This window comes from Flavobacterium aciduliphilum (genome assembly GCF_003268855.1).
GTDB lineage: Bacteria > Bacteroidota > Bacteroidia > Flavobacteriales > Flavobacteriaceae > Flavobacterium > Flavobacterium aciduliphilum.
Genome location: NZ_QLSZ01000001.1, coordinates 299,725 through 357,395, shown reverse-complemented (window position 1 = coordinate 357,395; position 57,671 = coordinate 299,725). Strand labels below are relative to the sequence as shown.

Genomic DNA, 57,671 nt, shown 5'->3' with positions numbered 1-57,671 from the left:
ATTGGATGGAAGTATTATTTATTTTGTAGGTTTCCTTTTCAAGTACAATGCGTTCTCGTAGGTTGTTTTCCATATAAAAAAGGTTCAGTTCTCTCGGATTAACTTGAACGTCATAGTCTTTTAAAAGGGTGTTGGTTTCGGTTACTTTTTTGTACGAGGTTTGTTCTAAAAGCTCTTTTTCCACATAAGGAATGAATACCTTTTTTAGCGCAACCGAATCACCATCAATAATCACTAGACCTTCATCCTTGAATAACTCGTTTATTAAATAGCGAGTTGCATCCGCCAGGTTTGTATGATTTAAATACGCATTTTCAAAAAGTTTTTTTAATGCTAATGCGTTTTCGGAAGTCCCAATTTCATTTGAAAAAATCGTCAAAAGCACATCTAAGCCCGCTGTGGATAATCTTCCAACGGGACCGCTACTTTCTCGATTCCATTGTATTTTTTGCCCTTTGCAATAAAAAAAACTGATTTCTTCAAAATCATGGTCTTCCGTGGCCATCCAATACACAGGGACAAAATTGTTTTCAGGATATTCCTTTTTTAGTTGTTTGCAGAGGTTAATTGTAGAAACGATTTTATAAATAAAATACAACGGTCCTGTAAATAAATTTAGTTGATGTCCCGTCGTTATGGTGAACGTGTTAGAAAGGTTTAAAAGTTTGATGTGATTTAATGTTGTTTCGGATGGTTCAAAACAAGCATATTGCTTTTCTAATTCGGAGACCAAAATTTCCCGATGTTCAAAAGGATAGTTATGCTGTTTTTCAACGATTTGTGCTTTGAAATTATCAAGAGTAGGAAACCGATTGTACAATTGTTTTAGTTCTGGCTTTTCATCTAAATAATCCATCATTAATTTAGTGAAATATCCTGATTTTTGATAGCTAATACAATCGTAGTCCATACTTTTTTTGTGCAAAAATACTTATTTTTGAAAAGCAAATCGTTTTCCTTTTTGCAAACTTTAATTTCCCTTACTTTTGCAAAAATGATTTCCATTTGAAAGACCTATTGTTAATTACGCCACCTTTCACCCAACTGAATACACCGTATCCAGCCACGGCCTATTTGAAAGGGTATTTGAATACAAAACGCATTTCTGCTTTTCAAATGGATTTGGGTATGGAAGTAATCTTGGAATTATTCTCTAAAAAAGGGTTAACAGAACTATTTTCATCCGACTTTCAACACGTATCACCAAACGCGGAAAGAATAGCTTTTCTTAAACATGATTACATCGAAACCATCAACTCCGTAATTGCATTTTTACAAGGGAAAAATCCGACTTTAGCGCGTCAAATTTGTAGTGGGAATTTCCTTCCAGAAGCTTCTCGATTTGCACAACTTGACGATATGGAATGGGCTTTTGGAACGATGGGATTGCAAGACAAAGCCAAGCATTTGGCTACCTTATATCTTGAAGACTTGTCCGATTTTATTGTAGAATGTGTGGATGAAAATTTTGGCTTCAGTCGCTATGCCGAACGTTTAGGAAGAAGTGCCAACTCATTTGATGAATTGTATCAATATTTACAAAGCGAAACCACGTATATTGACAAAATCACCCTTGAAATTCTAAATAAAAGAATTGAAGAAGTACGGCCTAAATTGATCTGCTTTTCAGTTCCTTTTCCAGGGAATTTATACAGTGCTTTTCGTTGTGCTCAACATATAAAAAATCATTTTTCTTCTGTGAAAATCGCCATGGGAGGCGGATTTCCAAATACCGAATTACGGGAAGTAAAAGACCAACGCGTTTTTGAATTCTTTGATTTTATCACTTTGGATGACGGAGAACTACCCATTGAATTGTTATATTCTAGTGTTCAAAATCCAAATTCAAATGAATTCAAGCGAACTTTTCTTCTTGAAGATGATAAAGTAGTTTATAGAAACAACTCCACAAAACCAGACTACAAACAAAGCGAAGTGGGGACTCCTGATTATTCGGATTTGTTGTTGGATAAATATATTTCGGTGATAGAAATGGCCAATCCGATGCACAGTTTGTGGAGCGATGGTCGTTGGAACAAACTCACTATGGCGCATGGTTGCTATTGGGGAAAATGTACCTTTTGCGATATTTCATTAGATTACATCAAAGTATACGAACCTATTGCTGCTAAAATTTTAGTCGATAGGATGGAGGAATTAATAGCTCAAACGGGAGAAAATGGATTCCATTTTGTAGATGAAGCGGCACCACCCGCCTTGATGCGCGAAGTAGCTCTTGAAATTATAAAAAGAAAGGTAGTGGTCACTTGGTGGACTAATATTCGCTTTGAAAAAAATTTTACCTCAGATTTGTGTGTTTTATTGAAAGCTTCTGGATGTATTGCCGTTTCAGGCGGAATCGAAGTTGCCTCCGATAGACTTTTGGAATTAATTAAAAAAGGAGTTACTGTCGAACAAGTGGCGCAAGTTACCCGAAATTTTACTAAAAGTGGCATTATGGTACATGCGTATTTAATGTATGGTTTTCCTACACAAACGGTTCAAGAAACAATGGATAGTCTCGAAATGGTGCGTCAGTTGTTTGCTCTTGGAATTTTACAAAGCGGATTTTGGCATCAGTTTGCCATGACAGCCCATGCACCAGTGGGAATGTTTCCAGAAGAATTTGGTGTCATACCTGAACTAAACGAAATTACTTTTGCTCATAATGACATCAACTTCAAAGACAAAACAGGAATCAATCACGATAGATTCAGTTTTGGATTGAAGAAATCGCTATTCAATTACATGTACGGAATTGGTTTTGATTATCCACTGCAAGAATGGTTTGATTTTAAAATTCCAAACACCAAAATCCCTCCCGACTATATTGTTTCTTGTCTAGAAAAAGAATTTGATTTTAATATAAAATCCTCTGCTAGAATTGTTTGGATAGGAGGAGCTCCAATTTCGAAAACCTTCACAAAATCCAAAAAAGGACATTCGTGGGAAATGATGAAATTAACTTTTTATGATAAAACAGAAACCTTCGAAATCACATTAGATAAAGACAAAGCACAATGGCTTCTTCAGATTTTAGAAAGAATTTCGGTTCAAATGAATCATAAAATAACCTACAAAGAATTAAAATCTGATTTTGAACAACACTTTCAAGATTTTGAATTGTTTTGGTTTTCTAAACCAATTACTACGTTGCGAGATTTTGGACTTTTAGTTTTGTAAATTTTAAACCAATATAATTTAGAATTAATCTAAAAAAAAAACAATATTTTAAGGAAAAATTAAGTTTTCTCAAGGTTGTTTTGATATATTATTTATACTTTTGGTATGATAATCAACTCAATAAAAAACAAATAAAAGACCAATGGGAAAAACCTTAAAAAAAGTAATAATTGCTTTCTTACTACTTGCAATTATTGGTGTTGTTGGCTTTTTTGCAGCGCGTTATTACGCCTATCATGGCGGTAAAAGAGACGTGCAGTCGGAAGAAGCTGCATTTACATTAAAAGCAAAAGATTTTGTAGCCGAATTTACAGCGAATGAAGCTTCTGCTAATAAAAAATACCTAGAAAAACCAGTAGCAGTATCGGGTGCCATAACTTCAGTAAATGGAAAAGAAGTTATTTTGGACGATGTAGTTGTATGCAATTTCACAACTCCAGATGCTACGCTTAAAGTAGGTCAAACCATCAGTATTAAAGGAAGAGCGGTTGGATTTGATGACTTAATGGGAAGTGTCAATTTAGATCAATGTTCGATAAATAATTAATTAACCCCACAAAAAATGAAATTAACAAAACTTAAAATTTCAATGTTTGCGTTGTTGTGTTTTGGATTTGCTCAAGCACAAGACGATTTGATGAATGAATTGGATTCAGGAAACAATGATAAAAAAGAAATTGCCTCTGCAGCTTTTAAAGGCTTGCAAGTAGCCAATATGCAATCGACTAAACTTCCTGTTAAAGGAGAGTTCTATTTTCTTGTATCTCACCGTTTTGGTGATTTGACCTATGGATTTGAAAACTTTTACGGGTTGGATGGTGCTTTAACCAAATTATCTGGAATCTATGGTGTAACCAATTGGTTGTCTCTTGGAATTTCAAGACATACATATCAAAAAACATATGAATTGGCTGCAAAATATAAGTTAGCGAATCAAGAAGATAACGGATTCCCTGTTACTATTGTAGGTTACAATACCATGGATATTCGTAGTGATTTGAAAAAAGAAATGTATTCAGACTTAAAAGCAACTGATCGTTATGCATTCTCAACGCAGTTGATTATTTCAAGAAAAGTTAATAGTTCTTTTTCATATCAATTCAATCCAATATTTATTCATAGAAATCTCTATGATATGTTTGAAGATGAAAAAAATGCTGTATTTTTAGGTGTTGGAGCACGTTATAAACTTTCTAAACGAATCAGTTTAAATATGGATTATGCAAAAAGAGCCACTCTTAATCTTCCATATTATACTCAACTATCTCAAAATCCCGTTACTCTGGGTATGGACATAGAAACAGGTGGTCATGTCTTTCAGTTAGTGTTGTCTAATAGTCAAGCTATGAATGATGTGGCTTATTACACAACGGCTTCTGGAATTAAAGGAGGTAGAGGAATTTTCTTTGGATTTAACATGTATAGAGTTTTTTAATAAAATTAGTTATGAAAAAAATAAATTTAATTATAACAACATTAGTAGGAATTGTATTTTTTGTTTCATGTGATTCAAGAACGCAACAAGAATTAGAAATCGTAAAAGATCCTACCTATGTTAAGAACATTAAGCCTATTATGGATGCTAAGTGTGTGTCTTGTCATTCTGGCGGAAATCAATTTCCAGATTTAGATACCTATGCTGCTGTAAAAGGTGCTCAAGATGGTACAAATAGTAATCAATTGCTTTGTAGCTTAATGTCTAGTCCATGTACATCAAATAGAATGCCAAAAGGAGATGCTCCTTTATCAAGTTCAACAATAACGACTATAAGTACCTGGATAAATAACAACTATCCAGAACAATAAGAATCAATCAAAAACTATATTATGAAAAAAACAATTGTAACTTTAATTTGTTTAGTTTTCTCAAGCGTACTGTTTTCACAAAAAGTGATGACTCGCTCAGGAGAAATAAAATTTGACGCAACCGTTCCAGGAGCTATGGATCCTGTAGTAGGTACGAGCAACACGGTTTCTGCTATTCTTGATAAAGCAACTGGAGATTTTGTGGTTCAAGGCATGGTGAAATCGTTTAAATTCAAATCGCCTTTGATGGAAGAACACTATAATGAAAATTATATGGAAAGTGATAAACTTCCAAAAACCACTTTTAAAGGAAAAATCGTTGGTTTTGATGGTAAAAACGGAACTTACGATGTAGAAGGTGATTTAACGATTCATGGTGTGACTAACAAAGTGAAAACTAAAGTAACCGTTTCTAATGCAGGTGGTTCAGTGACTGTATCTGGAACTTTTACTGTAAAACTAAACGATTACAAATTGGAAGTACCTGCTATGGCAAAGAAAACCTTGGCTGAAACAGCTAAAATCAGTATTAAATTAGAATTAGAAGATAAAAAATAACAAATCAAAAATTAAAATTAATCATGAAAAAAATAATTACTTTAGCTTTATTTGCTCTTTTTATGGGAGCGTCTTATTCCGTTCAAGCCCAAACGGCGGGAACTATGTCGTTTACGTTTACAACCCCTAAGCATACGACAGGTAATTATATTACTTCTGGAGGATATGTTTTGGCAGTATGGATTGAGAGTTGTACTACTTGTGGTGCAGGAACTACAGTAGGAACCTCTACATTTGTTAAAACAAATTTACGTTATTGGGCTGGAGGTACAAACGACCACTTGCCAACATGGAATTCGAAATCAGGAGCGAGTACAACAGGAGCTATAACAGGTTCAACTCAAACTACTTTTGCTGCTCGTACGGTAACATGGGATGGTAAAAACGCTGCGGGTACTACATTGATGGCTGATGGAAATTACAGAGTATGTATCCAAGAAACTTGGGGACATGGTTCAGCTACAGCCACACGTTATTTCCCATTTGTGAAAGGTGCTACTGCATACACAAACACTACTGATGTAACTGCAGATACAAACTTTACAGGGATTACTTTAACATGGACACCAACATTGGCTACAGATTCTTTTACAAAAGGACCTGAAGTGGTGGTTTATCCAAACCCTTCTAAAGGAATTTTTAACCTTGATTTTAAATCACCAATAAAAAACATAACTGTTGTTAATACCCTTGGAGCAATTATCTATGAAGAAAACATAGAAGCTACTGCAGCAACAACTTCAAAATCTATTGATTTGTCGGCTTATACTAATGGTATTTACTTTATTAATGTTTCAGATGATAATGGTTCATCAAGTTATAAAGTTGTGTTAGATAAATAATCATAACAAGATTCTAACTAAGAATAAGAAGCCGTCTTTTTTAGACGGCTTCTATTTTTTTATATTTTTAATAATTTGAAACGAGGTGTTTCATAAAACTGATATTTTCCTTCAGTATCTGCATAAATTAAAAAAGCTTCTAATTCTTTGTGTTTTTTTAAAAACTTAATGGCTTTCTCTAGCCCCATAACTAGAACGCCTGTGGCATAAGCATCGGAAATGATTCCCTTTTTAGAAACAATAGACACGCTTAATAAGCTGTTTTTTGTAGGATATCCTGTTCTCGGATCAATATGATGGGCATATTTAGTTCCGTCTTCTTCAATGTATTTTCTATAATTTCCAGAGGTAGCAATCGCTAACCCATCTAATTGAATATTTTGAATAATAGGGTTAGAGGCGGCTTTATTTTCTATAGGAGTTTCAATACCAATAACCCACTTTTTACCTTCTTCAGATGTTCCTTGTGCATATACTTCACCTCCAATCTCTACAATATAGGAAGTAATCCCTTTTGAATTCAAAAAGGATGCGATAACATCAACAGAATATCCTTGAGCAAATGCATTAAAATCTAGTGCGACTCTGGAATCGGATTTAACAACTTTGTTGTTTTTTAAGTTTATTAAATTAAATCCAACAAATTTTAAGATACTATCAATTTTTCTAGACTCTATTTTTTGTTTTTTTCCTGGACCAAATCCCCACGCATTAACCAATGGAAAAACAGTAGGATCAAAAGTTCCATGGGTATCTTTCCAAACTTTTTTCCCTTGATTAAAACATGTGAGGAAATAGTTGTCAAGAACCACATCTTTATTTGTATTTACTTTTGTAATAATCGAATTTGGATTATACGTCGATACAGAAAAATCAAAATCTTTCAAAATACTATCGATTTCTTTCTTAAAAAAACGTTCTTCTTTATCTATATATGTGATATGATATGTTGTGCCTTGGGCGAAGCCTTCTACAAACATGGGTTGTAATTGAGCACAACATGAACTCATTTTAACAAGAAATAGGATTAGTATGATAAATTCTTTTTTCATTATTTTAAAGATTAGATATTATTTTATTGTGCTTTTATTTTTTTGTATCTTACTTTTTAAAGAGGCATATTTAGTATCAAACTCATTCATTTGAACAGCCTTATTGATAAAGATTAAAGCATTTTTACAATCCTGTTTTTTATAATATATTAGCGCTATTTCGTATAGAATTTTGTCTTTCCTTGAAGACGATTCCAAAGATTTTGTATAATCCGCTAAAGCGTTATTATTAAGACCCAGAATTTGTTCTACCTGTGCTTTTTTTTCAAAAACGTCTCTGCAATTGGGATTCAATTGAATGGTTTTGTCATAATAGTGTAAGGCTTGAGAATAGTTTTTTAAATATTGATTTAAAATTCCTTTTGCAAAATAAGCTGAATCTTTATTGGTCTTATTAAAATCAAATAATACTTTTTTAAAGGATTTATAATTTTTTTTCAAATGTCCATAATATAAATTGTCTTCTACTGAAGAATCTTCCTTAAAAACGTCATAGAAAGTCATCAATGCTTGCTTGTAATTTTTATCTTGTGCCAAAATCCAACCCTTATATAGATAGGCTTTTGAAATTGTTTTATCTAATCGAATTGCTTTATCACAATAATACAATGCTTTTTTATATTTTTTATATTGAGCATATAGTAACCCCATGTCGGCATATACCGCATAATTATCGTCTCTTTTTGTAAGGGCTAACTTAAAGTTTGCTAATGCCTGATAGTATTGCTTGCATTTAAATTGGTCGATACCCATAAAATAATAGGCATCCGAGTTTTTGGGTTCAAATTTCACAGTCATTTTATAATCTGAAACAGCTCCCTTTTTGTCTCCAATTTTATCTCTAACCATGGCTCTAAAAAAGTAACTATCTGCAAATGTAGGATCTATTTTTATTTCCTCAGAAAAGTCACGTAAAGCTCCTTTATAATCATGTATGAGTTCTTTTATCAATCCCCTGTCATTGTAGGCTGATGAATCGTTTGGAAATTGTTTAAGTAATGTATCAAAATCGGAAATTGCTCCTCTAAAATTTTCAACATAGTACTTTTGTTGTGCATTTTCTTTTAGCTGTTGCTTAGTCGTTTGGCTCAAAACTATGATACTCCAAAAAAACATATAAAACAATATAATTTTCTTCATTTTACGGATTTATTTACTTAACAAAAATAAGCTTTTTCCAAACAATATTTTTTAAAGCTCACTTAAAAAGCTATACTAATTTTCCAAATTTCTGATATATATCAGTAACGAAAACGTTTTCTTTTCCTAAATTTACAACAAATTAAAAATAGCACTATGAGTAAAACGTATACACTTTCAGTAAATCATACCACAACTTTTGATTTCAATGAAAGTTCTCTAGAACATTTAGACGCTGTGGCTATTGGAACTCATAAATTCCATGTGCTCCAAAACAGTAAACCCTATGTGGCAGAAATTATTTCATGTGATTTTTTAGCAAAAAAATACACCGTAAAAGTAAACAACAACACCTATGAAGTATCACTTTCTAATGACTTAGACAATCTCATCAAAGGACTTGGTATTGAACGAGGGAAAACCAAAGTGGTCAACGCCATCAAAGCTCCGATGCCTGGTTTAATCTTAGAAATCAATGTTGAAGTAGGACAAGAGGTAAAAGAAAATGATCCACTATTAATATTGGAAGCGATGAAAATGGAAAACAGCTTTTTATCTCCACGAGATGGAAAGATAAAATCAATTGCTGTTACCAAAGGAATCGCTGTTGATAAAGGACAATTGTTAATTGAATTTGAATAGGAAAATAGAAAATAGAAAATAGAAAAAAGTAGAAAGAAACAAGAATAATGTTAGAGTCTTTCTTCTTTTAAATCTTACAAATATGAAAAAAATATCCAAAATATTAGTTGCCAATCGCGGGGAAATTGCCATCAGAGTAATGAAAACCGCAAAAAAAATGGGCATTAAAACGGTAGCGGTATTTTCTACTGCCGATAGAAATGCCCTACACGTAAAATATGCTGATGAAGCGGTTTGTATTGGAGAAGCTGCTTCGAGTCAATCCTATTTACGTGGTGATAAGATAATTGAAGTTTGCAAACAACTTGGAGTTGATGCCGTGCATCCAGGATATGGTTTTTTAAGTGAGAACTCACATTTTGCAGAGGCTTGCGAACAAAACAACATCATCTTTATTGGTCCAAAATCGAAAGCGATTGAAATGATGGGCAGCAAACTAGCGGCTAAAGAAGCTGTTATGAAATATGATATCCCTATGGTTCCTGGCGTTGATCATGCGATTATCGACGTGGAAGAAGCCAAAAAAACAGCCCAAGCGGTTGGATTTCCTATCTTAATTAAAGCTTCCGCAGGAGGAGGTGGAAAAGGGATGCGTATAGTGGAGAAAGAAGAAGATTTTGAATCACAAATGAATCGGGCTATCAGCGAGGCAACATCTGCTTTTGGGGATGGATCTGTATTCATCGAGAAATATGTAACCAAACCGAGACACATCGAAATTCAAATTATGGCAGATACGCATGGCAATGTGTTGTACATTTTTGAAAGAGAATGTAGTATTCAGCGAAGACATCAAAAAGTAGTTGAAGAAGCGCCCTCATCAATTTTAACTCCAGAAAAACGAAAAGAAATGGGAGAAGCGGCTGTAAAAGTGGCACGTGCTTGCGATTATGTTGGAGCTGGAACGGTTGAGTTTTTAATGGACGACCAACATAATTTTTACTTCTTAGAAATGAATACTCGTCTACAAGTGGAACATCCAGTAACAGAAATGGTATCAGGCTTAGATTTAGTAGAATTACAAATACGTGTAGCTCGCGGCGAAACCCTCAACATCAAGCAAGAGGATTTAAAAATTCACGGTCATGCCATGGAACTTCGTGTATATGCCGAAGATTCTATGAATGATTTCTTACCCAATGTTGGTTTTTTAAGTACTTATAAACTTCCTGAAGGGGAAGGAATTCGAGTTGATAATGGTATTGAAGAAGGCATGGATGTACCTATTTATTATGACCCAATGCTTTCAAAATTGGTTACTTATGGAAAAACCCGTGAAGAATCCATTGAATTGATGATTAAAGCTATCGACAATTATCATGTAGAAGGCGTAGCAACAACCCTTCCTTTTGGGAAATTTGTCATGGAGCATGAAGCATTCCGTTCTGGAGATTTTGACACCGGATTTGTAAAAGCGTATTACAATCCTGAGAAAATGAAAGCGCAATTGGATGTAGAAGCAGAAATTGCTGCTAGGGTTGCCTTAAAACAATATCTAGAAGATAAAAAAATCTTACGATTACCTATTGAGTAAAAAAATAAGAATAAAGAACATAGGATATAGATAATAGAAAATAGAACATACACTGATAAAGTCTTTTTTCTATTCTCTATTTACTTTAATCTCAAAAATATGGAAGATAAAATCAAAATATTAAACGATAAAATTGCCTTGGCTAAATTAGGTGGAGGCGAAAAGAGAATTGTAGCGCATCATGCCAAAAAGAAACTTACTGCTCGTGAAAGAATTGAATACCTTTTAGACGAGGGTTCTTTTGAGGAAATTGGAATGTTAGTGACCCACCGAACGACCGATTTTGGAATGGAAAAAGAAATTGTTTACGGGGATGGTGTAGTGACTGGTTACGGAACGATAAATGGACGTGTAGTATATGTTTTTGCTCAAGACTTTACCGTATTTGGAGGGTCATTATCAGAAACCCACGCCGAAAAAATCTGCAAAGTAATGGATATGGCATTAAAAAGTGGGGCACCTATGATTGGATTGAATGACTCGGGCGGGGCTCGTATTCAAGAAGGGGTACGTTCTTTAGGCGGATATGCCGATATTTTTTACAGAAATGTGCAGTCAAGTGGAGTCATTCCACAAATTTCTGCTATCATGGGACCTTGTGCTGGAGGAGCGGTATATTCTCCTGCGATGACCGATTTTACAATGATGGTAGAAGGCAATAGTTATATGTTTGTTACGGGACCTAATGTGGTAAAAACAGTTACCAATGAAGAAGTAAGTTCGGAAGAATTGGGAGGAGCCAGTACGCATTCTACAAAATCGGGTGTAGCACATATTACCTCACCTAATGGTGTCGAATGTCTCGAAGATATCAAGAGACTCCTTAGTTATTTGCCTCAGAACAATAGGGAAACGACACCTAAAATACCCTATGTTGTTGGAGAAGAAGTGCGCGAAAAACTTGACACACTTGTGCCTGATAATGCAAACAAACCTTATGATATGCACGAGGTGATTGAGAACATTATTGATGAAGATTCTTTTTTTGAAATTCATAAAGATTTTGCAGAAAATATTATCGTAGGATTTGCCCGATTGGGAGGACGTAGTATCGGAATTGTAGCCAATAATCCGCAGTTTTTAGCTGGTTGTTTAGATGTGAAATCTTCTATAAAAGGCGCTCGATTTGTACGTTTTTGTGATTGTTTTAATATTCCGTTATTGGTCTTAGAAGATGTACCTGGATTCTTACCAGGAACCGATCAAGAATGGAATGGAATCATTGTACATGGCGCCAAATTATTGTATGCCTTCAGTGAGGCTACAGTGCCTAGGGTTACGGTCATAACTCGTAAAGCGTATGGTGGTGCTTATGATGTGATGAATTCGAAACACATCGGAGCCGACATGAACTTTGCCTGGCCTTGCGCAGAAATTGCCGTGATGGGAGCTAAAGGGGCTTCTGAAATTATTTTCAAAAAAGAAATTGGTGAAGCCTCAGATCCTGCCGCTAAATTATTGGAAAAAGAAGCTGAATATGCTGCTTTGTTTGCCAATCCGTACACGGCCGCACAAAGAGGATTTATAGATGAAGTTATTTTGCCAAAAGATACTCGTCGCAAATTATTGAAAGCGTTTAGTATGCTTGAAAATAAAGTTGTTGATACTCCAAAAAGAAAACATGGAAATATTCCATTATAATAGGACTAAATTAAAAAAGGGTAGTGATAAGCTGCCCTTTTTTATTTTGAATTTCTTACAAGTATTTTAATATAAATCGACTTTTCAATCCTTTTAGTTGCTGAGACCTATAAATTCCTTTAGTTCCTGAAAAAAGATAAGAAAAAAAACAAGCAATTGCAATATAAATACCATTTTCCCATCCAAAAAGTTCCATACCCATTGCGGTACAGGCTATAGGAGTATGTGTTGCACCTGAAAAAACGGCTACAAAACCCATAGCAGCCAAAAGCGATATGGGCATGGGAATAAAGCCAGACACACTACTTCCTAAAGTGGCTCCAATAAAAAAAAGTGGCGTCACTTCTCCTCCTTTAAATCCGCAACCCAATGTAAAACATGTTAAGATTAATTTGAGGATACAATCAAAGAAACCGCTAGGTATTTTAAATGAATCTACAATTGTAGGAATGCCAAGTCCTGCATACTTATATTCATTCGACAAATAAAAAAATAAGACCAAGGTAACGCCTCCTATTACTGGACGAAGAGGAGGATAGGGAATATATTTTGTAAATTGAGTACTAAATAGATGTACTGTTTTTGAAAATAATAAGGCTATAAGTCCGCAAATGACACCAAAAACTAGTGCCCAAGCAAGCCAAGAAATATGTTCATGGGCTAAGGGTACTACGGCGTAATGGGTGTGAACAACGGGCATGAAAGATACAGTGAAATAAGCAAAAAAGGCTGTAGTAAAAGATAAAAAGATACTTTTGTACGATACATTACTGAACCACAAGACTTCAATGGCAAAAAGAGCACCAGCAATCGGCGTTCCAAAAACAGACGCAAATCCTGCGCTAATACCAAGTAATAAAAGGATTTTTCGTTCGTGTTTGCTTAGGGTAACGAATTTCGTAAATTGGTCTGCTAGCGTGCTTCCCAATTGAATAGCCGTGCCTTCTCGTCCAGCGGAACCCCCCACTAAATGGGTGAGTAAAGTTGAAAGAAATATCATAGGAGCCATTTTAAAAGGAATTGTTTTTTGTGGATTTTCATATTCTTCCAAAATAAGGTTATTTCCTTTTACAATTTCTTTTCCATAATAGTGATAGCCCAAACCAATCATAATTCCAGCCAAGGGTAAGCCCCAAAATAAGTCTCTATGTGCTTCTCTAAAAGAAGTGACCCAACTTAAATTTACTAAAAATAGTGCAGAAGCTAAACCCGATAGAATACCAACACCGGCACTAATCATGAGCCATTTAGGGATGCTTTTTATAGAATTATACATTAATTTTATTTCTTTAACAGTGTCTCAAAAGTAGTAAAAAAAGGATACAACCGAATAAGGTTTTTTATATTATCTATTAATAAGTTCTGAATAAATCTATTTAAAAAGTAGGACACAATCTATTATATTTGTAAGGTTTAATTTCTGTAAGCTGTGTTGGAGTAATGGTTGTAATTTATCATCTGAATCATAAGGTAGTTGCTGTAGAAGGGGTTCAATTGGAACTTCTTTCTGGTCTTGAAGGAAAGTCTGTGGTTGATGCACTTTTTTTAGTGGCAAAAAAAGCTTCACATGATAAGATTGTTTGGTGTCATAAAGATTTGAAAAAAAACCTAAATAAAGTGTTTATTCAGAATAATAATAGTTACTCTCAAACCCTATTTACATTTCAACCGAGTAATTCTTCTTATCTTTCAGAAGCTATAGGATATGTAGAACAGAACCCATTTATTAAGGTGAATCGAACGGTAAAATATCCAACTTGGTTGATGTCGGGTGCTGTGGGATTTACCGATGCTTCTGTATTAAATGCTTATCAAGAACATCCAAGACATTCCAATTTAGATTTTTTTTTGCATTCATTAGCTAAATCTTATCAAGCATATGGATTGTTTTGTTATTCTGAGCCACAGTTGCTTTTAAATTCAACCGAATTGACTTACAAACAAGAGGTTATCTCTCAATCACGGTTGTTTATATTTATAAAACAACACTATAAAACCCCTTGGATTTTTATTCTTTTACTTAATTTTTTACTTCACGAAAAAAAAATCCCTTTTTGGGGCTGTTTTATCTCTTTCTTTTATAAAAAAATCAAACCAGTGCCTCATCAAATGGAAGCGAAATTCAAGGAAGGTGTGGCTTTAAAAAATCAAACTATAGACGTGCTCATTCCAACCATTGGACGTAAAAAGTACTTGTATGATGTTTTATGTGATTTAAAGAATCAATCGATACTACCCAAAGCTATTATCATCGTAGAACAAAATGGGCAAGACGCTGCTGTTTCGGAGTTAGATTATGTAACAAATGAAGAATGGCCTTTTGAGATAAAGCATGTCTTTACACATCAATTGGGGGCGTGTCAGGCTCGAAACAAAGGACTACTGCTGGTGCGTAATGATTGGGTGTTTTTAGCAGACGATGATATACGGATTGATCCTCATTTTTTAGAAACATGTCTTCATAATTGTATAAGTTATGGACAAAAAGCGATAACGCTTTCTTGTTTACCAGAAGGAGTGAGTCAGCCTGAGATTCCTCCTTATCAATTGGAATATTTTGGTTCTGGTTGCAGTTTTGTAGCTCGTGAAGCATTAGATAAGCTCTCATTTCATTTAGGATATGAATTCGGATACCGTGAAGATTTGGATTTTGGGATGCAAATACGAAATAAAGGAACTGATATTGTGTTTTTTTCACATCCAAAAATAACACACTTAAAGGCTCCCATTGGAGGATTCCGAACTCCGTTCACGTTTCCTTGGCAGGAAGATAAAATACAACCAAAACCTTCTCCTACAATCATGCTCTACCATTTATTGCACAGTTCATCGAAAGAATTGTTAGGAGCCAAAACCTTATTGTTTTTACAATATTATCCTTTGCAAAAAATGAAAAATCCAATTTTATACACGATTTATCTTATGAAACAATGGCGTCAAAGTTTGTATTATGCTAATCGATTGAAAGATAATTTTAAGTGATTGAAAGAAAGAAACTATGAAAGAAAAAATATATTTTAATAATTTAAATGGTTTGCGAGGAATTGCTGCATTGCTTGTTATTATAAGTCATATAGAGTTAAATAAATCTTATTTTAACATATCAAATTCTTTTCAAAAGGTAAAAGATTTGGGTTGGCTAGGAGTATCTCTTTTTTTTGTATTAAGCGGTTTCTTAATTACGTATTTGCTACTTAAAGAAAAACAAAAGAATGGTTTTATATCGTTAAAAAAATTTTACTTACGACGTATTTATCGCATTTGGCCCCTTTATTATTTTATAATGATATTATCGTTAGTTGTGCTTCCCAATTTTGAGGTTTTTCACATTCCAAATTTAAAATTAGATATTGAGTCACCCACAAGACTCTTTGTAATGATTGGATGTTTTGTTTTTTTTCTTACTAATGTATTAATATCAATAAAACTCATTCCTTTTGCAACGCAAACGTGGTCTATTGGAACCGAAGAACAATTTTATCTTATTTGGCCCCTTTTAATTTCTAAATGCCAAAGATTAAAACCAATATTTATAAGTATAGTTCTAGGGTATAATCTTGTTTTATTAGTATTACAATACCGTGTGTTTTCTAACTTTAGGTATTTTGAGTTACTTAATAGTTTTGTGCATTTTTTTCAACTGGATTGCTTAACTCTAGGGGCTTTAGGTGCTTATTTGTATTATTGTAAGAGTGTAATTGTTGAAAAAGTAACTCATTTGTATGTGTTTTTTTGCACACTTGTTTTAGTTGTGATTTCAGTTTTTTATTCGTTTAATTTAGGTTTTTTCAAGGCTACATATTATGCGATTTTGTTTATTATTCTTATTTTAAATCTAATCAATCATCCTAAATTAGCTCAGTTGTTAGAAGCCAAACCAATCAATTACTTAGGAAAAATTTCTTACGGATTGTATATGTATCATCAAATCATTATTGTTTTTGTGTTAAATAGTCTTTCTAAAACAATAGGGTATCATTTTTTTGTTTTGTATTTTTTTACATTTGGATTAAGCATTTTTGTTGCATCACTTTCATACCAATTTCTAGAATTACCATTTTTAAAGATAAAAGAAAAGCTTCATTAATTTTATTTCTGTAATGGTATTATTTTTTTATTTACTTGATTTATAAAATCTTAAAAGATTAATAGTATTCATAATTTTTATATTAATAGAATCTTAATTCTGTTTTATTTAATTATTAGTAAGTTTGCTTGTAATAATCAATAAATTTAAAATTAATGAAGGGTAAAATAATAACTTTTTGTTTTTCAATGTTTTTTTTACAATGTGGTATAGCTCAAATTAACAAAAAATTAAATGATAACGAGCCTATTCAAACTATTTTAAAATTCGAATTTCCTGTTTCTAAAACAGATGCATTTAATCAATTCAAATCTAAAAATAAGCTAGAAAAAGCGAATAGTTATGTTCCTACGTATTCAAATATAGATGAAACAGGAAGAAGACATGAACATTTTCAACAATACTATAAAGGTTTGAAAGTAGAATTTGGTGTGGTTATTACACATAGTCAGAATAATCAGGTTTATATGATGAATGGAGAAGTTTATAATGCTTTAAATTTAGATTTAATCCCAACTATTGATAACAATCAAGCTTTAGATGTTATTTTAAACTCAAAAAAAGGAGCAAAATATTTATGGGAATTTCCAGAAGATGCTATTGTAATGAATTATGAAAAGCCCAAAGGGGAATTATTAATTTTACCAAATGTAAAAACAGGAACTGTAAATTTAGCGTACAAGTTTGATATCTATTCTACAGAACCTTTAGCACGTGACGAAATATATGTAGATGCTCATTCTGGACAAATTATTTATAGTAATCCAATCATAAAACACGTTCATGATTTGTCAGAAAACACAAATAATTCGATAACTCCAACTTCAGTTTCAGTAACTGGTTCTGCAAATTCAACAAAATACAGCGGGGTTAGAGCTATAAAAACCACTTTAAACACGTCTACTAATAAATACATTTTGAAAGATGATACTCGAGGTGGTGGTATTCAAACATTTAATAGTGCAAAAACGGCAACCTACCCAACAACAAACTTTTCAGATAATGATAATAACTGGACAACGGCAGAATATAATAACGCTAACTTAGATCAAGGAGCTTTAGATGCACATTGGGGTGCCGAAATGACGTATGATTTTTGGAAAAATATATTCAATAGAAACAGTTATGATGACCAAGGAACGATGTTAAAAAGTTATGTTCATTATCGTTCAAATGCAAATACAAGCTTAGTAAATGCCTTTTGGAATGGTGCTGTAATGTCTTATGGTGATGGAAATAATTCTGTTCATATTCTTACGGCCATTGATGTCTGTGGGCATGAAATAGGTCATGGAGTGTGTTCCGCTACGGCTAATTTAGCTTATCAAAATCAATCAGGAGCAATAAATGAAGGGCTTTCAGATATTTGGGGTGCTTGTATAGAACAATATGGTAGAAATGGGAATTTAACAGGACCTTATGCATCAGCCGTATTTACAATTGCTGAAGATTTAGGTTCTTCACCTTTTAGAAGTATGAGTGCGCCATTAACCCATGGAAATCCTGACACGTATTTGGGGACTAATTGGACTTCTACTGGTGATGAAGGGAATTGTACTCCTTCAAGCAATAATGACCAATGTGGTGTACATAATAACAGTGGTGTTTTGAATCATTGGTTTTATATTATCACAGCAGGACAATCAGGAACTAATACTGCTCCGACTCCATATTCCTATTCTGTTTCAGGGATTGGTATGACTAAATCTTCTCAAATAGTATACTATGCAGAGAGAGATTATTTGACGTCTAATGCAACTTATTTAGATATGAGAAATGCTACACTTGAAGTAGCAAACAATTTGTATTGTGGTTCAAGTGCAGAAGTTATTGCAGTAACCAATGCTTGGTATGCTGTGAATGTTGGAAATCAATATGTTGGCTATCCAACAGATGTTGCTCTTAAAAATGTAACGCAACCCATGTCAGTGGCTTGTGGAGCTATTAATAATCCAACGATCACTTTTGAAAATAGTGGAACAAACACTATTAATTCAGTAACTATTTCTTATAGTATTGATGGAGGTGCTGTAACAATGACTACATGGACAGGATCTTTAGCGGCTTGTCAAGCTTTTAGTTATCCGCTTACATTAGGAGTCTTGAGTAGAGGTACTCATACTATTTCATTTACAACTACCACTAATAATGATGGTAATGCAACCAATAATACTAAAACAGCATTAGTCTTAGTCAATGACTCAGGAACAGTAAATGCTATAAACACTTTTGACGCAACAACCGATACTCTCATTTCTTATGATAAAGGTAATACAAACTTATTGTGGCAACGAGGACAAGCTTTAGGTTCTGTTTTAAACAATAATACGACAGGAGGTTCAAAAGTTTATGGTACAAATCTTTCCGGATTATACCCTGATAGTATGAATTCCTATCTTGTTTCTCAATGTTATGATTTAACACAAATTCAAAATCCAGTGATCAAATTTGATATGGCTTTTGATTTAGAGCCTGATTATGATTATATTAATGTAGAATATTCAACAGATAGTGGTGTCACTTGGTCAATTTTAGGAGATGCTAGTTCGGGAAGCACATGGTATAATAGTGCTAATATTCCAAATTCTACTAATTGTGATTTGTGCGTTGGTGCTCAATGGACTGGAGCAGGTTCGGATAATAACCAAATTGGAGGGGTTAATGCTGATATGGTAAATTATTCTTGGAATATGTCAGATTTTGGTTATGGAGGTTCTGCACCACAATCAAACATTATATTCCGATTTAATTTTGTTTCTGATCCGGGAGTTCAATACGAAGGCGCAGTTATTGATAATTTTGAAGTTATAGGAACCCAAGTTTTATCAAATCAAAAAGAAAATTTTGAAATGTTTTCAATGTATCCAAATCCTACTAAAGGGATAGTCACAATCAATTATGCTACTTCTGATAAAGTAAAAATAGAATTGTATGATGTTAGTGGGAGAAAATGTTTTGTAAATGAATATAATAATAACACGACTTCTTTTAGTCAAGATATTAATCTTGGGCAAATTGAGAAAGGAGTTTATTTTGTTACTGTAACTTCGGAAGGAAAAACACAGACAAAAAAATTGATCATTGAATAAGTCAAACTTAAATATTTAATTCAAGTTAGATAGATTATTATTCCATTTTTTACAATAAAGAAAATGATTTAAGTTTATAATATCAAAAATCTAAAAAAAGTAATTTGAATAAACTTGAATTTATATAGCCTTTATAGGCCTATATGTATAGTTGTGAGATTACCTGCTTAAAGTAATTTGTTTTACTTACTTTTGTATCGTCAATAAAAAAGTTCTTATTTTCTTTTTTTAAGGTATTGAATATACAGCAACAGACAACACAACTATACTTTTGCACATGCAACACAACGTACTTATTTTAGATTTCGGCTCGCAATACACACAACTCATTGCACGCCGCGTTCGCGAATTAAACATATTCTGCGAAATTTTTCCTTACAACCATTGTCCCACTGATTTATCGTCTTACAAAGCAGTCATTCTAGGTGGGAGTCCTTATTCCGTGCGCTCCGAAGATGCTTTACACATCGATTTGTCCCATATTCGAGGTAAACTACCGATTTTAGCGGTGTGTTATGGTGCGCAATATTTGGCTCATTTTTCAGGTGGTGAAGTAGCGGCTTCCAACATCAGGGAATACGGAAGAGCCAATCTGAGCTACATTAAAGAAAATGAACTCTTTTTTGAAAAGGTCAACTTCCATTCGCAAGTATGGATGAGTCATAGCGATACCATCAAACACTTACCAACGAATGGTGTAAAACTAGCCAGCACCAATGATGTCGAAAATGCCGCCTACAAAATTGAAGGCGAAACTACCTATGCCATTCAGTTCCATCCTGAAGTATACCATTCAACCGATGGTAAGCAAATGTTGGAAAACTTTTTAGTAAAAATAGCACAGGTAGAGCAATCCTTTACTCCCAATGCCTTTGTCGACGATTGCGTCAAAGAACTGCAAGAAAAAGTAGGAAACGATAAAGTAGTGCTAGGACTTTCAGGTGGTGTTGATTCTACTGTAGCAGCAGTTTTACTAAACAAAGCGATTGGTAAAAACTTATACTGCATCTTCGTAAACAACGGATTATTGCGTAAAAACGAATTTGAAAACGTATTGCACCAATACAAAGACATGGGTTTGAATGTGAAAGGCGTCGACGCTTCGGAACGTTTTTTGGCTGAGTTGACAGACGTTGAAGACCCAGAAACCAAACGTAAAATTATTGGAAGGGTTTTTGTTGAGGTTTTTGATGAAGAAGCCCACCTATTAAAAGATGTATCGTGGTTAGCACAAGGAACAATTTATCCTGATGTTATCGAATCGGTTTCAGTAAAAGGACCAAGTGCCACAATAAAATCACATCATAATGTGGGCGGTTTGCCCGATTTTATGAAATTAAAAATAGTAGAACCACTCCGCATGTTGTTTAAAGATGAGGTGCGAAGAGTGGGGGCCACTCTAGGAATTGATGCCGAATTATTGGGGAGACATCCATTTCCAGGGCCTGGTTTGTCAATTCGTATACTAGGAGCCATTACTCCAGAAAAAGTACGTATCTTGCAAGAAGTTGACGACATATTTATCAAGGGATTGAAAGAACATGGATTGTATGATAAAGTATGGCAAGCTGGGGCTATTTTGCTGCCTGTAAATAGTGTAGGAGTTATGGGAGATGAACGCACCTATGAAAAAGTAGTTGCGCTCCGTGCTGTAGAATCAACTGATGGGATGACTGCCGATTGGGTGCATTTGCCATATGATTTTTTAATGAAAATATCCAATGAAATCATCAATAAAGTGAAAGGGGTAAATCGAGTGGTTTATGACATCAGTTCAAAACCGCCAGCAACCATTGAGTGGGAATAGTTTATTGATCGTATTCAGTTGTCAGTATATCGGAATTGAAATTTGGATTTTGTTTTTGTAATTTAATAATTATGTTTAAAAGAATTATTTACCTTGTAATATTGGTTTTTACAACTACTGTTTTGGCACAGAGTTATACCAAACACACAGTAGCCAAAGGGGAAACGATTGTACTAATCGCACAGAAATATAAAGTTACGCCTTTTGATATTTACAAGTTAAATCCAGATGCTAAAAATGGCGTTCAACCCAACATGATTTTATTAATTCCAAAAAATGATACGTCCAATACGAAACCCATTATTACCTCAAAAAATAAAGGAGTCATTCATGAAGTATTGGCAGGAGAAACAGCATATAGCATCGCTAAAAAATATGGAGTCACTGTAGAAGAACTGCACGATTGGAACCCTGAAATTGGGAATGCTTTGCCTTTAGGATATAAACTCATGATTCAAGGTGTGACCAAAACGTCATTAAAAAAGCCGGTAGTAAAAGAACAACAATCGCAAAAGGATACAGATTTATATACCGTTGTTGAAGGAGACACAAAATACAGTTTGGCAAAAAAATTTGGTATAACGATTGAAGAATTAGAACTTCAAAATCCAATAATAAAAGAGGGATTACCTTTAGGAACTCAATTGAATATTAGTAAAAAAGATAATCCAAATCGGATTACAGAGGAGTTAAAACCTAATAGTCAATCTTCCGATTTATTCGAATATAAGGTGAAATCTGGAGATACCCTATATAGTTTGACTCATCTTTTTAATTTATCTGAAAGCGCCTTGATCGCGCTCAATCCAAGTTTGAAAGAAGGAGTACAAGAAGGAATGGTTTTAAAAGTTCCTGCTAACATCCTCTTAACAAAGGAATCGAAAAATAAAAATAAAGATTTAACGAAAACGCTTTCTACTCAAAGTCGGAAAAAACTAGCATTATTTTTACCTTTTAATGTATCAAAAATAGAAAATGATTCCCTTACTTCAATAGGGGAGCGTTTGAAAAAAGACAAATTTTTAAACCTAACGCTCGATTTTTATTCGGGTGCTTTAATGGCTATTGACTCGGCCAAGGTATTAGGTATAAATGTTGACGTCAAAGTCTTTGATTCGGAAGAAACCAAAAATACGACAAATGCTTTGAATATTATAGCGAGTGAAAATTTTACAAATGTAGATGCGGTAATAGGCCCCTTTTATCAAGTAAATGTCGAAAAAGTAGCGACAGCTTTGGAGAATAAAAACATTCCTGTGATTTCTCCGCTATCTAAAGATGAAGGTAGAAGTGTATCTAACTTGTACCAATCCATGCCTCAAAATGAGACTATTCGAAAAGCAATGTTTGAGTATATGCATGCAAAGAATGGAAGCATCATTGCAGTAATTGATCCAAAAAAAGGGGCTTTAAAACAATACATTCACGACAATCAAAAAGAGGTTAAAATAGTCGGATTTTCTGATAAAGGATTTGTTTCCGATAGTATTAAAAAATATTTGGTAAAAGATAGAATGAATTATGTGATTTTGGGCTCCGAAAAAACAGGAACAGTTCTTGCTTTTGTCAAAGCGTTACAAATTTTTATGAAGGATTATAAAGTCCAAATGGTAATTTTAGAACCCAACGAAACCCTTGATTTTGAAGAAATTGATTTGAATAGCCTCACTAAATTAAAGTTGATGTATCCCTCGACAACCCGTGATAATGATACAGAAGAGGCGCAACAATTTGAAATCGCCTACAAAAAGAAAAATCGAATTTTCCCCAATCAATATGCGGTACGAGGATTTGATGTGACGTTCGATACCTTGTTGCGCATGTCGCAAAGTTCATCATTACAAGAATCTTTGGAACAAGATGCTACCGAACAAGTAGAAGGAAAATTTGATTATGCCAAAAGAATTTCAGGAGGGTATACCAACAACGGAATTTATATTCTCTATTACGACGAAGATTTAACGATAAAACAAGCACAATAATGGCAACATCGAAAGTAACCTACCTAGGCGATTTACGCACAACTTCCATACATTTACAATCGGGAATTGAAAGTATTACTGACGCTCCAAAAGACAACAACGGAAAAGGAGCAGCGTTTTCTCCTACCGATATGGTAGCTAATTCTTTAGCAACCTGCATGCTCACGGTAATGGGAATTAAAGCTCGAGACTTGGAGGTAGATTTTTCAGGGTCAACTGCTGAAGTAACTAAAATCATGGCTACAGATCCTCGAAGAATTTCAGAAATTCATATCACTTTTCAAATGAATTTAGCTGCCGATGAAAAAACGAAAACCATTTTAGAACGAACTGCAATGACTTGTCCAGTATTCTATAGTTTACATCCAGATATTAAAAAAGAGATTGTTTTTAATTGGAAATAATACTTGCGGACTTTGTGAAAAACCTTTGCGCGCTTTGCGGTTAAATAAAGATGGACGACCAACAAAGACAGCTTATCAAATTGGCTCACACTAAAATGCCTTTCGGGAAGTACGAGGGCAAGTATCTCATTGACTTACCCGAATATTATTTGGTCTGGATTCAAAATAATCGACTCCCAAAAGGTGTTCTAGGCGAACAACTCAAACTTGTATATGAATTAAAGTTAAATGGATTGGAGGAACTTATTCGCAACATCAAAAAGCAATACCCTCAAAAAGAGGATTAGATTTTAGCTTTTAATAGCCCTCTTTTTTTCTTAAATCTAATGTTAGAACCATCAAAAAATCCGATTTAAGTTGTACTTTTGCAACGTTTTTACAAGAACATACAACAACACAACAACACACAAAAACAATGAATCAAACAAAATACATTTTTGTTACGGGCGGTGTGACTTCTTCCTTGGGAAAAGGAATTATCGCGGCGTCTTTAGCAAAATTATTACAAGCGCGAGGGTACCGCACGACCATTCAAAAATTTGATCCTTACATTAATGTCGATCCAGGGACATTAAACCCCTACGAACATGGTGAATGTTTTGTAACCGATGATGGAGCAGAAACCGATTTGGATTTGGGGCACTATGAGCGTTTTTTGAACGTACCCACCTCTCAAGCCAATAATGTGACCACGGGAAGAATTTATCTTTCTGTAATTGAAAAAGAACGTCGAGGTGAATTTTTAGGAAAAACGGTTCAAGTAGTACCTCATATCACCAACGAAATTAAAGAGCGTATGCAATTGCTCGGAAAATCGGGTAAGTTTGATATTGTGATTACAGAAATTGGAGGTACGGTAGGGGATATCGAATCATTACCCTACATCGAATCGGTCCGTCAGTTGGTGTGGGAATTGGGAGAACACAACAGTATTGTGATTCATCTGACACTGGTACCGTATTTGTCGGCTGCTGGAGAATTGAAAACTAAACCTACCCAACATTCTGTAAAAACGTTGATGGAAAGCGGGATTAAAGCCGATATTTTGGTGTGTAGAACCGAACATGAATTGTCGGACGACTTGCGTCAAAAGTTAGCCTTATTCTGTAATGTGAAGCGTGAAGCGGTCATTCAATCAATAGATGCTTCAACGATTTATGAAGTACCCAATCTCATGCTCAAAGAAGGATTAGACACTGTCGCGTTGGAAAAGTTAGCCCTCCCTGAAAAATCGACACCCGATTTACAACAATGGAATGATTTTTTACAACGCCTAAAACATCCAAAACATACTATCAATGTTGGATTGGTTGGTAAATATGTAGAATTACAAGATTCTTATAAATCTATTTTAGAGGCGTTTATTCACGCTGGAGCGGTTCATGAGACCAAAGTAAATGTCATTAGCATTCATTCCGAACATCTTGATAATGATACCGTGGCACATCATTTAAAAGATATTGACGGGATTCTTGTTGCACCTGGTTTTGGAGAACGCGGCATAGAAGGAAAAATAGCTACCGTAAAATATGCCCGAGAACACCAGATTCCTTTTTTTGGGATCTGTTTGGGAATGCAAATGGCTGTTATAGAATATGCCAGAACGGTTTTAGGATATCAAGACGCCAATTCCACAGAAATGAATCCAAACACGTCTTATCCTGTAATTGATTTAATGGAACAGCAAAAAACAATTACAGACAAAGGCGGTACGATGCGTTTGGGAAGTTGGAAATGTCAATTAAAATCAGGAAGTTTGGCACATAAAATTTATGGGACATTAGCTATAGAAGAACGCCATCGTCATCGTTATGAGTACAATTCGAAATATGCTACAGCCCTCGAAAAAGGAGGATTAATAAGCTCAGGGATTAACCCTGATACAGGATTGGTGGAAATCATAGAGCTTGAAAACCATCCGTTTTTTATTGGTGTTCAATACCATCCAGAATATAAAAGTACAGTTGCCCAACCACAGCCAATTTTTGTTAGCTTTGTGGCGGCAATGGTGAAAAATAAAAAATGAGTCACACAATTGCGACCGAAGTTTAAAATGTAACACGAATGGAACAAAAGAAAATTGACAAAAATTCAATAATTGGAATAACATTGATTGTTTTGATTTTTGTTTGGATGACGATCAACAATCAAAAAGAAGCTGAAAAAGAACGCATCTTAAAAGCTAAACAAGAAGCCGTAAACAAAGCTAAAAAAGCGCTTGACAATAAGTCGAAAGAAGTAGCCGCTGTTGTAAAAGATTCAACAGTAAGCGATACTCTAAAAATGAAAGCACTTCAAAATACGTTGGGTGGTTTTGCTTATTCAGCTACCTTACCTTCTGCTAAAGATGCTGTCACAACTATAGAAAACGACCTAGTAAAATTAACCATCGCTAACAAAGGAGGGTATATTGCTAGCGCCGTTTTGAAAAAATACGAAAAATTTAAAAAAGGGTCAGGTAAATTAGTAGAGTTGATTAAAAACAACAATGCAAGTTTAAATTTGACACTGCAAACGAAGGACAATCGTGTTTTAAGTACAAAAGACATGTATTTTGAGCCTACCCTAACAACAGTAGATGGTAATCAAGTTGTTTCTATGAAATTAAAGGCTTCTGATCAAGCTTATTTAGAATATAAATATGTACTGAAGCCAAATGATTACATGCTTGATTTTGATGTACGCTCTCAAGGATTGCAAAGCGTACTCAATACTTCAAAACCCATCAATTTAGAATGGGATTTAAAAACCTATCGAAATGAGAAAAGTGTGTCTTATGAGAATCAAAATGCGGAAGCTTATTTTGAATATAATGATGGCAAAATTGATTATGTAGGACAAGGAAAAGATAAAGAAGAAAATCCAACAAAAACTACGTTTATTGCCTACAAACAACATTTCTTTTCTTCTATTTTAATGACGTCAACACCATTTGAAACGACTAAAATTCACTCCGCTTCTCTGGTAAATGATGTAAAAAAAGATACGGTATTCATCAAACAATTTAAATCGACTATGCCGTTGGCCTTTCGAAATGGAGAAGTTGATTACAAAATGAATTGGTATTATGGGCCAACCGATTATAAAACGTTAGGAAAATATGAAGGAAAAAATTTAGATAAAATTATTCCTTTAGGATGGGGAATCTTTGGTTGGATCAATCGATTGATTTTTATTCCGTTGTTCGGATTCTTAGGAGGATTTATGTCTTTTGGATTGGCAATTATTATTTTTACTATTATCATAAAGATTGCAATGTCTCCTATTACATTCAAGTCTTTCTTGTCTCAAGCGAAGATGAAAGTATTGCGTCCAGAGATTTCTGAAATCGCTGAAAAAATAAAAGACCCAGTAAAAAGACAACAAGAAACTATGAAGTTGTATAACAAAGCAGGAGTAAATCCAATGGCAGGATGTATACCCGCTTTAATTCAAATGCCATTTTTGATGGCGTCGTTCCGATTCTTCCCATCGGCTTTCGAATTGAGACAGCAACCGTTTTTGTGGGCAGACGATTTGTCTTCTTTTGACCAAATCTTTAAGTTGCCGTTTAATATTCCGATGTATGGTGATCACGTGAGTTTATTCCCGATTTTGGCTGCGATTGCAATTTTCTTCTACATGAAAATGACATCGGGCGACAACCAAATGGCACAACCCCAACAAGAAGGAATGCCAGATATGACCAAAATGATGAAAATGATGATTTACATTTCACCATTGATGATGTTAATTTTCTTCAATAATTATGGCTCAGGATTGAGTTTGTATAACTTTATGTCCAATTTAATTACAATTGGAATCATGTTAGTCATCAAAAAATATTTTATTGACAGTGATAAAATTCACGCGCAAATTCAAGAAAACAAAACAAAACCTGTTAAGGAAGGCAAATTCCAGAAAAAGCTCAGAGAAGCTATGGAACAAGCTGAGGCTCAAAAAAACAGAAAATAAAACCAAAAGGCCGTCAGTAATGATGGCTTTTGTTTTATAAAACAATAATGAATTAAAAATTGAGTTATCTAACAAAATACATTGTATGAAATATATTATTTTAGGACTGTTTATCCCTATAATTTCTATTGCACAAGACATTAATAAGCTTGATGTCGATGGGAAAAAAGATGGGATTTGGAAAGGGGTTTATGAAGAATCTAAACGGCCACGATATGAAGGGACTTTTGTTCACGGTAAGGAAACAGGAATGTTTAAATTTTTTGACGATACCAAAGCAGGAACTGTGATTGCCACAAGAGAATTTAATCCAAAAGACAATTCTTGTTATACTATTTTTTACAATCAAAAAGGGAATAAAGTAAGTGAAGGAAAGTTGGTTAATAAATTGTATGAAGGCGAATGGAAATACTACCATGAAGATTCCAAGCAGATAATGACGTTGGAACTTTACAGCAATGGCAAACTTAACGGCTTGCGAAAAGTGTATTACCCCAGTGGTAAAATAGCTGAGGAGGCTAATTATATGGATGGAAAACGGGACGGGATTTATAAAAAATACACCGAAACGGGAGTAATACTTGAAGAGAGCCTCTATAAAAATGGGGAATTTGATGGATTAGCCATTTTTAAAAGTCCAGAAAATAAAGTCGTGGCTAAAGGAATGTTTATAAAAGGCAAAAAAGAAGGCATTTGGGAAATGATTAATGAAAAAGGGGTTCTATTAAAAACCAACATGTCTAAACAAAAAGTTAGAAAGTTTATCAAAAAGCCCATTACGAGACCAGAAGACCGATAAAAAATAAGAAACCCAATTTTAAAAGTATATGTTTCCCTCAAAGCATATACTTTTTTTTATTATTTGATGTAATTTTGCAAATAAATAATTGAGTCATGAAACGTGTTGTAGTTGGACTTTCTGGAGGGGTTGATTCGAGTATAGCAGCCTATCTTTTAAAAGAGCAAGGGTATGATGTCATAGGTCTTTTTATGAAAAATTGGCACGATGAGTCGGTAACCATTTCTTCGGAATGTCCATGGTTGGAAGACAGTAACGATGCCCTTTTGGTAGCAGAAAAGCTAGGAATTCCTTTTCAAACTATCGATTTGAGTGAGCAATACAAAGAGAAAATCGTTGACTATATGTTCAACGAATATGAAAAAGGACGTACTCCTAATCCGGATGTGTTATGCAATCGCGAAATCAAATTTGATGTATTTATGAAAATCGCATTGAGTTTGGGAGCTGATTATGTTGCCACTGGTCACTATTGCAGAAAAGGCGAAATTGAAGTCGACGGAAAACCTGTATACCAATTGTTGGCTGGAAAAGATGGGAATAAAGATCAATCTTATTTTTTATGTCAATTAGCTCAAGAACAATTAGCAAAAGCCCTATTTCCTATAGGAGCGTTAACCAAACCTGAAGTTAGAGAAATCGCTACTCGAATGGAATTGGTTACCGCCGAGAAGAAAGACTCGCAAGGGCTTTGTTTTATTGGAAAAGTAAGGTTACCCGAATTTCTGCAACAACAATTACAGCCTAAAGAGGGATTTATCTATGAAATTCCAGCTTCGTGTGAAAAATACCAACAAAAGCTCCCTACTTTTAATTCAAAAGAAGAAGCGTTGCAGTTTGAAGCCACTCCAATTCAATATACTCCAGCCGATGGAAAAAAAGTAGGCACCCATCAAGGGGCACATTATTATACCATTGGGCAAAGAAAAGGACTTAATGTGGGTGGAACAAAAGAACCGTTGTTTATCATTGCGACCGACATAGCCACCAACGCTATTTATACAGGACAAGGGCATTTGCATCTAGGATTATACAGAAGAACATTGCGGGTACAACCTTCAGAGGTGCATTGGATACGTCAAGATTTAAGACTTGAAAATGGGCAAACACTAGAAGTACGTGCACGTATTCGATACCGTCAAGAACTTCAAAAAGCCACGTTATACCAATTTGAAAGTGGATTGTATGTGCAGTTTGATGAGCCTCAATCGGCGATAACTGAGGGACAATTCGTAGCATGGAATATTGGAGAAGAATTGGTTGGGTCTGGAGTAATTTCGTAATTTAGCAGTTCTTAAAAGTTTTAATATGAGAAAAATAGTTGTCATTGTAGTTTTAGGACTGGTTCAAATGGTTTGGGCTCAAGAAGACGCTTGGGTGTATTTTAATGACAAGCCTAATGTACAAGCTTTTTTTGATAATCCGTTGGGCGAATTAAGTCAGCGAGCGCTCGACAGAAGACAAGCCCAAGGTATGGCTCTAAACGATACCGATGCTCCCATCGAATCGTCTTATATTACACAGTTGGCCACGGCACCAGGAGTTACGATAATGGCACAGTCAAAATGGTTCAATTGCGTGCATGTTCGAGGAGCGTATTCTGATATTCAAAACGTATTGACTTTTCCTTTTGTCCATCATATTCATTATGCTGATAATTCATTAAATCTAAAAATGGCCACTCACGTCCCTAGTGTCAAACCGTTTCATAAAACTATGGAAGTGCAAACGAGTTTCAATTATGGCAATTCGGCCAACCAAATTGAAATGATGAACGGACAATATTTGCATCAGGCCAACGATACAGGAAGTGGAAAAATTATTGCCGTATTAGATGCTGGATTTATAGGTGTAAATACGATTAGTCCGTTTAGCAGAATGTTTACACAAGGACACTATTTAGGGGGGTATAATTTTGTAGCAGGAACTACAGACGTTTTTTCTACACACAATCACGGCACCATGACATTGTCTTGTATGGCAGGTTATGTTGACGGACAATTGGTAGGGACAGCACCTGATGCCGATTATTATTTATACATAACAGAAGATGTGAATAGTGAAAATCCCGTAGAAGAAAGTTACTGGGTTCAAGCCGCAGAACAAGCTGATAGAGTGGGAGCCGATATTATTTCGACTTCTTTAGGTTATTTTGCCTTTGATAATCCAAACTATGGGCATACTTATGCCGACATGACGGGAAATGAAGCGTTTGCGTCTAAAGGAGCCAATATGGCTTTTAGCAAAGGAATGATTGTGGTTGCAAGTGCAGGAAATGATGGTGGATCTGATGAACCACATATAGGGGTTCCTGCTGAAGCGACTCACGTTTTAGCTGTAGGAGCGGTAGACAGTGTCCGAAATTATGCTCCATTTAGCTCGGTAGGACCTAGTTATGATGGACGCATCAAACCCGATGTCATGGCAAAAGGATATGCTACAACTGTATCTGACACTTCAGGAAACATCATGACTGCGAGTGGAACTTCGTTTTCGTGTCCCGTTATGGCTGGAATGATTGCAAGTTTTTGGCAAGCTGTACCACAATTATCCAATCAACAAGTAATTGATTTTGTAAAACAATCGGCCGATAGGTACTCCAATCCCGATACTTTATATGGCTATGGTATTCCTAATTTTCAACAAGCCCTAACAACAGCTTTGTTGACTGTATCAGAACAACACGAAACCAATTCATTTCTAATAACTCCTAACCCAGCAGAGCATGACATTACCGTTTCATGGCCCGAAGAAATTAGTGCCGCAACTTTCACATGCTACAATACTCTTGGCCAATTAGTATATCAAGAAACCCTCACAACACAGCGCACGATTGCTGTTGATTCTTGGAATACAGGGGTTTATTTATACAAAATTGAAAGTGCAAGAAGCACACAGACGGGTAAAATTATAAAAAAATAAAGCACACCTCTATGAACAAAATCACACAACTTTTCAAAATACAATATCCTATTATTCAAGGCGGAATGATTTGGAATAGTGGTTATAAACTCGCAAGTGCGGTGAGTAATGCAGGCGGTCTTGGATTAATAGGTGCGGGGTCAATGTATCCCGATGTTTTACGCGAACATATTCAAAAATGCAAGAAAGCCACCGATAAACCCTTCGGAGTAAACATTCCTATGTTGTATCCCAATGTGGAAGAAATCATCAACATTATCATTGAAGAGGGCGTGAAGATTGTTTTTACTTCTGCGGGAAATCCGAAAACATGGACGTCATTTTTAAAAGAAAAAGGCATCACAGTAGTGCATGTAGTGAGCAGTTCTAAATTTGCTTTAAAAGCCCAAGAAGCGGGTGTAGATGCCGTAGTTGCCGAAGGCTTTGAAGCCGGGGGACACAACGGACGAGAGGAAACCACCACCTTCACGTTACTTCCAATGGTAAAAGAAAAAATAAACATTCCTCTTATTGCTGCGGGAGGTATTGCTACGGGACGAGGCATGCTAGCAGCCCTAGTTTTGGGAGCTGATGGGGTGCAAATGGGAAGCCGTTTTGTAGCCTCTGTAGAAAGTTCGGCACATGAAAATTTTAAGAACACCGTACTAGAAACAGGTGAGGGGGATACGCAATTGACTTTAAAAGAACTAGCGCCTGTGCGATTGATTAAAAATAAATTCTATAATGATGTGCAAGCCTTATACGCTCAATGTCCGTCGAAAGAAGATTTAGAGTCCCTTTTAGGAAAACGCCGCGCCAAACGAGGCATGTTTGAAGGCGATTTGGTAGAAGGCGAATTGGAAATAGGTCAAATAGCTGGATTAATCCACGAAATCAAACCAGTAGAGGATATCATCAAAGAAATTATCGCCGAATTTGAATTAGCAAAACAACAAATCAGTAGTTTATGAAAAAAATGGTTAGCTTTCTTTTGTTGGCGTGTGTGTGGGTCAACCAAGCACAAGAACGTCCCAAATTGGTCGTAGGCATCGTAGTCGACCAAATGAAAATGGAGTACCTATACCGTTTTTCGAACGATTTTTCCGATAAAGGATTCAAGCGATTGATCGAAGACGGCTATGTTTTTCATAATGTGCATTACAACTATATGCCTACTTATACAGGACCGGGTCATGCTTCCATATATACGGGTACTACGCCTGCCATACATGGTATTGTGGGCAATGAATGGTTTAGTAGAAAACTAGGAAAAGAAAGGTATTGTACCGATGATGCTTCCGTGCAAACCGTGGGAGACGGCACAAAAGCAGAAGGGGAGATGTCGCCCAAGAACCTCTTAGCGACCACCATTACAGATGAACTGCGCTTAGCCACCAATTTTAGAGGAAAGGTTATAGGAGTAAGCCTAAAAGACCGAGGGGCTATTCTTCCCGCAGGACATTTTGCCAATGGGGCATTTTGGTACAGCAAGACAGGTGCCTTCATTTCTAGTACGTTTTATGGCGCAACGTTGCCCGATTGGGTGACCCAATTCAATGCAGAAAAGCATTATATGACCTACATCAATCAAGGTTGGGATTTATTAAAACCCGCGGCAACTTATGACGAAAGTTTGCCCGACGACAATCCCTATGAAAGCAAGTTATATGGCGCTAAACCTGTCTTTCCCTACAACCTAAAAGAGATGTATGAGAAAAACGATGCTGGCATTCTGCGTGCCACACCTTTTGGAAACGATTTATTAGAAGAATTTGCAAAAAAAGCTATCGAGAAGGAAGATTTAGGAAAAGATGCTACTACCGATTTTCTTACGGTAAGTTTTTCGTCTACCGATTACGTGGGGCATACATTAGGACCCCGATCTATGGAATTGCAAGATACGTATCTGCGCTTGGATGCCACACTAGCCGATTTTTTAAACTATTTAGATACTACGGTGGGCAAAGGAAATTATTTGGTTTTTCTTACGGCCGACCATGCTGGGGCAGAAAACGCTCAATTCTTAAACGACAAAAAATACAATGTGACCCACATAGACCCCAAAGACATTCGTGCCTCTTTAAAGAAATTTTCTACTGATACTTTTGGGGAAGATGTGGTGCTGAATTACTCCAACTTTAACCTCTTTTTTAATAAAGAACTCCTCAAAACTAAAGGCTTAGAGTTGCCTAAAGTAAAACAAGCATTCAAAGACTTTTTATATACCCAAGACCAAGTAAAACGGGTCTATACCGAAGAAGAAATTCTGGGGGCTACGGGCAATGATTTTTATTTAAACGCCCTTGCCAAAGGGTATGACCCCACGCAAGATGGCGATATGGTTGTTTTAGACCAACCCGGTTATATTGAATATGGCGCTACCGGAACCTCACACGGAACTCCTTACAGCTATGACACCCATGTGCCCTTGCTTTTTTATGGCTGGCAAATTAAAAAAGGAGCAACCCACGATCGTAAAGAAATTACGCAAATCGCGCCCACATTGGCTCAAAAACTCAAAATTACGTTTCCCAACGGAACCGAAGCAAAGGTTTTGATGGAGGTTTTGGAGAAGTAGAACTATAATAGTTTGGAGTATAGATTGAGCAGATTTAGACTAGATCCAAAGACCTTGTTTAGTTATTCTATGACACGAAGAGGACAAAAAAGGAAAATGTAAAAAAAAAATCTTCAAATAACATTATAGCAAACAAGCTATAATCAATTTTACTATTTAACTATGAAAAAAATATTCTTGTTTGTTTTATTTGTATCAATTTCTTTTACAATATACGGGCAGAATTTTATCCCTTTAGATAAAGATACTAATGAATTTATAGAAAATGTTAATTTTACGCTTTTTTTGAAAAACAAGGTAGTCTTTAAAGGGATTACTGAAAATGAGAGAGCTACAAATTTAAATATTGGTGTTGAATTTGACTCTATTAATTTATCAAGAGTTGATTATCAAACGCTAGGAATAACAAAACAAAAAATTAATTCAAGCTTATTTTTATCCAAGAAGATAATATCTCTTGATGAAATAGTAGTAGGGTCAAAAAAAAGCAATGAAATTGTTTTGGGAGAAACAAACAGATTTGTCAATAGACAGAGTAAGCCAATAAATAAAGATTTAATTTATGGAGTGATTTTTAAAAATGATTTGACAAAAAAAGTACAAATAAATAAAATGGTATTTTATATCAATAAAATAACCTACAAAACTAGATATAAAATCAATTTTTTTGAAGTTACTGAAACATCTCCACAAAAAGGGCAACAATTTTTACAGATTGGAAATGTATTATCTTCCTCGGATACATTATTGATATATCCTAATAAAAAAAAGAGAATAGAAGTAGATATAAATTCTGAAATTTACCTTACACCTAATAAACCTTTATTTGTTTCTGTTCAATTAATAAATTATGAAGATGAAAAGAATAAAATAATAAATCCTGATGAAGATAAAAAAACTAATATAGAATTTCAATTGTCTAATAAAACTGATTATTATTCAAAAGGGATAAATTATATAACAAAAGAAATGACACCAGATTTAATTAATGTTAATAGGTTAATCAATTACGATTTTGCAAATAGCTTTTTTAAAAAACCACACAAAAGTACTCTCGTTTCACCTAGTTTTTTACTTTATACAAAAAAAACAGAGGATTAAAAAACTAAATAATCCGACGAAGCAAATTTACAATTCGTTCCCATACTACTACACAAATACATTCTGAACAATGCTAAAATGAAAACAAAACAAGAATGTGGCAGTAGTTGTAAACGAAAGAAATAGCTAAAAAAAAAGGTGTATATTTTATATAAATTCAAGTTAACTGTAATATTATGAAGACCACAATTTACATATTGACAATATTTATGGCTTCCCAAGTTCTTGCTCAAAAAAATAAAGCTGAAGACTTTGGTTTTAGACATTTTCAGACAATTTACAAAGGTGACACAGTTGACATCTTGATAAAATCAAAGAAAGGAGATGAACTAAAAAAAAAAGCCAATTTTTCTATTTTGTCAAGGTAGTTTGCCTCAACCACTCATTAAAAAATACGGAGATAAAACATATAGTGTTTTCCCATTTAAAACAGACAGCTTAGAAATTGATTATCACATTGCAATAATTAGTAAGCCATTTATTCCAATGGTTGTTGATGCAAAAACATTAGGGCGCAATTTCGTTTATGAAGACCCGAAAACAGGAAAAATTCCAAAAGAGTATTCAAGCCGGAATCTCCTTGATTATTATGTAGAACGAAACTTGAAAGTAATTGATTATTTAGAAAAATTTCCCTTTGTTGACAATTCTAAATTAGTGTTAGCAGGGCATTCAGAAGGAAGCACAATTGCTGCAAAACTAGCACTTAAGAGTAAAAGGGTAACAAAACTTATTTATTCCAGTGGTTGCCCATTAGGCAGAATAATGGCAATGATAGGCCAAGATAGAGCAACAGAAACCGACACTGACAGCACAAGATATGGAGAAAGCGAATTTGATTATTGGGAACAAGTTGTAAAGGACAAAAGTAATATGGACGATACAAACGGAGATACTTACAAAGCAACGTATGATTTCTCTATTCCGCCAATTCAATATTTAGAAAAATTGACAATTCCAGTTTTGATTTGTTATGGCACTAAAGACTGGAGTGCACCTTTTAATGATTATCTACGCGTTGAAATGTTACGACAGAATAAAAAAAACTTTACATTCAAAGCCTACATTGGACTTGATCATAATTTTTTTCCGTTGACAACAACTGGACAACCAAATTATAACATATTCAATTGGGACAAAGTAGCTAATGAATGGTGGATATGGACAAAGCAGAAATAAAAACTACCCAAAGCCTATACGCAAATCCCATTGCGTTCCTCATTGGTAAATAACCCAAAAAAGACCATCAGTATCAACATGCCCCAAATGAAGACTAACTTTTTTTGGGCATATTTAATAGAGTAGTTTTTTTATTGCCAAACTTGTTTTTACAAATCTAAGACGCTTATTTTTAATCTTCTCGACGCCTTTTTGTGTCAAACCTTAAAAATACCTATGTTAAAAAAAAACTCAAAAAATACCTACAAATAGGGATTTTTTTTTCTTCTTAAATCCGTATATGCCCTTTTTTAAAATATCAGTATTTAAAGGGGGTGTGAGGTTTTTGTCAGACGTTTTTGTTTTGGGCTACTTTGTTAATAATTAGTCTTAAATTCCTATTATTCTGCTTGTTAAAATTTTATTTGGTTTTTACATTTGTAAAGCAAGTGACTTCGATAGACAAAAAAAGGGTCTTGTTATAGTACTTTGACAGCGCTTTGACACATTCGGGAAGTATCATACTACTTTGACAATTCTTTGCCACATTCGGGAGAATATCATAGTATTTTGGCAAGCCTTTGCTACGTTCAGGAAAGTGTCATAGTACTTTGACAAGCCTTTGCCACGTTCGGGAGCCTATTGTAGTAGTTTGACAAGTTTTTGCCACATTCGGGAAAACGTCAAAGCAGTATGTTGACCCCACAAATATTGAGTTTTTAACTTTTAAATAATAATAGTATGAAATTGTATTCTTTTAGTCCATCCAAACTTACGTATTTAGATTCTGGAGAATTTATTGTTCGTTACTTAACTGATGTTACCAACCAAGGGATAGACCTCACGGTAGATCCCGACTTCAAAACACTTCATGATAGTCTTGCTACACAATCACCTGTATTCAATCAGGCTTTAGCTCAAATTAGAGCTCATGCCGAAACCCAAGAACTCCTATTACTCGATCATGCTAGAGATAAAAAACTCAGTACACTTCGCACAGCACTAGCAGTGGCAAGAAATAGCGATACTGCAGCTGTTATAGAAGCCTATGGCAAAATAAAAGTGATTATCAATCAGTATAAAGGCATTGAAAAAGCAAACTATCCCGCCGAGAGTTTGGCATTAACCAATTTAATCACCGATTTGCGTTCTACAATTCATCTTCCTTATGCCAGTTTGTTGGGGCTTGTTCCACATATTGATAATTTAGAAACAGCCAATCAAAATTTTATTGCCAAATTTGATATCCGTTCTACCAATGTGATTTCTACCCAAACGTTTGACACTAAACAATTGCAAAAAAACATTTTAACGACCTATAAGGCATTAACCGAATATGCCGAGGTGATGGCCAAAGTAAAAAATAATACCTATTACAATACGCTAATCACTACCATCAACTACAGCAGACAATATTATGCCACGATTGTAGCGGGGTATGGTAGCGGCAGTAAAACGACTCCGCCTCCTGCACCAACGGCCTAAAAAATAAAAAGGGTGCTAACGAGTACCCTTTTTTAAATACAGTAATAGACCATGACAAGGTTTGCAACACCAAAAAGCATTAGCACTAAAAAACTTTCGACTACTTGACAGGCTTGAAAAAAAAGAAAACAAGAGCAATGCGGTGGGAAACGAATAGCTAGAAATTAATAATAATAGTATTTTTGATAATATATGCAAGTTGGAGGCAATATTACCTTGAATATCAAAATAACAGAAAACAAAATAAATGGCAAAAACAGTAAATACAGCCTTTAATGAATTTAACAAAGACGTTGTGAACTTGGATATCGACAGAACCAACAAAGCAAATTCCAGTAGAGATTGGTTATTTGGACAGTTAAATAATTTAGACAGTAAAGATGATTTAGACTTTCCCTTCAAATATGAAGATAAACATATAAAATTTGGTTCTTTTGCTCGAAAAACAAAAATTAGAGAGCTTGATGATGTTGACATAATGTTTTGCTTAACTGCAAATGGAGCAACTTATTTAAAAAAATTTAATACCTATACTATTCATACCTCAAATGCAGGTTATAGATTAAAAAATTTATCTGACAATTATATTCTAAATTCCAGAAAAGTGGTGAATAAACTTAAATCATCACTTTCAAAAATTGAACATTATAAATCGGCAGATTTGCATAGTCGAGGAGAAGCAGCGACCTTAAATCTACAATCTTATGAATGGGTATTTGATATTGTTCCTTGTTTTTACACTGACACTAATTTATATTTAATACCAGATGGTAATGGAAATTGGAAATCAACAGACCCAAGAATTGACCAAGAATTAATTACTAACACAAATCAAAATTATAATGGCAGATTATTACAACTAATAAGAACCTTAAAATATTGGAATAGGCATCATTCAAGTCATACAATTTCATCATATCTGTTTGAACAAATTGTCATCAATTATACAAATAGCAGAACTGAATTAAGTCAATGGATAGATTTTGACATAAGAGATTTTTATAACTATTTAGCTTTAAGTATATATAGTGCTGTAAATGATCCAAAAGGAATTCAAGGTAACTTAAATACTTTAACATATGACCAAAAGAAATCCATTTCAGATAAGTCATCTTGGGCATATAGTAAAGCAAAAGAAGCAACAAATGCAGAAACAAATGAAAAAGACCAAGAAAAAGCCATGAATAAGTGGGGTGAAATTTTTGGCTCAAAATTCCCAACATATGGATAATATAGGAAAGCATATATTAGAAACTCAAAACGAAAATTTTCATATTGACCAGCTTTTGGCACAAAAAAAAATTTATTCAAATGCCAAAATTTTGCAGGGAATTTTAATTTTTATTACAATTCCTTTGCCTATAATCATAGCACTAATATTAAAATTTTATCCGACTTTATTTGATGAAAAGCATTGGATTTTTGTACTTTACTTGGTTTTGGCATCCCTTTTTGAAAAAGTATTAGAAAACTATGTTGACAGATATAAGAAACTTGCTGCTTCAATACAAGAGGCGTTTGATACAAAAGTCTTAAATATTGAAGAAAATGAATCTTTAAACACAGTAAATATTGACAATGAATTGATAAGAGAAAAGTCAAAAGGACCGAGAAAGAAAAGCAAAAGAGTGGCAGATGTTACAAATTGGTATTCACTTAATATTATAAGTATAAGAACAAACATTGCAAGTATATTGTGTCAAAGAACTAATGTTTTCTATGACTTTTCAGTTCGCAAAAGATATAATTGCGCAATGAGAATTATAGTAGTTCTTACGTTTATAATTTTAATGGTAATTTCATTAAAAAATGACATTACACTAAAATTGTTCCTGATAGAAGTAGTTATACCTTCAATTCCTGTCTTTATGTTTGCCTATAAAGAAATTAATTCAAATACAGAATCAATTGACAACTTGGAACATTTAAGAAATCTAATTGAAGTAAATCTTAACAATTTAACCATTGAAAGTAATATTCAAAAGCCTTTATTAAGAAAAATTCAAGACAGAATTTATTCAAATAGAATATTGAGTCCATTAATTCCAGACTTTTTATATTATTTAATTAGACCTAAATTAGAGGACCAAATGAACTATTCTGTTGAACAAATAGTTAAAAAATTAACAACCTAAGAAATACAACCAACAATAGCTATGGTTTTATTGTTCAGCTTACAGCCACAATGAAACTCTAGCTGTTGCGTGCATCTTTTTACAAAACTCTAGTTAAAAAAACAAAAAATAACACCACCTAATTATGACCAAAGAAAAAATTCTAAATCATTCGGCTGTCTATAGATTACTTGAATTTCAAACAACTGTTTTAACTGCTGTTTTTGGAGTTTTGTCAATTGTTTGTGGATTGTTACCAGCAATATCTAATTTTTTGTCAGCAATATTTGGAATTCTAGCTGCCGTTTTTGGTTTGATGATAAATAGATATTCAAATCTGAAATCAAAATCCGAAGAAAATGAAAAAAAAATATTGATGAGAGAAATGAAATGGACAGACATTCATTCAAATGTTGCAGACATAAGATTTTCTTGCTATAACGAATCTGAAGACCTTGGTTTTTTATTAATGACTGCAAAAATTATAAAAAAAGCAGGAGGGAAAGGATTCGATATTGACAGCATTAACCTATTCTCCAGAGAAGAAGGATTATACTTACCAGAAGGGGATTATTCAATTGAATTTTTGACAAGGCAGTATGAAAATGCAAAAATTGATATTTACATAAATGATAAAAATATTGGTGAGAGATTGTGGTTTGATTTAAAATTAAAGCCTAAGAAAGAATAAAAAGCTACATAGAAAAACGGTTTTGTGCAATAGTGATATTTATAATAAATTGATGTTATTCTTTTCTAAAACAATTATCTTTAACCGAACGAAATCGTTCCGCTAACTGCTCCTAAGGTATGACTTAGTTTAGCAGTAATTTTACCTCGAAAAATTGTAAAATAACAAATGACAAACGGAGAAATAAATAGATTACTAAACGTCCACCACAATCTGGTTTTTAATCAAATCCTCAAAAGTTTCCCGTTTACCAATCAGGTAGCTTTTCCGGTCTTTCCAGAGGACTTCTGCGGGTTTGTATCGCGAATTGTAATTAGACGCCATCGAAAAGCAATACGCCCCAGCATTTTTAAAACACAAGATGTCGCCTTCGGTAATCTCAGCGATGCGTCGGTTGTTGGCAAAGGTATCCGTTTCACAAATATAACCTACTACGGTATAAAAACGCTCTTTGCCTTTGGGATTCGAAAGGTTTTCAATGGTATGTTGCGAACCGTAATACATGGGGCGAATAAGGTGATTAAAACCAGAGTCTATTCCTGCAAAAACCGTTGAGGTCGTTTGCTTCACTACATTTACTTTGGCCAAGAAATAACCCGCTTCGCTCACTAAAAATTTACCCGGTTCAAAGGCTAACGTCAACGGGCGCCCATATTCTTTTTCGAAAGCCAAAAAGCGTTTCGTTAATTTTCTACCCAATTCTTCAATATTGGTTTCGATATCTCCTTTTTTATAGGGCACTTTAAATCCCGAACCAAAATCGAGAAATTCCAAATCGGTAAAGTTTTTGGCAGCATCAAACAAAATTTCAGAAGCATACAAAAACACCTCAATATCCAAAATATCCGAACCCGTATGCATGTGAATTCCGTTGATTTTCATTTTTGTGTTTTCTACAATGCGTAAAATATGCGGAATTTGATAAATAGAAATCCCAAACTTGCTATCAATGTGTCCCACCGAAATATTTTGATTCCCTCCCGCCATCACATGCGGATTGATGCGGATGCAAACCGGAATAGTAGGGTATTTGGTGCCAAAATGTTCCAAAACAGAGAGGTTGTCAATATTAATTTGAACCCCCATTTTAGCCACTTCTTCAATCTCTTCAAACGAAACCCCATTGGGTGTAAAGATAATTTTCTCTGGTGGACAGCCGGCATGGATGCCCAACAGGACTTCTTGAATCGAAACGGTATCCAATTGCGCCCCCATTTTTAACAAGACTTTCAAGATAGAAAGATTCGACAAGGCCTTCATGGCATAGTTAATCCGAAGGTGTTCCACTTTAGAAAAAGCAGTTGTTAAGCGTTGGTATTGACGTTCTATGGTAGCCACATCATACACATACAACGGACATCCATATTCTTCTGTCAACGGGAGTAAATCATTTGCTGTCATTTTGGTATAAAAGTTAAGAAGTAAAGATAGTAAAAGAGGTTTTGTATTACAAAGATAATCAACAAGAAAAGAGTTTAAAAAAAAGTTACTAAATTGATATACATTTCTTTTGCGTTTGATTCAATTTCGCTACTTTTGCCGAACCATTTTCTGAATGGGATTTCAGAATCTAACTAGACAAACTTTTTATTATGAACATACACGAATATCAAGGTAAGGAGATTTTAACAAAATACGGGGTACGCGTACAACGTGGTATAGTTGCAAATAATCCAGTAGAGGCAGTTGCCGCTGCAAAACAATTAACTGCAGAAACAGGAACAAGCTGGTATGTAGTAAAAGCCCAAATCCACGCTGGAGGAAGAGGAAAAGGAGGCGGAGTAAAATTGGCTAAAAATTTAGAGCAAGTAACCGAAATTTCTGAGCAAATTATTGGTATGATGCTTAAAACGCCTCAAACACCACCAGAAGGAAAACAAGTACACAAAGTATTGATTGCTGAAGATGTATATTACCCAGGAGAAAGTGAAACATCGGAGTTTTACATGTCTGTTTTATTAAACAGAGCTACAGGAAGAAACATGATTATGTATTCTACTGAAGGGGGAATGGATATTGAGGAAGTAGCAGAACATACACCACATTTAATTTTTACAGAAGAAATTGATCCACAATTAGGATTGCAAGGATTCCAAGCAAGAAGAGTAGCATTCAATTTAGGACTTTCTGGAAATGCGTTTAAAGAAATGGTAAAATTTGTAGAAGCATTGTATGCGGCCTACATCGGATGTGATGCTTCTATGTTTGAAATCAATCCTGTATTAAAAACGTCAGATGATAAAATTTTAGCTGTTGATGCCAAAGTAAACATCGATGACAATGCATTATACCGTCAGCCTAAATACGCAGAAATGCGTGATATTAGAGAAGAAAATCCTATTGAAGTTGAGGCAAAAGAAGCAGGGTTAAACTATGTTGACCTTGACGGAACCGTTGGGTGTATGGTAAATGGAGCTGGGCTAGCGATGGCTACTATGGATTTGATTAAATATGCTGGTTTTGAGCCTGCAAACTTCCTAGATGTGGGAGGTACTGCCGATGCAAAACGTGTAGAAACCGCTTTTAGAATTATCTTAAAAGATCCAAACGTTAAAGCCATTTTGATTAATATTTTTGGTGGAATTGTACGTTGTGACCGTGTAGCACAAGGTGTGGTTGATGCTTATAAAAATATGGGTGATGCGATTCAAGTGCCTATCATTGTAAGATTGCAAGGAACCAATGCTGAGATTGCCAAAGAATTAATAGACAATTCAGGAATGCCTATTTTATCAGCTGTTCAATTTCAAGAAGCGGCTGACCAAGTTCAAAAAGCACTTTCTTAATTCGATAGTAATTGTTTTAAATATAAAATCCCGAGTTTGATGCTCGGGATTTTTTATGAAATTTTAGTTCTTACCAGAACATGTATTGATGCCTAAAAGAGTATACAAAGGGCAAAAACTTACCAAACTGGTTAGAGCGAAAACCCCAGCAATCCCAAGACCTACAATGCCTAATGTGCCCGTAATGGTTCCGTTATAAAATAAGACACCTAAAATTGCAGCAATTATCAATCGGATAATACGGTCTGCTGTACCCATATTTTTTTTCATGACTTCAAGTTTTTAATAAAACTCAAAGGAACGCAATAAAAAACATATGGTGTGTTACAAATGTTACACCACGCTACTAGTCTTTGGATTTCTTCCCGTTTTTGTAGTGTACTTTTTCTACAATTTCGATTTTTTTTACGGTTTTTTTTGGTGCAAATTTCTTTTTAGGAGCTACAGTCTTTTCTCTTTTCTCTATTTTCTTTTCTCTGAACTCCTCTTTTGGTCTTCTTTCCGATTTATGAACCGCTATAACCTCCATGGGATTTTTCGGATTTTCTTTGGTGCCTCGCAAATGAATGACCAATCCGTTCAAGAAATTGCGCAATACTTGGTCGCCACACTCTACAAATTTGGGATGATCGGCATTTCTAAAAAAGTTTCCAATTTCCCCTTTAGACATACGAAAATCAACCAATTTAAGGATGTCTTCTATTTGGTCATCACGAAGCATTAACGCAACTCGGAGCTTTTTGAATATATCGTTGTTGTTCATTGTATAATTTGTTTACTGTTGTTTAAAATTGTTTGATTTAGTTTAAAGTTGTTTAAGATGAAACCAAATAAACACTTAAACTTTTAAACGATTAAACCTTAGAACAGCCAAAGGTACGCTTTTTTAAATCCTTCACGCCACAATTTTTCATTGTGTTGGCCGCCTTTTACAATGATTTTTTTATTGAGTCGTTCACAAACACAGCGTTTCGTATTGATTTGGTATTCCATAGCGTTTAGATCGTTCACCATATCGTCATCGCCTTCGTTGTCGCCACAAAGAAAATAGATTTTGGTATTGTATTTTTTTGTACGTTCCATCAAATCAAAAAGTTCTTTTCGATTGAACCAAAAAGAAGGAGAGAAGCAGCCTACTTTTCCAAAAACATCGGGATATTTTAGAGCGCCATAGAAGGAAACCAATCCGCCTAACGAACTTCCCCAGAGGCAGGTATTGTTCGCATTGGGTTTCGTTCGGTAGTTTTTATCGACATACGGCTTTAACGTTTTTACAATGAACTCTAAGTATTTATCAGCATGACCTCCTCCATATTTTTGATTTATAAAAGGCGTTAATTCTTCCATACGTTTTTCACCTCCGTGTTCAATTCCAATGACAATTACTTGAGCCGCAATACTATCTAAAGTTTCGTCGACATTCCATTCGCCTACATAAGACGTCTTAGCATCAAACAAATTTTGTCCGTCGTGCATATAAATTACTGGAAATTTCTTTTTAGAAGTGGTATAATTTTTAGGTAGATACACCCAAATTTTCTTTGAAGTATTCAATTGTGGCGCTGCAATAGTAAACGTCGAAACCTGATTACTAGCCGTACTGTTTTGTGCATGGGAATTAAAAAAAAGAAGCCCAAATAAAATTGAAAAAATGAATTTCAAAGGATAAAAATTTTTAGAATGAAACAAATAATTATATTTTAGCTAAAAATACGAAAAACATGCAAACCAAAGTAGAAAAGTTGAGTTTACTAGCCGATATGATTGCATTTGCCATTGTAGACGGACAATTGCATGAAAGAGAATATACTTTTCTTTCCATAATAGCTGTAGAACTTGGGATAACTCAAGAAGAATTTAAACAACTTTTTCATGAAGAAAACAGAAGTGAAATGATCAAAACAGAGTTTCAACGTATTCAGCAGTTTTATCGTTTGGCTTTGTTGATGCATTGTGACGGTGTGTTGCATGAGCGAGAAGTAATAAAAATTCACGAAATAGGAATTCACATGGGATTAAATCCCTTTGCGATGAAACGGGTTCTAAAAGCGATGGAACAATCACCCACTCGAACTGTTTCTCCGGAGTATCTATTGGAAGTTTTTCAAGAACAACAAAACTGAAAAGTAGTCAGTTGAAACGAGTGAAAAACGACAAAATTTCAGTGTAAAGTATTAGTTATCAGTCAAAATGACTTAAAATTTGCCTTGGTACATCATTTGTTTTTAGGATAGGCATAACCATAAAATGTCTAATTTAAAAACATACGATTATGAACGTAATTAAAAGAAACACAGTACCTTTTCCATCACTTATTGATGAATTATTAAAACCAGATTGGTTGGGAGGCATGCAAAGTTTTAGTGCCAATGTACCAGCTGTAAACATCAAAGAAACTGATACGAGTTTCGGAATTGAGTTGGCGGCTCCTGGAAAGAAAAAAGAAGATTTCAACATCGAAATCGATCACAATGTACTCACAATTTCTGCAGAAGACAAAGTTGAAAAAGAAGAGACACAAGGGAAATATACCCGAAGAGAATTTAGTTACGCTTCTTTCAGACGTGCGTTTACATTGCCAGAAACCGTGAATACCGACCATATTCATGCTACTTATGAAAATGGTGTGTTGCATGTAGCGCTTCCCAAAAGAGAAGAAGCTTTACCAAAACCAAAACGATTGATAGAAATAGCCTAAAAGGCTTTAACACTTCATAAAAACGCAACCTTTAAAAGGTGCGTTTTTTTTTATTTATAACCCATTGTTTCGTTTAAAGACATCTTGCTTTTCATAAAGGTTCCGCTTCCACGAGCGACTTCCCGATTTTTTTCATCATATAAAACCGCATCGGCAATAAAGAGATGTTTCGATTTGAATTTGAGTTCGCCAACGGCTCTAATTCTACCCACTTTTACCGGGCGAAGGATTTGAATATTGAATGAAGTTGTGTAAACAAAAGAATCTGAAACAATGGAATGAACAGCAAAATAAGCTGCATCATCCAACATTTTAAAATAGACCGAACCATGTAATGAATTGCCAGCATGAAAATATTTGGGTTCTACAAGCATGGAAATTTCAGCTTTTTCATCAGTTATTTCAAGGTGTGCCGAATCATAAAGCTCCTTGTTTATCAACCCCGATACGTACATGTTTTGAAGTTTAGTGTAATGTGCTTGATGTACCATAAATTAAATCTTGTCTTGTAGCGCTTTAATCTCATCTCGTAGCTTTGCTGCTTGCATAAAATCCAATTCTTTGGCGGCTTTTTCCATAGCTTTTCGAGTCGCTCTAATTTTCTTTTCTATTTCAGCTTTAGATAAATACAAAGGTTCTGGTTCGGCGGCTTTTAGAATTTTTTCTTCATAGTAAGAAGTCGAAACCGAGTTGTTGCTCAAGGCATTGCCCAAACTTTTGTTTAATGCTTTGGGTTGGATGTTATTTTCAGTATTGTAACGAATTTGCTTTTCCCTACGATAATTGGTTTCGTCAATAGTTTTTTGCATAGAAGCTGTGATTTTATCGGCATACATAATGGCTTTTCCATTTACGTTACGTGCGGCACGACCCACGGTTTGGGTCAACGAGCGATGACTTCGCAAAAATCCTTCTTTATCGGCATCTAAAATGGCAACCAACGATACTTCGGGTAAGTCCAAACCTTCTCGCAATAAGTTGACGCCGATGAGCACATCAAACAGGCCTTTACGTAAGTCTTGCATGATTTCGACACGCTCTAATGTATCAACATCACTGTGAATGTACCGACAACGAATGGCCACTTTAGTTAAATATTTGGTCAATTCTTCTGCCATGCGTTTAGTTAACGTGGTCACCAACACACGTTCGTCGAGGTCGCAACGTTGTTGAATCTCTTCTATTAAGTCGTCGATTTGGTTCAAACTGGGGCGTATTTCTATAATTGGGTCTAACAACCCCGTAGGCCGAATGACCTGTTCTACATAAATGCCTTCTGTTTTTTGTAATTCATAATCGGCAGGTGTCGCGGAAACATAAATCACCTGATTTTGCATGGTTTCAAATTCGTCAAACTTTAACGGACGGTTGTCCATGGCCGCAGGTAATCGGAATCCGTATTCCACTAGGTTTTCTTTGCGGCTTCGATCACCTCCATACATGGCATGCACTTGTGATATGGTCACGTGACTTTCATCGACGACCATCAAATAATCATCTGGAAAATAATCTAACAGACAGAACGGTCGTGTGCCAGGGAGGCGACGGTCTAAATAGCGCGAATAATTCTCAATCCCCGAACAATACCCTAATTCGCGAATCATTTCTAAATCAAAATTGGTGCGTTCTTCTAGGCGTTTGGCTTCTAGATGTTTGCCAATTTCTTTGAAATAATCGACTTGTTTGACCAAATCTTGTTGAATGTCCCAAATAGCAGCTTGTAAGACATCGGGGGAGGTTACAAACATATTGGCGGGATAGATATTCAGTTTTTCATAGCGCTCTAATACTTGAGATGTTTTAGGATCAAAAGCTTCAATTTCTTCGATTTCATCTCCAAAAAAATGAATTCGAAAAGGTTCGTCAGCATAACTCGGATAAATTTCGACCGTGTCTCCTTTGATGCGGAAGGTTCCTGGTAAAAACTCAGCTTCGGTTCTAGAATACAAACTTTGCACCAAACGATGTAATAATTTAGTTCTAGAAACCACTTGGTCTTTTTCTAGCGAGACTACATTTTTCTGAAATTCCACAGGATTTCCTATGCCATACAAACATGATACGGAAGAAATTACGATAATATCACGACGACCAGAAAGTAGGGCAGAAGTGGTGCTCAATCGCAGTTTTTCTAACTCTTCGTTGATAGATAAATCTTTTTCTATATAGGTTCCCGTAACTGGAATAAAGGCTTCGGGTTGGTAATAATCATAATAAGAAACGAAATATTGCACCGAATTATTGGGAAAAAACTGTTTAAACTCAGAATACAACTGTGCTGCTAAGGTTTTATTGTGTGCCAATATCAAGGTAGGTTTTTCTACGTTTTGAATGACATTGGCTACAGTAAATGTCTTTCCAGACCCCGTAACACCTAGGAGGGTTTGGTATTTTTCGCCATTAAGGATCCCGTTTGAAAGTTTTTCAATGGCTTGGGGCTGGTCGCCAGTCGGTTTGTAATCAGATATGACTTGGAATTTCATTAATTAAGTTTCAAAGATTCTAAGTTACAAAGTTATGGTTTTATCAAATCGAAAACTTCCATTCTTTCTGTTGCTTTTCACTTAAAAAAGTCCAAGCTACAAAACGGCTTATTTTTTGACCTTGTGCCATTTCTATGGTTTTTATTTCAACGGCTCCCACTTTATTTAAGGTTTTGTAAATACTTTTTAAGTTTTCTTTTTTAGAAACTAAAGTCGTAAACCAAAAGACGTGTAAGGGGTATTTCACACTTTCGTAAATCATCTGAGTGATAAATCCAATTTCACCACCTGTACACCATAATTCTGTGTTTTGACCTCCAAAATTAAGTACAGGTTTAGTTGCTTTTTTGTCTTCTAAATGGTTAACTTTTCGTAAAGAGGCTTTCAGAGCTTCTTCTTCTGAATTATGAAACGGTGGATTGCAAACGGTAAAAGCAAATCGATCTTCAGATAAAATGATGTTTTTGAAAATATACCGAGGTTCTACTTGTAATTGTAAACTAACAGCATCGGTTAATTTTGGATTGTTGCCAATGATTTTTTTACAATTTTGAAGGGCGTTTTCATCAATATCAGTGCCCACAAAAGACCAATCGTATTCGTGATGGCCAATAATGGGATAAATGCAGTTGGCGCCAATCCCGATGTCCAATCCTACAACAGAATCGCCTTTTGGAATAATACCATTATTACTATTGGCTAATAAATCGGCTATATAATGGATGTAGTCGGCCCTTCCTGGAATGGGCGGACACAAATAGTCTTTAGGAATGTCCCAATAGGCAACAGCATAATAAGAAATTAAAAGGGCTTTATTTAACGCTTTAACGGCTTCCGGATTACTAAAATCAATACTTTCAATGTCATGTTCATTGATGAAAATATAATTTTTTAATACAGGATAATTGTATGTTAATTTCTCAAAATCATACCTGTTTCTATGCTGATTTCTAGGATGAAGAGAACTTTTTTCGGTGGGTGTTTTGTGCTTCATTTTGTCTTTTCTCGTTATCAAATATACTAAAATGAATGCGATTTAACAATCTTTTTAATCAAAACATTCCATGAGAAGCAAGTCACCTTCTGCATGTTCAATTTTTACGATGCCATCTTTTGTAACATGATTGCTACTTCCCGTTCGATAACCTATGGTGAGTTCCTCGTTGTGTAAGGGGTAAAACAAATTTTCTGTTTTGATTTGAGTCACTTTTCCAATAGGAATTAAGGAAAGAGGAGTATGGGCTGGATACCATTTTTCAAATGTATTGGGTAATAAAAAAATCTTCGAATGATCGTCAAGGATGACTATTTTCAGTTTGTTGCGATACCGTACAATATTGGTAATATTGGTGATGGTATGGTCGGCACGTTTTCCTGTAGCCCAGACCACATTTACGGCTTTATGCCCTTTCTCAATCAAGTAATCGAAAGCTTTTTCTAAATCAGTTTTGTCTTGATTGGGGGTGTGAACGATTTGTAACGGAAACTGTTTTTCTGCATATATTTCAGGATTGAAATTATTGTCAAAATCTCCCAAAAGCACATCTATTTTAATGTCTAATGGCAAAACTCTTTCAATAGCACTGTCCAAAACTACTACAACAGGAGACCATTCAAGCAATTGACCTAATAATTCTAAACTGCACGAGGCGCCATTAGCAATAATTAATGCTGGTTCTTGATCGTCGCGAACGATGTGATGTGAAGACATTTTTAGAATTATGAATTTTAAATTATGTAAAAGTAGTTAAAAAAATATTTTAGAATTCGTAATTCGTAATTTCAAATTAATTATTGAACAATATAATTTCTCGTATCAATTTCAGAGAGATGGAAATATCCTAAAGGATAATTGTTATCATCCGTTTGATTGATGATGTTTCCGCGTAAAGTGGCTGGTGGGGTTGAAAAAGGACTACCATTAGAGTTTCCGGCAATATTCAATAATTTATTCATATAATTGTAATAGCGAAGCGAAATGCCTTCCAAACTAAATAGTAATTGATCGCCAGCCTTCAATTTTTCATCAGAATAGAATCCAAACATCTGATTTCCTTGGAAGAAGGTATCGTCGACTACCCCATATTCAGGTATTGCTTTTGTTGAGTTTTTGACACCAATAAGATAATAATTATCTTCATTACCATTGTCTTGATAAAAAAACTTGACTTGTATTCGTTCGCCTCCAAATCCTTGAACCGTAGTTTGTTGCACGTTGTCAATTGTAGGTGTGGCTAAAAGTTTTTCCGTAGCGGTATAAGATTGTCCATTATAGGCAATGGTCAACAAATAATCATGATTTATTATAGGTATAAAGGTATGACAAACATATTCGCCAGTATTCGGTGTTTCAACAAAAGGGAATAGTACAGGTGTGGGATTTGAAACATCTGTAACGGATACCACAGCACCTGAAACCGTAGGGATGTTTTCATTATAGTAATCCGTGGTTGTAGTAAGTTTGATTTTTTGTTCGTTTCCTGCTGTTCCTTTTTGCCAAAGGATATTCGCTTCAATAACCAATTTTGGAGCAGCAGTTTCTAAAGGGATGTTTACTTTGTCTTCACAACTGATTAATGTTAATGAAATGACTAGGAATGAGAGAATAGAATATCGTTTTTTCATAAGTTTAAAATTTGAAGTTATAAGAAACAGCAGGAACCATTCCAAAAATGGATAAACGAATCGCTTCGTTTTGACCAGAATCCTGATTTTGTCTGAAACTGATTGAGGCCGCATTTTTTCTGCCATAGAGATTATAAATACTAAAAACCCATTCACTTTTCCATTTATGATTTTGACTTTTTTTAGGAGTTAAAGTAGCGGAAACATCCAAATGATGGTATAAAGGTAAACTGTTTTCATTACGAGTTCCGTAACTCGGAACTGTTATGCCCATGTACGTATATTGTCCGTTTGGATAAGTTACAGGTTGCCCAGTTTGTATAACAAAATTAGCACCAAAATTCCATTTTTTACTCAGTTTATACGAACTAGTGACGGCCAAATTATGGGTTTTGTCATAGGCAGATCGATACCAATTTCCGTTGTTAATTCCCGTTTCGTTGGCTGTTCTTCCTGGAGTTCGTTGTTCCGATTTAGATAGTGTATAGGCAATCCAGCCAGTAAATTTACCCGTATTTTTTCGAAGTAAAAGTTCTAGACCATAAGATCGCATTTCCCCATTCAAGATTACTTGTTCAATAGCTTCATTAGCAATCAAATCCGCTCCATCAATATAGTCAATGCGGTTTTTAATTTTTTTGTAAAAGCTTTCGACTTCCAAGGAATACTGGTCTTCTTTGAAATTTTTAAAATAACCTACTGCCACTTGGTCTGCGATTTGAGGTTTGATGTAAGTGTCACTCGGTGTCCAAACGTCTAAAGGAGTAGGAGAAGCGGTATTAGAAATCAATTGTAGATACTGCAACATTCGATTGTAACTGGCTTTCACTGAAGCGTGTTCGGATAGTTCATAAGCAGCAGAAAATCGGGGTTCAAAATTGTTAAAACTAGCGATGGTTTTGTTTTTGCCATAATAGGCGGTTCCAATGGGTACGCCTTTTTCATAAATTTTCAAATCGTTGTCAAAAGTAACGGCTTGGTTGTTGGCGTATAAATTTACTGTTGAATTTCCTAGACGATAAAATAAACTATAGCGCAAACCATAATTAATAGAAAAGTTTTTAGAAAGTTTTTCCTCACTATCTGCGTAAAAAGAAGGTTCAAATGCATATTTTTTCTCTAATTGCTTGAAATTGATTCCCGAATCGCTGCGACTAGGTTCGATTGTTCCGGGGTTAAAATCATAATAGATTGCATTGGCTCCGTAATTGAGCTTAATCTTATCTGATAGATAATACTTAAAATCGTATTTCAAATTATAATTTTTGATTCCTGAATTCCAATCAAAACCTACAAAATCAAGATTCAAACCATAATAGTAATCACTGTAAATCATAGACAAGTTTGAGAATAATTTATCATTGAAGAGGTGGTTCCAACGCAAGTTTAGGGTTGAATTTCCATAAGTGTTTTTAAAACTTTGATTGATATCGAATACATCGCGTCCAAAATATCCAGAAAGGAATAGGTTGTTGTTTTTGTTTAGTTTATAGTTTAATTTGGTGTTTAAATCATAAAAATAAGCGGAGTTTTTATTGTTAGATAATTTTAAAAATAAATGTGCATAAGACGCACGGCCTCCTATTAAAAAGGAACCTCGATCTTTTACAATAGGTCCTTCTGCAAGTAATCGACTTGATATCAATCCGATGCCACCATTCATGTGAAAACTAGTACTGTTTCCATCTTTTTGATAAATATCTATAACTGAAGAAGCGCGACCTCCAAATCGAGCGGGAATCCCTCCTTTGTATAATTTTAAATCTTTGATGGCATAGGGATTAAACACGGAGAAGAATCCGAAAAGATGCGAAGAATTATATATTGTCGCTTCATCTAAAAGAATCAAGTTTTGATCGGCTCCACCGCCACGAACATTAAATCCTGATTGTCCCTCACCTGCGTTTGTTACACCTGGAAGAAACAAAATCGATTTGATTACGTCTACTTCCCCCAAAACCACAGGCATTTGTTTTATGGTGACCATCGACATTTTATTAACACTCATTTCAGGTTTTCTCGTATTGGTCTTTGCTTTCTCAGTGATGATTACTTCTTGAAGGACTTCATTAGTTTCGGTCATTGAAAAATTCATCTTAATATTTTGAGTCAAATTTATTTTTTCAGTGATAATTCCATAACTAATATAACTGACGGTTAGTTCATAATTCCCTTTAGGAAGAGTTAATGAATAAAACCCATATTCATTGGTAAGCGTTGAAATGGAAGTGCCTTTAATACTAAGGGTAACCCCAATAAGAGTTTCATTGTTTTTTTTATCAGTTATGGTCCCGCTTACGGTATATTTTTCCTGTGAAAACCCAAAAGTCGTCAGGAAGCATACTAAAAAAGAGAGTAGAAATTTATTAAATAACATATACAAAAATTTAATTGCAAATGTGACGAATTCTTTGCACTTATGTTACACAACATTTGTTAAGGTATGGTTAATGAAATGGCTTTTATCATTGCTTTTTGAATATATTTACCAAAAGTTTACGAAAAACATGCGATTGTCTTTTTTGATTCTAGTTTTTGTTTTCAGTTTTTGGAATGCACAAGCACAGTTTGAGGCCTCCAAACGCAAAGTTAATATTAGTGCTCAACCTCAAAAAGCACCCCAAAAAAAGGCCTTAGTTCCTCAGAATAATCCTATTTCAATAGCTCCGTCACTAAAATTTGAAAGTCATTATTTTTCGGAACCTAAAAGTAAATTTTTAGAAGGATTACCAGAACTCCCAAAAGTTGGACAAACACAAACACCTAAATCCTATCCTTTAAAAACTCCTGCAGAGGATTATACAGAGAAATTTAATCAGCAAATGAAAGAAGACGGCATACGTCCTGAATTATTTAATCGGGATATGAATTTAGGTCAATTTGTTGTGTATACTAAAAACATCAATTTAAATTCTAGAGATTACGGGGCTATAGATGGTGATTTAGTGAGGCTTTGGGTCAATGGTGTGGTAATTACCGATCGTATTTATTTGGAATCACAGTTTAAACAAATACAGCTTACCTTGGAAAAAGGGGTCAATGTTATAGAAATTGAAGCGTTAAATTATGGAGAATTATCCCCAAATACAGGGCAATTTACTTTTTATGACGCCAACAATCAGTTTATAACCAATCAGTATTGGAATTTGGGTATCGGGTATAAAGCCCGAATTTTGATAGAGTATCAAGATAAGATTTTAAAGAAAGCTGATGAAAAGTAAATACAAAAAAAGACGTGATTTCACGTCTTTTTTTGTGTTATATGGAGGATTTTAATTTAACTTTTCTAATATGGCGTTGAACGTTGAGCTAGGTCTCATGGCCTTGACTAATAAGTCTTGATTTGGTTTGTAGTAGCCGCCTATGTTTTGGTGCGTACCTTGTGCAGCCAATAATTCACTATCAATTTTAGATTCGTTTTCTGTTAATTCAAGAGCGATAGGGGTAAAAATAGTTTTTAAATCAACATCTTTTTCTTGTGTTGCCAATGCTTGTGCCCAGTATAAGGTAAGGTAAAAATGGGAACCTCTATTGTCGATTTGTCCTACTTTTCGTGCAGGAGATTTATCGGTTTCTAAAAACTTTTCTGTAGCACTATCCAGAGTCTCAGATAAAATTAACGCTTTTTTGTTATTAAAAACTTGACCTAGATGTTCCAAAGATACTCCTAATGCTAAAAATTCGCCTAGTGAATCCCATCGTAAATACCCTTCTTCAATAAATTGCTCTACGTGTTTTGGAGCTGAACCCCCAGCACCGGTTTCAAACAATCCGCCTCCATTCATTAAAGGAACAATGGAAAGCATTTTGGCAGAAGTTCCCACTTCTAGAATAGGAAATAAATCGGTCAAATAATCACGAAGCACATTTCCAGTTACCGAAATTGTATCCAATCCTTTAACGAGTCTTTCTAAAGTAAAATGTGTCGCCTCAATAGGATTTAAAATTCGAATATCTAAACCAGAAATATCATGGTCTTTTAAATATGTATTTACTTTTTCAATTAATTGTCTGTCGTGTGCCCGATGTTCATCTAGCCAAAAAACAGCTGGCGTGTTAGAAAGTCTTGCGCGATTTACGGCCAATTTTACCCAATCTTGAATAGGAGCATCTTTTACTTGACACATTCTGAAAATTGAACCCGCTACAACGGCTTGTTCCATCAATACGACACCTTTTGAATCTGTAACTTTAACAACTCCCTCAGAGGGTACTTGGAACGTTTTATCATGCGAACCATATTCTTCTGCTTTTTGAGCCATCAATCCAACATTAGGAACACTTCCCATAGTTTTTGGGTCGAAGGCACCATGTTTTTTACAGAAATCAATAGTAGCAACATAAACTCCAGCATAGGCTCTGTCAGGAATAATTGCTTTAGTGTCTTGTCCTTTTCCTTCTGCGTTCCACATTTGTCCTGAGGTTCTAATCATGGCTGGCATGGAAGCATCTATAATAACATCGGAAGGGACATGAAGATTTGTAATGCCTTTTTCTGAATTTACCATGGCTAGGGCCGGACTTGTTTCATATACTTTGGTAATGGCTGCTTCTACTTCTGCTTGTTCAGGTCGCCCAGCTATCTTAGCATATACATCTCCTAATCCGTTTTTAGTATCAACACCCAATTCTTTAAATAAATCGGCATATTTTGTAAAGACATCCTTGTAGAAAACATCAACTGCAGCCCCAAAAATTACAGGGTCAGACACTTTCATCATTGTGGCTTTCATGTGGATTGAAAATAAAACGCCTTTCGCTTTGGCGTCCTCGATTTCTTTAGCTATAAATTCTTTGAATGTATTTAAGTTAAGTGCTGAGCTATCAATAATTTCACCTGCTTTTAATGGGGTACTGGCTTTTAAAACGGTTGTATTCCCATTAATATCAAAGAATTCAATTTTAACATCGGTGGCTTCTTGTACAGTAACTGATTTTTCACTGCCATAAAAATCACCTTCTGTCATGCTGGCAACATGTGTTTTTGATTCAGATGACCACGCTCCCATACTGTGGGGGTGTTTTTTTGCATAATTTTTTACTGCTTTAGGGGCTCTTCGATCTGAATTTCCTTCGCGTAAAACCGGATTTACAGCCGATCCTAATACCTTGGCATATTTAGCTTTTATTGCTTTTTCTTCTACGGTTTGAGCGTCTTCAGGATAATCAGGAAGTGCATAGCCTTTTTCTTTTAATTCTTTTATAGCGCCTTTCAATTGAGGGACTGAGGCTGAAATATTAGGTAATTTGATGATGTTGGCTTCAGGTGTATTGGCAAGTTGACCTAATTCGGCTAAAGCATCATCCATTCTTTGGTTTTCTGTTAGAAATTCTGGAAAGTTAGCAATGATTCTATCAGCAAGAGAAATGTCTCGGGTCTCAACTTCAATATTAGCTGTAGCAGCAAAAGATTTAATAATAGGTAAAAGAGAATGAGTGGCCAACATGGGAGCCTCGTCTGTAATAGTGTAAATGATTTTAGATTGTGACATTTTGTTGTTTGTTTTTATAGTAAACAAAAGTTTCGATTTTTGTTTGTAAATGAAAATAAAATAGTTTTCAAGGCTAGCAAAGATATGAAAATGAGGGAAAAAAGAAGCTGATTTTTAGCGAAATCGATTGAATTATCAATTTGATATTTAAACGATATTAAATTATGAATTTCATAAAATAAAGCATGAATTTTTGCATAAAAAAAGCCCCAAATCATTGGAGCTTCTTTTATTGATAGAAAAATAAGAATTATTTTCTTCTTTCTTTGATTTTTGCTTTTTTACCAGTAAGTTCTCTGAAGTAGAAAATACGAGCTCTTCTCACTTTACCTCTTTGGTTTAATTCGATTTTTTGTAAAGCGGGCATGTTGATTGGAAAGATACGCTCCACACCAACAGCACCAGACATTTTACGAATGGTAAAAGTTTCAGTAATTCCAGTCCCTTTTCTTTGAATAACTACTCCTTTAAAGAACTGCGTTCTAGTTTTTTCTCCCTCTTTAATTTCATAGTAAACTGTGATTGTATCACCAGCTCCAAATGCAGGGAAATCTTTCTTTGTTGATAATTCGTTGTTCACGAAATCTACTAAATTTGCCATTTTAAATAATTATTATGGTTTAAAATCTGAGCAACATTCACGATTTTCGCCAGAGGTTAGTCAAATGTGGGTGCAAAATTAAAAAATAATTATGAATAATAAAACAGCAATTATAAATTATTTTCATCTAACAAATCGGGTCTTCTATTTTTAGTATGTTCATAGGCCATGTCTTCTCTCCATTTGTCAATTTTTGCAAAATGACCACTGGTTAATACCTCTGGGACTTTCCATCCTTTGTATTCCGCAGGTCTAGTATAGATGGGACCTGAGAGTAAATTGTCTTGAAAACTATCTGTTAGTGCAGAGGTCTCGTCTGAGAGTACTCCTGGAATCAATCGAATGATGGCGTCACATAAGATTAGTGCGCCCAACTCACCGCCTGAGAGTACGTAATCTCCAATAGAAATTTCTTTAGTAATAAAATGATCTCGAACC

General features: G+C 34.8%; 50 protein-coding genes (2 of these 50 only partly in view). 33 read left to right on the top strand and 17 right to left on the bottom strand.

Annotated features, from left to right (window positions below):
• Positions 1-910, bottom strand: the 5' portion of a protein-coding gene (gene bshC / locus CLV55_RS01680) for a bacillithiol biosynthesis cysteine-adding enzyme BshC (RefSeq protein WP_112111999.1). The gene continues 683 nt to the left of window position 1, outside the view; the window shows 910 of its 1,593 coding nt (coding positions 1-910); the start codon lies at positions 908-910; the stop codon falls past the left edge of the window.
• Positions 911-1,005: 95 nt separating this feature from the next.
• Here bshC and CLV55_RS01675 point away from each other — a divergent pair, with 95 nt between their 5' ends.
• The 6 genes from CLV55_RS01675 (at position 1,006) to CLV55_RS01650 (ending at position 6,389) form a co-directional block, all read left to right on the top strand.
• Positions 1,006-3,183 carry a B12-binding domain-containing radical SAM protein gene (locus CLV55_RS01675; RefSeq protein WP_112111998.1) on the top strand — a complete coding sequence of 726 codons (2,178 nt, stop codon included), beginning with the start codon at positions 1,006-1,008 and terminating at the stop codon, positions 3,181-3,183.
• A 142-nt stretch (positions 3,184-3,325) separates the two neighbouring features.
• A complete protein-coding gene (locus CLV55_RS01670) occupies positions 3,326-3,730 on the top strand; it encodes an OB-fold protein (RefSeq protein ID WP_112111997.1) in 405 nt (134 codons plus the stop codon).
• A gap of 15 nt (positions 3,731-3,745) precedes the next feature.
• Positions 3,746-4,618, top strand: coding sequence for a DUF5777 family beta-barrel protein (locus tag CLV55_RS01665; protein WP_211306474.1), 873 nt, complete (start codon positions 3,746-3,748; stop codon positions 4,616-4,618).
• Between the two features lie 11 nt (positions 4,619-4,629).
• The gene (locus CLV55_RS01660) at positions 4,630-4,989 is read left to right on the top strand and encodes a hypothetical protein (RefSeq protein ID WP_112111996.1); all 360 of its coding nucleotides are present in this window, start codon (positions 4,630-4,632) and stop codon (positions 4,987-4,989) included.
• 21 nt (positions 4,990-5,010) lie between these two features.
• Complete coding sequence (locus tag CLV55_RS01655) at positions 5,011-5,547, top strand: YceI family protein (protein ID WP_112111995.1); 537 nt, start codon at positions 5,011-5,013, stop codon at positions 5,545-5,547.
• Between the two features lie 23 nt (positions 5,548-5,570).
• On the top strand, positions 5,571-6,389 hold the full coding sequence (locus tag CLV55_RS01650; protein ID WP_112111994.1) for a T9SS type A sorting domain-containing protein: 819 nt from the start codon (positions 5,571-5,573) through the stop codon (positions 6,387-6,389).
• Between the two features lie 59 nt (positions 6,390-6,448).
• Here the strand turns inward: CLV55_RS01650 and CLV55_RS01645 are convergent, their stop codons facing one another.
• Positions 6,449-7,441, bottom strand: a complete 993-nt coding sequence (locus tag CLV55_RS01645; RefSeq protein ID WP_112111993.1) for an FAD:protein FMN transferase — start codon at positions 7,439-7,441, stop codon at positions 6,449-6,451.
• 18 nt (positions 7,442-7,459) lie between these two features.
• Entirely contained in the window at positions 7,460-8,581 is a 1,122-nt protein-coding gene (locus tag CLV55_RS01640) for a tetratricopeptide repeat protein (protein WP_112111992.1), read from the bottom strand.
• A gap of 156 nt (positions 8,582-8,737) precedes the next feature.
• On the opposite strand from CLV55_RS01640, the gene CLV55_RS01635 reads away from it, so the two are divergent.
• The 3 genes from CLV55_RS01635 (at position 8,738) to CLV55_RS01625 (ending at position 12,398) form a co-directional block, all read left to right on the top strand.
• Positions 8,738-9,223 carry an acetyl-CoA carboxylase biotin carboxyl carrier protein subunit gene (locus CLV55_RS01635; RefSeq protein WP_112111991.1) on the top strand — a complete coding sequence of 162 codons (486 nt, stop codon included), beginning with the start codon at positions 8,738-8,740 and terminating at the stop codon, positions 9,221-9,223.
• A gap of 91 nt (positions 9,224-9,314) precedes the next feature.
• Positions 9,315-10,757: an acetyl-CoA carboxylase biotin carboxylase subunit gene (locus CLV55_RS01630; RefSeq protein WP_112112212.1), complete on the top strand. Its 1,443-nt coding sequence runs from the start codon at positions 9,315-9,317 to the stop codon at positions 10,755-10,757.
• 99 nt (positions 10,758-10,856) lie between these two features.
• Entirely contained in the window at positions 10,857-12,398 is a 1,542-nt protein-coding gene (locus CLV55_RS01625; protein WP_112111990.1) for an acyl-CoA carboxylase subunit beta, read from the top strand.
• A gap of 55 nt (positions 12,399-12,453) precedes the next feature.
• Here the strand turns inward: CLV55_RS01625 and CLV55_RS01620 are convergent, their stop codons facing one another.
• A complete protein-coding gene (locus CLV55_RS01620) occupies positions 12,454-13,674 on the bottom strand; it encodes a chloride channel protein (RefSeq protein WP_112111989.1) in 1,221 nt (406 codons plus the stop codon).
• A gap of 164 nt (positions 13,675-13,838) precedes the next feature.
• On the opposite strand from CLV55_RS01620, the gene CLV55_RS01615 reads away from it, so the two are divergent.
• The 20 genes from CLV55_RS01615 to CLV55_RS01520 all read left to right on the top strand — a co-directional run bounded on the left by CLV55_RS01615 (position 13,839) and on the right by CLV55_RS01520 (position 40,548).
• Complete coding sequence (locus CLV55_RS01615; RefSeq protein WP_112111988.1) at positions 13,839-15,380, top strand: glycosyltransferase family 2 protein; 1,542 nt, start codon at positions 13,839-13,841, stop codon at positions 15,378-15,380.
• 16 nt (positions 15,381-15,396) lie between these two features.
• Positions 15,397-16,485 carry an acyltransferase family protein gene (locus CLV55_RS01610; RefSeq protein WP_112111987.1) on the top strand — a complete coding sequence of 363 codons (1,089 nt, stop codon included), beginning with the start codon at positions 15,397-15,399 and terminating at the stop codon, positions 16,483-16,485.
• A gap of 188 nt (positions 16,486-16,673) precedes the next feature.
• Positions 16,674-19,574 carry a M4 family metallopeptidase gene (locus tag CLV55_RS01605; protein WP_158527010.1) on the top strand — a complete coding sequence of 967 codons (2,901 nt, stop codon included), beginning with the start codon at positions 16,674-16,676 and terminating at the stop codon, positions 19,572-19,574.
• 277 nt (positions 19,575-19,851) lie between these two features.
• Complete coding sequence (guaA, locus tag CLV55_RS01600; RefSeq protein ID WP_112111985.1) at positions 19,852-21,381, top strand: glutamine-hydrolyzing GMP synthase; 1,530 nt, start codon at positions 19,852-19,854, stop codon at positions 21,379-21,381.
• A gap of 71 nt (positions 21,382-21,452) precedes the next feature.
• A complete protein-coding gene (locus tag CLV55_RS01595) occupies positions 21,453-23,363 on the top strand; it encodes a LysM peptidoglycan-binding domain-containing protein (RefSeq protein WP_112111984.1) in 1,911 nt (636 codons plus the stop codon).
• The gene (locus tag CLV55_RS01590) at positions 23,363-23,767 is read left to right on the top strand and encodes an OsmC family protein (protein ID WP_112111983.1); all 405 of its coding nucleotides are present in this window, start codon (positions 23,363-23,365) and stop codon (positions 23,765-23,767) included. The genes CLV55_RS01595 and CLV55_RS01590 overlap by 1 nt, the downstream gene beginning before the upstream one ends.
• Before the next feature lie 50 nt (positions 23,768-23,817).
• A complete protein-coding gene (locus CLV55_RS01585) occupies positions 23,818-24,054 on the top strand; it encodes a DUF3820 family protein (RefSeq protein WP_112111982.1) in 237 nt (78 codons plus the stop codon).
• A gap of 128 nt (positions 24,055-24,182) precedes the next feature.
• Positions 24,183-25,793: a CTP synthase gene (locus CLV55_RS01580; protein ID WP_112111981.1), complete on the top strand. Its 1,611-nt coding sequence runs from the start codon at positions 24,183-24,185 to the stop codon at positions 25,791-25,793.
• Positions 25,794-25,831: 38 nt separating this feature from the next.
• On the top strand, positions 25,832-27,721 hold the full coding sequence (yidC, locus tag CLV55_RS01575; RefSeq protein WP_112111980.1) for a membrane protein insertase YidC: 1,890 nt from the start codon (positions 25,832-25,834) through the stop codon (positions 27,719-27,721).
• A gap of 85 nt (positions 27,722-27,806) precedes the next feature.
• On the top strand, positions 27,807-28,520 hold the full coding sequence (locus CLV55_RS01570) for a toxin-antitoxin system YwqK family antitoxin (RefSeq protein WP_112111979.1): 714 nt from the start codon (positions 27,807-27,809) through the stop codon (positions 28,518-28,520).
• Between the two features lie 95 nt (positions 28,521-28,615).
• Complete coding sequence (gene mnmA, locus CLV55_RS01565; protein ID WP_112111978.1) at positions 28,616-29,803, top strand: tRNA 2-thiouridine(34) synthase MnmA; 1,188 nt, start codon at positions 28,616-28,618, stop codon at positions 29,801-29,803.
• Positions 29,804-29,828: 25 nt separating this feature from the next.
• The gene (locus CLV55_RS01560; RefSeq protein WP_112111977.1) at positions 29,829-31,442 is read left to right on the top strand and encodes a S8 family serine peptidase; all 1,614 of its coding nucleotides are present in this window, start codon (positions 29,829-29,831) and stop codon (positions 31,440-31,442) included.
• Positions 31,443-31,453: 11 nt separating this feature from the next.
• Positions 31,454-32,392, top strand: coding sequence for an NAD(P)H-dependent flavin oxidoreductase (locus CLV55_RS01555; RefSeq protein ID WP_112111976.1), 939 nt, complete (start codon positions 31,454-31,456; stop codon positions 32,390-32,392).
• A complete protein-coding gene (pafA, locus tag CLV55_RS01550; RefSeq protein ID WP_112111975.1) occupies positions 32,389-33,999 on the top strand; it encodes an alkaline phosphatase PafA in 1,611 nt (536 codons plus the stop codon). Before CLV55_RS01555 ends, pafA begins: the two co-directional genes overlap by 4 nt.
• Positions 34,000-34,161: 162 nt before the next feature.
• Complete coding sequence (locus tag CLV55_RS01545; protein WP_112111974.1) at positions 34,162-35,100, top strand: hypothetical protein; 939 nt, start codon at positions 34,162-34,164, stop codon at positions 35,098-35,100.
• A gap of 369 nt (positions 35,101-35,469) precedes the next feature.
• Positions 35,470-36,279, top strand: a complete 810-nt coding sequence (locus CLV55_RS01540; RefSeq protein ID WP_112111973.1) for an alpha/beta hydrolase family protein — start codon at positions 35,470-35,472, stop codon at positions 36,277-36,279.
• A gap of 720 nt (positions 36,280-36,999) precedes the next feature.
• Positions 37,000-37,743, top strand: a complete 744-nt coding sequence (locus CLV55_RS01535) for a DUF6261 family protein (RefSeq protein ID WP_112111972.1) — start codon at positions 37,000-37,002, stop codon at positions 37,741-37,743.
• A 247-nt stretch (positions 37,744-37,990) separates the two neighbouring features.
• Positions 37,991-38,974 (top strand): SMODS domain-containing nucleotidyltransferase, encoded by a 984-nt coding sequence (locus tag CLV55_RS01530; RefSeq protein ID WP_112111971.1) that lies wholly within the window; start codon positions 37,991-37,993, stop codon positions 38,972-38,974.
• Positions 38,967-39,878, top strand: a complete 912-nt coding sequence (locus tag CLV55_RS01525) for an S-4TM family putative pore-forming effector (protein ID WP_112111970.1) — start codon at positions 38,967-38,969, stop codon at positions 39,876-39,878. The genes CLV55_RS01530 and CLV55_RS01525 overlap by 8 nt, the downstream gene beginning before the upstream one ends.
• Before the next feature lie 124 nt (positions 39,879-40,002).
• Positions 40,003-40,548: a hypothetical protein gene (locus CLV55_RS01520; RefSeq protein WP_112111969.1), complete on the top strand. Its 546-nt coding sequence runs from the start codon at positions 40,003-40,005 to the stop codon at positions 40,546-40,548.
• A gap of 195 nt (positions 40,549-40,743) precedes the next feature.
• On the opposite strand, the gene lysA is transcribed toward CLV55_RS01520, so the two are convergent.
• Positions 40,744-41,949 (bottom strand): diaminopimelate decarboxylase, encoded by a 1,206-nt coding sequence (gene lysA / locus CLV55_RS01515; RefSeq protein ID WP_112111968.1) that lies wholly within the window; start codon positions 41,947-41,949, stop codon positions 40,744-40,746.
• 191 nt (positions 41,950-42,140) lie between these two features.
• Between lysA and sucC the strand changes: the two genes are divergently transcribed.
• Positions 42,141-43,334 carry an ADP-forming succinate--CoA ligase subunit beta gene (gene sucC / locus CLV55_RS01510; protein WP_112111967.1) on the top strand — a complete coding sequence of 398 codons (1,194 nt, stop codon included), beginning with the start codon at positions 42,141-42,143 and terminating at the stop codon, positions 43,332-43,334.
• 63 nt (positions 43,335-43,397) lie between these two features.
• On the opposite strand, the gene CLV55_RS01505 is transcribed toward sucC, so the two are convergent.
• From CLV55_RS01505 to CLV55_RS01495, 3 genes are all read right to left on the bottom strand, one after another.
• Positions 43,398-43,604, bottom strand: a complete 207-nt coding sequence (locus CLV55_RS01505) for a YgaP family membrane protein (RefSeq protein ID WP_112111966.1) — start codon at positions 43,602-43,604, stop codon at positions 43,398-43,400.
• A gap of 76 nt (positions 43,605-43,680) precedes the next feature.
• Positions 43,681-44,097, bottom strand: coding sequence for a DUF1456 family protein (locus CLV55_RS01500; protein ID WP_112111965.1), 417 nt, complete (start codon positions 44,095-44,097; stop codon positions 43,681-43,683).
• 98 nt (positions 44,098-44,195) lie between these two features.
• A complete protein-coding gene (locus CLV55_RS01495; RefSeq protein ID WP_112112211.1) occupies positions 44,196-44,996 on the bottom strand; it encodes an alpha/beta hydrolase in 801 nt (266 codons plus the stop codon).
• A 35-nt stretch (positions 44,997-45,031) separates the two neighbouring features.
• On the opposite strand from CLV55_RS01495, the gene CLV55_RS01490 reads away from it, so the two are divergent.
• On the top strand, positions 45,032-45,457 hold the full coding sequence (locus CLV55_RS01490; protein WP_262510374.1) for a TerB family tellurite resistance protein: 426 nt from the start codon (positions 45,032-45,034) through the stop codon (positions 45,455-45,457).
• A 149-nt stretch (positions 45,458-45,606) separates the two neighbouring features.
• Positions 45,607-46,032 (top strand): Hsp20/alpha crystallin family protein, encoded by a 426-nt coding sequence (locus tag CLV55_RS01485; RefSeq protein WP_112111963.1) that lies wholly within the window; start codon positions 45,607-45,609, stop codon positions 46,030-46,032.
• A gap of 50 nt (positions 46,033-46,082) precedes the next feature.
• On the opposite strand, the gene CLV55_RS01480 is transcribed toward CLV55_RS01485, so the two are convergent.
• The 6 genes from CLV55_RS01480 to CLV55_RS01455 form a co-directional block, all read right to left on the bottom strand.
• Positions 46,083-46,523, bottom strand: a complete 441-nt coding sequence (locus CLV55_RS01480; RefSeq protein ID WP_112111962.1) for a PaaI family thioesterase — start codon at positions 46,521-46,523, stop codon at positions 46,083-46,085.
• 3 nt (positions 46,524-46,526) lie between these two features.
• Positions 46,527-48,515 carry an excinuclease ABC subunit UvrB gene (uvrB, locus tag CLV55_RS01475; protein ID WP_112111961.1) on the bottom strand — a complete coding sequence of 663 codons (1,989 nt, stop codon included), beginning with the start codon at positions 48,513-48,515 and terminating at the stop codon, positions 46,527-46,529.
• Between the two features lie 43 nt (positions 48,516-48,558).
• Entirely contained in the window at positions 48,559-49,509 is a 951-nt protein-coding gene (gene rlmF, locus CLV55_RS01470; RefSeq protein ID WP_112111960.1) for a 23S rRNA (adenine(1618)-N(6))-methyltransferase RlmF, read from the bottom strand.
• 54 nt (positions 49,510-49,563) lie between these two features.
• Positions 49,564-50,226 carry a thiamine diphosphokinase gene (locus tag CLV55_RS01465; RefSeq protein WP_112111959.1) on the bottom strand — a complete coding sequence of 221 codons (663 nt, stop codon included), beginning with the start codon at positions 50,224-50,226 and terminating at the stop codon, positions 49,564-49,566.
• An 80-nt stretch (positions 50,227-50,306) separates the two neighbouring features.
• Positions 50,307-51,140: a DUF4249 domain-containing protein gene (locus CLV55_RS01460; protein WP_112111958.1), complete on the bottom strand. Its 834-nt coding sequence runs from the start codon at positions 51,138-51,140 to the stop codon at positions 50,307-50,309.
• A gap of 4 nt (positions 51,141-51,144) precedes the next feature.
• A complete protein-coding gene (locus CLV55_RS01455; RefSeq protein WP_112111957.1) occupies positions 51,145-53,517 on the bottom strand; it encodes a TonB-dependent receptor in 2,373 nt (790 codons plus the stop codon).
• A gap of 130 nt (positions 53,518-53,647) precedes the next feature.
• Between CLV55_RS01455 and CLV55_RS01450 the strand changes: the two genes are divergently transcribed.
• On the top strand, positions 53,648-54,361 hold the full coding sequence (locus CLV55_RS01450; protein WP_146739515.1) for a hypothetical protein: 714 nt from the start codon (positions 53,648-53,650) through the stop codon (positions 54,359-54,361).
• A gap of 51 nt (positions 54,362-54,412) precedes the next feature.
• Here the strand turns inward: CLV55_RS01450 and CLV55_RS01445 are convergent, their stop codons facing one another.
• The 3 genes from CLV55_RS01445 to trmD all read right to left on the bottom strand — a co-directional run.
• Positions 54,413-56,632, bottom strand: a complete 2,220-nt coding sequence (locus tag CLV55_RS01445) for an NADP-dependent isocitrate dehydrogenase (protein WP_112112210.1) — start codon at positions 56,630-56,632, stop codon at positions 54,413-54,415.
• Between the two features lie 250 nt (positions 56,633-56,882).
• Positions 56,883-57,233 carry a 50S ribosomal protein L19 gene (gene rplS, locus CLV55_RS01435; RefSeq protein ID WP_112111954.1) on the bottom strand — a complete coding sequence of 117 codons (351 nt, stop codon included), beginning with the start codon at positions 57,231-57,233 and terminating at the stop codon, positions 56,883-56,885.
• Positions 57,234-57,343: 110 nt separating this feature from the next.
• A protein-coding gene (trmD, locus tag CLV55_RS01430) for a tRNA (guanosine(37)-N1)-methyltransferase TrmD (RefSeq protein ID WP_112111953.1) crosses the window boundary here: on the bottom strand, positions 57,344-57,671 show its end. The gene runs 359 nt beyond the window's last position; only the last 328 of its 687 coding nucleotides appear in the window; its start codon lies beyond the right edge, outside the window; it ends in the stop codon at positions 57,344-57,346.

Excerpts from the sequence above, each read along its gene's own strand:
- CLV55_RS01570 (WP_112111979.1), top strand. The coding sequence starts at position 27,807 with ATGAAATATATTATTTTAGGACTGTTTATCCCTATAATTTCTATTGCA.
- CLV55_RS01500 (WP_112111965.1), bottom strand. The coding sequence starts at position 44,097 with ATGAACAACAACGATATATTCAAAAAGCTCCGAGTTGCGTTAATGCTT.
- CLV55_RS01655 (WP_112111995.1), top strand. The coding sequence starts at position 5,011 with ATGAAAAAAACAATTGTAACTTTAATTTGTTTAGTTTTCTCAAGCGTA.
- CLV55_RS01525 (WP_112111970.1), top strand. The coding sequence starts at position 38,967 with ATGGATAATATAGGAAAGCATATATTAGAAACTCAAAACGAAAATTTT.
- CLV55_RS01585 (WP_112111982.1), top strand. The coding sequence starts at position 23,818 with ATGGACGACCAACAAAGACAGCTTATCAAATTGGCTCACACTAAAATG.
- CLV55_RS01665 (WP_211306474.1), top strand. The coding sequence starts at position 3,746 with ATGAAATTAACAAAACTTAAAATTTCAATGTTTGCGTTGTTGTGTTTT.
- CLV55_RS01455 (WP_112111957.1), bottom strand. The coding sequence starts at position 53,517 with ATGTTATTTAATAAATTTCTACTCTCTTTTTTAGTATGCTTCCTGACG.
- CLV55_RS01660 (WP_112111996.1), top strand. The coding sequence starts at position 4,630 with ATGAAAAAAATAAATTTAATTATAACAACATTAGTAGGAATTGTATTT.
- CLV55_RS01450 (WP_146739515.1), top strand. The coding sequence starts at position 53,648 with ATGCGATTGTCTTTTTTGATTCTAGTTTTTGTTTTCAGTTTTTGGAAT.
- CLV55_RS01465 (WP_112111959.1), bottom strand. The coding sequence starts at position 50,226 with ATGTCTTCACATCACATCGTTCGCGACGATCAAGAACCAGCATTAATT.
- lysA (WP_112111968.1), bottom strand. The coding sequence starts at position 41,949 with ATGACAGCAAATGATTTACTCCCGTTGACAGAAGAATATGGATGTCCG.
- CLV55_RS01545 (WP_112111974.1), top strand. The coding sequence starts at position 34,162 with ATGAAAAAAATATTCTTGTTTGTTTTATTTGTATCAATTTCTTTTACA.
- CLV55_RS01485 (WP_112111963.1), top strand. The coding sequence starts at position 45,607 with ATGAACGTAATTAAAAGAAACACAGTACCTTTTCCATCACTTATTGAT.
- CLV55_RS01480 (WP_112111962.1), bottom strand. The coding sequence starts at position 46,523 with ATGGTACATCAAGCACATTACACTAAACTTCAAAACATGTACGTATCG.
- CLV55_RS01595 (WP_112111984.1), top strand. The coding sequence starts at position 21,453 with ATGTTTAAAAGAATTATTTACCTTGTAATATTGGTTTTTACAACTACT.
- pafA (WP_112111975.1), top strand. The coding sequence starts at position 32,389 with ATGAAAAAAATGGTTAGCTTTCTTTTGTTGGCGTGTGTGTGGGTCAAC.
- CLV55_RS01650 (WP_112111994.1), top strand. The coding sequence starts at position 5,571 with ATGAAAAAAATAATTACTTTAGCTTTATTTGCTCTTTTTATGGGAGCG.
- CLV55_RS01520 (WP_112111969.1), top strand. The coding sequence starts at position 40,003 with ATGACCAAAGAAAAAATTCTAAATCATTCGGCTGTCTATAGATTACTT.
- CLV55_RS01605 (WP_158527010.1), top strand. The coding sequence starts at position 16,674 with ATGTTTTTTTTACAATGTGGTATAGCTCAAATTAACAAAAAATTAAAT.
- CLV55_RS01610 (WP_112111987.1), top strand. The coding sequence starts at position 15,397 with ATGAAAGAAAAAATATATTTTAATAATTTAAATGGTTTGCGAGGAATT.
- rlmF (WP_112111960.1), bottom strand. The coding sequence starts at position 49,509 with ATGAAGCACAAAACACCCACCGAAAAAAGTTCTCTTCATCCTAGAAAT.
- CLV55_RS01590 (WP_112111983.1), top strand. The coding sequence starts at position 23,363 with ATGGCAACATCGAAAGTAACCTACCTAGGCGATTTACGCACAACTTCC.
- guaA (WP_112111985.1), top strand. The coding sequence starts at position 19,852 with ATGCAACACAACGTACTTATTTTAGATTTCGGCTCGCAATACACACAA.
- CLV55_RS01460 (WP_112111958.1), bottom strand. The coding sequence starts at position 51,140 with ATGAAAAAACGATATTCTATTCTCTCATTCCTAGTCATTTCATTAACA.
- CLV55_RS01625 (WP_112111990.1), top strand. The coding sequence starts at position 10,857 with ATGGAAGATAAAATCAAAATATTAAACGATAAAATTGCCTTGGCTAAA.
- rplS (WP_112111954.1), bottom strand. The coding sequence starts at position 57,233 with ATGGCAAATTTAGTAGATTTCGTGAACAACGAATTATCAACAAAGAAA.
- CLV55_RS01555 (WP_112111976.1), top strand. The coding sequence starts at position 31,454 with ATGAACAAAATCACACAACTTTTCAAAATACAATATCCTATTATTCAA.
- CLV55_RS01505 (WP_112111966.1), bottom strand. The coding sequence starts at position 43,604 with ATGAAAAAAAATATGGGTACAGCAGACCGTATTATCCGATTGATAATT.
- CLV55_RS01445 (WP_112112210.1), bottom strand. The coding sequence starts at position 56,632 with ATGTCACAATCTAAAATCATTTACACTATTACAGACGAGGCTCCCATG.
- sucC (WP_112111967.1), top strand. The coding sequence starts at position 42,141 with ATGAACATACACGAATATCAAGGTAAGGAGATTTTAACAAAATACGGG.
- CLV55_RS01635 (WP_112111991.1), top strand. The coding sequence starts at position 8,738 with ATGAGTAAAACGTATACACTTTCAGTAAATCATACCACAACTTTTGAT.
- CLV55_RS01620 (WP_112111989.1), bottom strand. The coding sequence starts at position 13,674 with ATGTATAATTCTATAAAAAGCATCCCTAAATGGCTCATGATTAGTGCC.
- CLV55_RS01640 (WP_112111992.1), bottom strand. The coding sequence starts at position 8,581 with ATGAAGAAAATTATATTGTTTTATATGTTTTTTTGGAGTATCATAGTT.
- CLV55_RS01580 (WP_112111981.1), top strand. The coding sequence starts at position 24,183 with ATGAATCAAACAAAATACATTTTTGTTACGGGCGGTGTGACTTCTTCC.
- CLV55_RS01535 (WP_112111972.1), top strand. The coding sequence starts at position 37,000 with ATGAAATTGTATTCTTTTAGTCCATCCAAACTTACGTATTTAGATTCT.
- mnmA (WP_112111978.1), top strand. The coding sequence starts at position 28,616 with ATGAAACGTGTTGTAGTTGGACTTTCTGGAGGGGTTGATTCGAGTATA.
- CLV55_RS01530 (WP_112111971.1), top strand. The coding sequence starts at position 37,991 with ATGGCAAAAACAGTAAATACAGCCTTTAATGAATTTAACAAAGACGTT.
- CLV55_RS01645 (WP_112111993.1), bottom strand. The coding sequence starts at position 7,441 with ATGAAAAAAGAATTTATCATACTAATCCTATTTCTTGTTAAAATGAGT.
- yidC (WP_112111980.1), top strand. The coding sequence starts at position 25,832 with ATGGAACAAAAGAAAATTGACAAAAATTCAATAATTGGAATAACATTG.
- CLV55_RS01615 (WP_112111988.1), top strand. The coding sequence starts at position 13,839 with ATGGTTGTAATTTATCATCTGAATCATAAGGTAGTTGCTGTAGAAGGG.
- uvrB (WP_112111961.1), bottom strand. The coding sequence starts at position 48,515 with ATGAAATTCCAAGTCATATCTGATTACAAACCGACTGGCGACCAGCCC.
- CLV55_RS01560 (WP_112111977.1), top strand. The coding sequence starts at position 29,829 with ATGAGAAAAATAGTTGTCATTGTAGTTTTAGGACTGGTTCAAATGGTT.
- CLV55_RS01670 (WP_112111997.1), top strand. The coding sequence starts at position 3,326 with ATGGGAAAAACCTTAAAAAAAGTAATAATTGCTTTCTTACTACTTGCA.